Raw genomic sequence first — 57671 nt, 5'->3', positions numbered from 1 at the left:
ACGGCCTTGGTTGCCATGACCCATGCTCGCGCCGGCGACACTGACTCCGCCTGCAACTGGAGTCGGAAGCTCGCGCAGGATGCCGCAGGCATTTGCTCCGCGCGCGTTCAACAGCGCGTCCTCGAACTCACTGCCATGCTCAGCCCGCAGCGTGGACTACCTCAGGTCAATGAGGCCCTTCATGTCCTCGCGACCATGCCGGCAGCAGCCACGTAGGCGCGAGGGCAGATCGGGAAACATCCGCTAGCGTCTGCAGGGTGACCTGGACAGAGCCTGCCATCTGGTACGCCAACCTGGCCTCCTACTACGCCGCTACGGCGGCCTTCATCACAGACCCGGCTGGCAACGTCTTGCTCGTCAAACCCTCGTACCGAGACCACTGGGCCTTTCCCGGGGGGTATGTGGACGAGGGCGAGTACCCGCATGATGCCTGTGCCCGCGAGATCCGCGAGGAGTTGGGGGTCTCCTTAACGGTAGGCGACCTGCTCGTCGTGGACTGGGCACCGCCGGCCGGCCAGCGACCCCGCGCAATAGTCAGTTTCACGTTCGACTGCGGGACCATGACGAGCCTCGACGGGTTGGACTTGTCGGCTCAAGAACTGGAGGAAGTTGCTTTTTTCTCATTGCAGGAGGCCGCGCAGCGTCTCCCCGGCAACGTAGCTCCACGAGTCCGCTCCGCGATACAGGCGAGAAGCCGGCAAATTCCGGTTTACCTTGCCGGCGGCTCGACTACCCCTCTACCCTTCGGCGGTGCACCGGATTTCGGATCAAGGCCGGGAACCTCGTGAGATAGCGTGCCGTGCAGGTCGGCTCGTCCATCACCCGTCTAGCCGGTTACCGGGCAGGACGGCTGACCTGCGCTTTCTACGAGGGACGATCACCGCTGGTCGTCGGTTGTCGGCAACTGGCGGCCCAGTCGGTCCAGGCAAGCAGTCATTGTGCATTGCCTCGCATTCCAGCAGTTGGCCCAGTCGGCTGATCTTCCGATGCCCGGCGAGCAACGCGGATGGTTGGATGTCAATCATGGACCTTGATACTGCGCTGCACGCGTTCGACAGGACTGAGGCAAACATCGTCCGTCTTGAGAAGCTGTGGAAGGAAATGAGCGGTCTTATCCCAGACAGCGTCGCCTTCGAAGGCGGCAGTCCGGAGAATATCCGGTATCGCGATCTAACCCGGTCATTCGAAGAGATCCGCTCAGCCCTTCCCTCTATTGACGGATGGCGGCCTTCGGCTGAGTTGTTCAACGACCTAGATCAAATCGCGCAGATCCGCTTTGATCACCTTGAACTGGACGAACCTCTTTCGCGGCATCAGTTCGATCGTAGCGTTGATGCTCCGGGTGAAGAAATCGCCGATTACCGGCAACGTTACTCTCGCAAACGTCGCCAGGTCGTCCGAGCACGCCTAGAGCAGTTAAGTGCGGAATTCGATCGAATGCTCGCTGCACTTGTAGGTCGAATTCCGAACAATCGAGAACTAGTTGACGAGCCGGAATACGACCAGCTAGAGGAAATATTTGCGGAGATTGACCGGCTACTTGGCACTTCCTCGCCTAGACGAGGCAGGTGGGGCGACCTTCGGCGCCATTTTCACTTTCGCCAAGGACATGATCTTCATGACATTGCCAATTTGGATTGGCCAAGCGTCAGGTCGGACGTAGCAGCAGGAATGTACGACGATTATGAGCCGGTCCCGGTGGATGTCGATGACCTTGGGACATTAACCGATGGACGCCCTTCCGGCCCCGTCACAACCGCCCTCGATTGGGGTGCACTCGACGACGAACAGTTCGAGAGACTTGCCTTCAACATCCTCACCGAGGCCAGTGGTTACGAAAACATCCAGTGGCTAATGAAGACCAGGGCAGCCGATCGCGGCCGGGATTTGCAGGCCACTCGCGTCCGAATTGACCCTCTAAGCGGGACTCGCCGGGACCGCGTAATTGTTCAATGCAAGCATTGGCTCTCGAAATCCGTCACTCTGCACGACATAAGCAATAATGTCGCTCAAATGCGCCTTTGGGAGCCGCCAGTTGTTGACGTGCTTGTAGTGGCGACAAGCGGACATTTTACGGCCGACGCGGTTCAATGGGTGGAAAAGAGGGACGAGGCGCGAGAACGTCCGACCGTGGAACTGTGGAGTCGCGGACACCTTGAATCACTCTTGGCCCAGCGTCCCAATCTCGCGGTGACGTTTGGTCTGCGTTGAGCGGCATCAGTACCCAACACACGATCAGTCACCCGTCAAAGACGGTATCGCATCTCGCGCCGTTCGCCATCGGCATGTCGCCCAATCGATGAAGGCCGCCGCCGACCGGCCATGCCGTCCACGGGCGTTCGTGGCCGACACCGTCTGTTGCCCCTGTCGTGTTGTAGACAGCATCGCCTACGCGAGACGCGGTCCACCGGCTCCGTTCGTTGCCCATCCGATCCGTTCGGCCAAGTGGCAACCATGCCACCCTTCTATACCCTCCTACGCATGAGCCATCAGGGCACTGATCCTGCAATCCAGCCTGCCTACCGATACAATGCCCCGGGAAGACCACTACGGCTCTACAAAGGACAGATTTCGGGGGTGGCTTCCGACCGTCCGTTGCGGGGCGAGATCCGAATGGACACTTCGTCCAATATGAGCATTGCCTGGAGAGTTGATCCTGCCGGTTCAATCGCTTTCGGGAAACGAGCATTAAGCCTGAATCTAAACGGTGCCCTTAAATCCCGGCCTATCGAGGCATTCATGCGTACCTGGGAGGCGGGTTGGATCAATGAGGCGGAGCTCGGATCCACCAGTGTCAAGTTAGCGCAAGCTAAGCTCCACTGGTTCAATCTACCTGCGTTGCGCTCAGCGCGGCTTGTACAATCTAGCGAAAGCGGCACGCCGGACTTTTACCGTTGGGAAATGGAAGTCGCCGGCTGGCGCCTGCGGCTAGATCGGCGATCCGACTATCGGGCAGTATGGGCAGATCTTCATTCGTCCGATAAGTTTCTGATGACCCATGTGATGGAAGTCGCGAAGGCGGACGCAACTGACTTCACTGTCGATGAACTAAAGTCGCTTCGCCTGGCTCTCCATATGGCCTTCTCCTTTGCCTTCGGCTGCCACATCGCGCCGGCTCTCCCGGTTGGGTACGACAGGTTAGGACGAGCTGTATGGAAGCACTGGTTCGTACCTCATTGCGATCCAGCACGCAGCATCAGCCCGGGGTGGTGGGCCGAATTTCAAGGAGCCGATCTCGATTCGTACCTACAACTGGCGATACCAGCGCTGTCGGACTCACTCCTCGGCGAGAGGCTGAGGTATCAGACGATGTTTGCGATTGCCTGCATGATCCCGACAGGTTTCCTGGAGCCACGAATCATGGTGGGATTCGCCGGCCTTGAGCATTTCATTTGGCACAGACTTGTGGTGGACAGGCAAATGAGCAGATCGGCGTTTGATCAGTTGAAGGGACACGAGCGCCTACGTCATGTATTGAATTCCGCCAGCATCCCCGTCAATCTCGAACCAGCCATTACGCCGGCGCTGCACGCGTTTGCGCAGGCGGAGGTGGTGAGACAGGGTCGCATGTTAGATGCCGCGGACATAGCAACTCAGATACGTAACCGTATCGTGCATCCAACTGATCTGCCAAGACTGGTTTACCACATCAACGATTTAATTACTGAAGCGTGGGCACTCACCAGACATTTCCTCACGCTGCTAATTCTCCACGCACTGGGTTACCGAGGCAGCCAAAGGGACCTCCGTCGCCTCACCGGCAGTGCTCACGACGTCGCGCCAGTACCCTGGAGTTAGGCGACACCTGTCGCCACTCGGCACCACCCCGTCCGCTGCCGACCACGCGTGAAACTGGACATCTTTCAGGACCTGCTCGGCTTCGAGCATTCTCAAAGCGCCACAATCGCCGCCGTCTCGGCCGGCAGTTGAATCCTGTCCCGCATAACCGTGACGCCCTCCCCCGACGCCAGCAGCACCCGTCGCACCACCCCCGGCAGCGACACTCCCTGCCCCCGCCCAGCCAGGTTCGCCACAACCAGCGTCTCCCCCCGCCGCATCAGCAGGAACTGGTCCCCATGCTGCACAGAAACCGCATGCAACCGAGGATCGGACAGATCAGGAAGAGACCGCCGCAGAGCGATCAACCGCTGGTAGAACGCCAACATCTCCCGATGCTCGGGCTTGTCCAGCTCCGCCCAGTCCAACCGCGACCGCACGAACGTCTGCGGGTCCTGCGGATCAGGCACGTCCCCGGGTGGCCAGCCGTGCGCCTCGAACTCGCGACGCCGCCCCTGAGCCACCGCAGCAGCCAACTCCGGCTCGGGGTGCGACGTGAAGAACTGCCACGGCGTAGAAGCCGCCCACTCCTCCCCCATGAACAGCATGGGCGTGAACGGCGACGTCAACAGCAGCACGGCCCCCACCCGCAGCAGCGCAGGCGACAGGGAAGAAGAGATTCGGTCACCCGTAGCCCGGTTGCCGATCTGGTCGTGGTTCTGCAGGTAAGCCACCAACCGATGCCCTGGCACGCGCGGGTCAAGAGCACGCCCATGATGACGGTTGCGGAAGCTCGACCACGTGCCGGCGTGGAAGAACCCACCCGTCAGCACGTCCGACAGCGTTTCGAGGGAGCCGAAGTCGCTGTAGTAGCCCTGCCGCTCCCCCGTCAGCAGCGTGTGCAGCGCGTGGTGCGCGTCGTCGTTCCACTGGGCGTGCAGCCCGAACCCGCCCGCCTCCCGAGGAGTGATGAGCCGGGGATCGTTGAGGTCCGACTCGGCGATCAGCGACAACGGCCGACCCAGGTGCGTCGACAAGGACTCGACGGCGACGGCCAGCTCTTCGAGCAGCGGCACGGCCCGCGAGTCGGGCAGGGCGTGGACGGCGTCCAGGCGTAGGCCGTCGACGTGGTAGTCGCGCAGCCACATGAGGACGCTGTCGATGATGTAGCGGCGGACCTCGTCGGAGTGCGGGCCGTCCAGGTTGACCGAGCGGCCCCACGTGTTGCTCTGCTCGGCGAGGTACGGGCCGAACCGCGGCGCGTAGGCCCCGGAGGGCCCGAAATGGTTGTAGACGACGTCGAGGATCACCCCCAGGCCCTTCGCGTGGGCGGCGTCGATGAGGCGTTTCAGGCCGTCCGGGCCGCCGTAGGGTTCGTGTGGGGCATACCAGCAGACCCCGTCGTACCCCCAGTTGTGTTCGCCGTTGAAGGCGTTGACCGGGAGCAGCTCGATCAGGTCGACGCCGAGCGCCACGAGGTGGTCGAGGCGGTCGATGGCCGCGTCGAAGGTGCCCTCCGGGGTGAACGTGCCGATGTGCAGCTCGTAGAGGATCCCGCCGGGCAGTTGCCGGCCGGTCCAGGCGTCGTCGGTCCAGTCGAAGGCGCTCTGGTCGTAGAGGCGGCTGGGCCCGTGCACGCCGGCCGGCTGCCACTGCGAGCGGGGGTCGGGCAGCGGGGTCTCGTCGTCGTCGAGCAGGAAGGCGTAGTCGGGGCCGCCGCCGGGCACGTCGACCCGCCACCAGCCGTCGGCGGCGGCGCGCATCTCGTGGTCGGCGGCGCCGGGCAGGTGCAGTCGCACCCGGGTGGCGTCCGGCGCCCACACCGTGAATTCGGTCATGACGCAGCCTCCGCGGTATCGGTGGGAGGAGCCAGCAGGGCGACCGGATAATCGGCCAGCAGGTCGGCCAGTGCGGTCTCCCCGCCACTGTAGACCCGGCCGGTGAACAGGTCGGTCACCTCGTTAACGGGAAGCGACAGGACTGTGTCGCGCCAGCCACCGGCGCGCGCCAGGGCGAGCGGCAGTCGGGTGGCCACGGCGATCGCGCCGCCCCGGTCGAAGGCCACCACGTGCCGGCCGGCCCGCCCGTGCGCGGGCACCGGCCGGTAGCTGGTGAACAGCTCCGGGTGCGCGCGCCGCAGCCGCAGCGTCCGCGACACGACGAGCAGCTTCGCGGCGCCGCCGGCGTCGACCGGGGGTCGCCAGCCGCCGTCCACACGTGCCAGCATTTCTCGGCGTACGGCGAAGTCGACCGGGCGGCGGTTGTCGGGGTCGACGAGGGAGTTGTCCCACAATTCGGTGCCCTGGTAGGTGTCGGGGACGCCGGGCATGGCGAGCTGGATGAGCTTCTGCCCGAGGGAGTTGCTCCAGCCGGCCGGGGTGATCTCATTGGCGAATTCGGTCAGCTCGGCGTGCAGCTTCGGGTCGTCGTAGAGGGCGTCGACCACGCCGTGCATGGCCCGCTCGAAGACCGGGTCGGGGTCACCCCAACTGGTCGAGGCGCCCGCTTCCCGGGCGGCCTTCTCGACGTACGCGTGCAGTCGCTCGCGCTCGATGGGCCAGGCGCCGACGGCGGTCTGCCAGAGCAGGTGGGCGAACGCCGGGTCGGGCAGCGGCGCGTACTCCATCCAGGTCTGGACCTGCGCGGCCCAGCGGGTCGGCAGTTCGCTGAGCACGGCGAGCCGGGCGCGGACGTCCTCGCTGCGCTTGGTGTCGTGGGTGGACAGGGTGGTCTGGCTGGCCGGCCAGCGCACCTGGCGGGCGGTGGCGAAGCGGTGGAACTCGGCGAGCGGCACGCCGAAGTGGGCGGGGCTGCCGCCGACCTCGTTGAGTGCGATGAAGCGGGTCCAGCGGTAGAAGGCGGTGTCCTCGACGCCCTTGGCCATGACCGCGCCGGTGAGCTGCGGGAAGCGGCGGGCCAGCTCGTCGTCGGGGTCACGCAGTCGGCGGGTGACCGCGTCGAGGGCGATGGCCAGGTCGGGGCGGCGGCGGCCGGCCTCGGAGCGGGCGGCGGCGAGGTGCCGGGCGCCAAGCGGCGGGTAGCCCCGGTAGACGGCGAACGCGGCGGCCAGCTCGGCGAGGGCGGCGCGGGCCTGGTCGGTGGGGACGTCGGGGGCGAGCGCGGCGAGCCGGGTCAGCTCGGCGGCGAGCAGCTTGGTGGCGGCGGCGAGCTTGGTGGCGTGGGTGAGGTCCTCCCACGAGGTGTGGTGCCCGGCGAGGCGGGTGTCCAACGCAGTGAAGTCGCCCTCGGCGTCGGTGTCCACGAAGAGCCCGTTCACGGCGGCGAGAGCGTCGTACCCGGTGGTGCCGTCGACGGGCCAGTCCGGCAGTTCCTCGCCGTACTCCAGGATCTTCTCCACCACGAGCCAGGCCGCTGGCGCGGCGGCCCGCAACCGCTCCAGGTAGCCGGCGGGGTCGCGCAGGCCGTCGGGGTGGTCGACGCGGATGCCGTCGACCTCGCCGGCGGCGGCCCACCGCAGGATCAGCTCGTGGGTGGCCGCGAACACCGCCGGGTCCTCCACCCGCAGCCCGGCCAGGTCCGAGACGGCGAAGAACCGGCGGTACGTCAGCTCGGCGTCGCCGCGCCGCCAGGAGACCAGCTCGTAGCTCTGCCGGTCGTGCACCTCGCGGGCGCTGCCGTCGCCGGTGCCGTCGGCGATCGGGTAGCGGTGCTCGTGGTAGCGCAGCTCCCCGTCGACGACCTTGAGGTCGTCGAGGGCGTCCGGGGTGTCGGCCAGCACCGGCAGCAGCAGCCGGCCCCGGTCCCAGTCGATGTCGAACCAGTCGGCGTACGCCGAGGAGCGCCCCCGACGCAGCACGTCCCACCAGGCGGGGTTGGCCGGCGGCACGGCCACCCCGGCGTGGTTGGGCACGATGTCGACGACGAGGCCGAGCCCGGCGGCGCGCAGCGCGCGCAGGAGTCGCTGTCGGCCCGCCTCGCCGCCCAGCTCCGGGTTGACCGCGCGGTGGTCGACCACGTCGTAGCCGTGCGCCGAGCCGGGCGTGGCAGTGAGCAGCGGGGCGGTGTAGAGGTGACTGACGCCGAGGGCGGCGAGGTAGTCGGTGAGGTCGGCGGTGGCGTCCAGGTCGAAGCCGGGCCGGACCTGCACCCGGTAGGTGGACCGCATGTCAGATCGTCCTCTCCAGCACTACCAGGGAGCGGTCCGGCACCCGGATGGTGCCGCCCGCGCTGATCACCGTGACGTCGTCCGGGTCGGGGTCGGCGGTGCTGATCACCCGTTCCCACTTCTGGCCGTACTCACTGCCGGGCAGGGTGAAATCCAGTGGTGCGTCGTGCGCGTTGAAGCAGAGCAGGAACGAGGCGTCGTGGTGGCGCTGGCCGTACTGGCCGCGTTCGCGGATGCCCTCGCCGTTGACGAAGAGCGCCAGCGAGCGCCCGAAGTCGTTGCCCCAGTCGTCGCTGGTCATCTCCCGCCCGTCGGGGGTGTACCAGGCCAGGTCGGGCAGCGGCCCGTCGGCGTCCCGCCCGCCCACCGGCAGGCCGGTGAAGAACCGCCGCCGTTGGAACACCTGGTGCTTGGCCCGGAACGCGGTCAGCGTCCGGACGAACTCCAGCAGCCGCTCGTCGACGTTGTCCCAGTCGACCCAGGCCAACTCGCTGTCCTGGCAGTAGACGTTGTTGTTGCCGCGTTGGGTGCGGCCCAGCTCGTCGCCGTGGGCGATCATCGGGACGCCCTGGGACAGCATCAGGGTGGCCAGGAAGTTGCGCCGCTGCTTGGCCCGCAGGGCGAGCACCGCCTCGTCGGTGGTGTCGCCCTCCACCCCGCAGTTCCAGGATCGGTTGTGGCTCTCGCCGTCCCGGTTCTCCTCGCCGTTGGCCTCGTTGTGCTTGTCGTTGTACGACACCAGGTCGTTGACCGTGAACCCGTCGTGGGCGGTGACGAAGTTGATGCTGTGGAACGGCCGCCGCCCGTCGTCCTGGTAGAGGTCGGCGGAGCCGGAGATCCGGGACGCGAACTCGGCGAGGGTGGCCGGCTCGCCGCGCCAGAAGTCCCGGACGGTGTCGCGGTACTTGCCGTTCCACTCGGTCCACACCGGCGGGAAGTTGCCCACCTGGTAGCCGCCGGGGCCGACGTCCCACGGCTCGGCGATCAGCTTGACCTGGCTGACCACCGGGTCCTGCTGGACCACCTCGAAGAAGGTGGAGAGCCGGTCGACCTCGTAGAACTCGCGCGCGAGGGTGGCCGCCAGGTCGAAGCGGAAGCCGTCGACGTGCATCTCCTGCACCCAGTAGCGCAGCGAATCCATGATCAGTTGCAGAGAGTGCGGGCTGCGCACGTTGAGGCTGTTGCCGGTGCCGGTGTAGTCGACGAAGTAGCGCCGGTCCTCTTCGCTGAGCCGGTAGTAGCTGGGCGCGTCCACGCCCTTGAAGCTCAGCGTCGGGCCGAGGTGGTTGCCCTCGGCGGTGTGGTTGTAGACCACGTCGAGGATGACCTCGATGCCGGCCGCGTGCAGCGCCTTGACCATGCCGCGGAACTCCTGCACCTGCTGCCCGAGGTGACCCATCGCAGAGTAGCCGTGGTGCGGGGCGAAGAAGCCGATCGTGTTGTAACCCCAGTAGTTGCGCAGCCCCAGATCGACCAGCCGGTTGTCGTGGATGAACTGGTGCACCGGCATCAGCTCGATCGCCGTCACCCCGAGCTTGGTCAGATAGTCGATCATCGGCGGGGAGGCGATGGCCGCGTACGTGCCGCGCAGCTCCTCCGGGATGTCCGGGTGCCGCATGGTCAGCCCGCGCACGTGGGCCTCGTAGATCACCGAGTGGTGGTACGGGGTGCGCGGCGGCTTGTCGTTGCCCCAGTCGAAGTACGGGTTGACCACCACCGACTTCGGCATGAACGGCGCCGAGTCGGTCTCGGACATCCGCTCCGGGTGCTCCAGGTCGTAGTCGTACACCGCCGGGTCCCACTGGACGTCACCGTCGACGGCCTTGGCGTACGGGTCGAGCAGCAGCTTGTGCGGGTTGCAGCGCAGCCCGTTCGCCTGGTCGTACGGGCCGTGCACCCGGTAGCCGTAGCGCTGCCCCGGCTCGATGCCCGGCAGGTACGCGTGCCAGACGTACGCGTCCACCTCGCGCAGCTCCACCCGCCGCTCGGCGCCCGTGTCCCACTCGTCGAAGAGGCACAGCTCGACCTTCTCCGCCACCTCGGAGAAGATGGCGAAGTTGGTGCCCATCCCGTCGTAGGTGGCGCCCAAGGGGTACCGCTCACCCGGCCAGACCTGCATGTCGCTCCTTCAGCCGCCCGTACGTGCGCCGGGAATGTGCCCGCCGCCCAGGCGCGCCAATCCATCCTTTCAGGCCATGGCCGGAATCCACCTGTCTGATGCCGGCTCCACCCCTCAGGTGTTGTCCGTCACCTTGGCCCCTTTCGAGATGCGGTATCGCGCTCAATGCCGTTCCCTTGTACGAGGGCACATGCGTGCGCGTTGCCCACCTCGGCCCTCGGCCACCCCTTTTCACTCCCACTACGCCGCCACCGACGCCGGCGCGTACCACCATGCATGGACGGAGATTGATGTGACCACGCTGCGGGTCGGCGAGCAGCCAGCCATCGCGACGGACCGGGCCCACCGGCCCACCCTGACTTCCCGGCCTCAGCACCCGGCGCAGCCGGGCGGGGGCGTTCCGCCGCAGACCCGTCGCATCCTGATGCTGTCGTGGGAGTACCCGCCGGTGCTCGTCGGTGGCCTCGGCCGACACGTGCACGCTCTCTCCGTCGCCCTCGCCGCCGCCGGCCACGAGGTCACCGTCGTCACCCGCCACGCCGAAGGCGCACCCCTCGAGGAGTACGCCGACGGCGTCCGCATCCTGCGCGCCCCCGAAGACCCCGTCACCTTCCCCCTCGCCACCGGCAGCCTGCTCGCCTGGACCATGGCCTTCAACCACACCCTCACCCGCACCGCCCTACGCGCCACCGAAGCCGGCTCCTACGACGTCATCCACGCCCACGACTGGCTCGTCGCCCACACCGCGATGACGTTGCGCGACCACCTCGACATCCCCCTCGTGACGACGATCCACGCCACCGAGGCGGGCCGGCACCAGGGTTGGCTGCCCGAGGAGATGAACCGCACCATCCACGGCGTCGAACACTGGCTCAGCGGCGAATCCAACCGGGTGATCGTCTGCTCCGGGTACATGCGCGACGAGGTGACCGGGCTGTTCGGCGTACCGGCCGGCCGGGTCGACGTGGTGGCCAACGGCGTGGAGCCGCACCGCTGGCAGGTGCCGGCGAGCGCCGTGCGCGCCGCCCGGGCCCGGTTCGCCGAGAACGGCCCGCTGGTCACCTTCGCCGGCCGACTCGTGTACGAGAAGGGCGTGCAGCACCTGATCGCCGCGCTGCCCCGACTGCGTGAGCGGCACCCCGGGCTGCGCGTGGTGATCGCCGGCGACGGCCCGTACCGCGCGGAGCTGGAGGCCGAGGTGCACCGCCGCGGTCTGGGTCGCATGGTCGACATGCCGGGCTTCCTCGGCGGCAACGACCTGCCGGCGCTGATGGCCGCCTCCGACTGCTTCGCCGTGCCGAGCATCTACGAGCCGTTCGGCATGGTCGCCCTGGAAGGTGCCGCCGCTGGCGCTCCCCTGGCGGTGGCCGCCACCGGTGGCCTCGCGGAGATCGTCGAGCCCGGCGTGACCGGCATGACCTTCGCGCCGCAGGACCCCGACGGGCTGACCGAGGCCGTGGACGCCCTGCTGTCCGACACCAACCGTGCCCGCAAGCTCGCCCGCCGCGCCCGTCGCGTGGTCCACGAGCAGTACGGCTGGTCGGCCATCGCCCAGCGCACCGCCGCCACGTACGCCGCCGCCATCGCGACGGACGCCGCGTTCACGGCCGAGCGGGCCGAGCAGCGCATGTCCCAGGGCCGAGCCCTACCGGCCCTGCCCACCGGCAACCTCCTGGCCGCAGCCGGCCTCCGCTAACCCCGGCGCCGCTTTTCTGGCGGCGGGCACGTCGCACGCCGCTCTTCCTTGATCGACTCGGTTTCCTTGAAATCGGGGTGTCCCAGCGCTCGGGACACCCCGACTTCCTGGAAGCCGAGTCGATCATGCCGTGTCTCGCTGTCTCGCTGCTCGGCGCGGCCTGGCTGGGCCTGTCAGGATGTGCGGATGTCTCGTTCTGTCGACGCCCTGGACACCAGCTTCCCGATAGCCGCCTCGATCGCTCTGGACCTGATCCGACGCCCCGAGGTGACCGAGCAGTGGTCACGCCCGAGCGCGCTGCCGCACCTGTCCGTGGGTGGCCTGGCCTGCCACCTGGGGCGTCAGGCGATACGGGCGGCGGAACTGCTGCCGATGCCCACCGACCTGCCCGCCCTGGAGTCGGCCGACGACCACTACGAGCGAGCCGCCTGGGTCACCGAGGGTTCCCCGGACAAGGCGTCGGTCGCCTCGGGTTTGGACGAAGCCGAAGCGGCACGGGGACCAGCGGAGCTGGACGCCCGCTCCGCTGACGCGCTGACTGAGGTCGGTGACCTGCTCTCGCGCGGCACCGCCCGGGAAGGCGACCTGCTCCCCCGCGGCGCTGCCCGGGACGAAGACCTGCTCTCGCGCGGCGCCACGCGAGACGGCGACCTGCTCTCGCGCGGGACCGCCCGGGACGTCGTGCCGATTCCGTGGCAGGGCTGGGCCCTGCGACGCAGCGACTTCCTACTCACCCGCCAACTGGAGATCGTGGTCCACTGCGACGACCTGGCGGTGAGCGTCGGCGTACCCACGCCGGAGTTCCCCCCGGAGGTCTTCGACCCCGTACGCGACCTGCTGGTCCGGCTTGCCGTACGCCGCCGCGGTCAGTCCGCGCTGATCAGCGCCCTGAGCCGTGGCGAGCGAGCACAAGACATCTCGGCGTTCTGACGCCTCGCCAACGTCGCCGCCCGCCCAAGCCCGCCAACCAGCGTCCCGGGAGTCTGCCTCAGCATCCGTGACGGGCACTTGCCGACCGTGATCAACTCGCCTCACTGAAAGTCGGGGTATCCACACCGCCTGGACACCGCGACTTCCAGGAACCCGAGTCGATCAAGCGCCACCCCGGCCGACGGAAGGGCGAACCGGGGTTACCAGGGCGACTAGAGCGACCGGACCCCACCGGAGCCACGGAGCGACCAAGGCGGCCTGGGCGACCAGGGGGACCGACGACGACAGGGGCCAGGGACAGCGGCAGCCCCCCGACCTCTTGTGGGGGTCGGCGGCCTGCTCTGTCTTGCGGGGGTGGGCGCTCAGCGCTGGGCGAAGGGGACGTAGTCCCGCTCGGCGGCACCGACGTAGACCTGCCGCGGACGGCCGATCTTGGTCTCCGGGTCGCTGATCATCTCGCGCCACTGGGCGATCCAGCCGGGCAGCCGGCCGAGCGCGAACAGCACGGTGAACATCTTCGTCGGGAAGCCCATGGCCTTGTAGATCAGGCCGGTGTAGAAGTCCACGTTCGGGTAGAGCCGACGGGAGACGAAGAAGTCGTCGGCGAGCGCGATCTCCTCCAGCTCCATGGCGATGTCCAGCAGCGGGTCCGGCTTGGCCATGCGGCCCAGCACGTCCTGCGCGGCCTTCTTGACGATCGCCGCCCGCGGGTCGTAGTTCTTGTAGACCCGGTGGCCGAAGCCCATCAGCTTGACGCCGTCCTCCTTGTTCTTGACCTTGCGAACAAAGGAGCGGACGTCGTCCTCGCCGGCGTGGATCTGCTGGAGCATCTCCAGCACCGCCTGGTTGGCGCCGCCGTGCAGCGGGCCGAACAGCGCGTTCACGCCGGCGGAGACCGAGGCGAACAGGTTGGCGTTGCTGGAGCCGACCAGCCGGACGGTCGACGTGGAGCAGTTCTGCTCGTGGTCGGCGTGCAGGACGAAGAGCATGTCCAGCACCTTCGACATGACCGGGTCGACCTCGTACTGCTCCGCCGGCACGCCGAACGTCATGCGCAGCAGGTTGTCCACGTACCCCAGCGAGTTGTCCGGGTAGAGCAGCGGCTGCCCGATGGACTTCTTGTAGGCGTACGAGGCGATGGTCGGGACCTTCGCCATGAGCCGGACCGTCGAGATCTCCACGTGCTCGGAGTCGAACGGGTCCAGGCTGTCCTGGTAGAAGGTGGAGAGGGCGCTGACCGCCGAGGAGAGCACGGCCATCGGGTGGGCGTCCCGGGGGAAGCCGTCGAAGAAGCGCCGCATCTCCTCGTGCAGGAGCGAGTGCCGCCGGATCCACTCGGTGAACTCGGTCAGCTGCTGCTCGGTGGGCAGCTCACCGTAGATGAGCAGGTAGGAGACCTCCAGGAAGGAGGACTTCTCGGCCAGCTGCTCGATCGGGTATCCCCGGTAACGCAGGATCCCCGCGTCGCCGTCGATGTAGGTGATCGCGGACGACGCCGCGGCGGTGTTGACGAAACCGGGATCGTAGGTGGTCATCCCGGTTTCTTTCAGCAGCTTGCTGACCCCGATACCGGCGGGGCCCTCGACCGCGGAGTGCACCGGCATCGACAGCTGCCCACCGGGGTGATCGAGCTTGACTTCCGTCATGTGGTTCCTCGCTTCGCCGGCAGATCTACGTTGAATTGCCTTCGCTTCTACCGTAATTGCGGCGTGGGGGACACCGCCCGCCGTGGTTCCGGGGTGAGGTATGCGTCACCCCCGCAACCCGACCCACCGCGCAGCGGTAGGGCTCACGTCAGCGCGAGGCGCCGCAGCGTACCTGCCGTGACCTGGTAGACGTCGAGCTGGTTCGTCCCGGGGTGGAACAGCCGGTCGTCGGTGAGCAGCGCGGCGAACCGGCGGCCGCCGGGGTCGGGTGGCACCACCGGGACCACCGCCCCGATCCGCCCGTTGATGGCCACCGCCAGCAGCGTGCCGTTCGGGATCGCGTCCGGCACGTCGCCCCAGACAAGTGCGGGGAGGGTGCCGGTGTCCGGGTCCGTGGCCCGGAACGCGGCCAGGTCGGCCACCCGGGCGCTGCCCCCGGTCGGGCCGGCGCGGACCTCGGTGCCGACCAGCGGGTGCGGCGCGGGCAGCGCCGGTGGGCTGGGCACCCCGTCGGGGAAGGTGACCGCTTCGCCGGGGGTGTCGTAGAAGTGCTTCGTGCCATCGGTACGCGGGGACTGCCGGGCGGAGCGGCCGTCGACGCGCCAGGGCAGCCGGATGCCGGCCTCGTCGGCGACGGTCGGCAGCAGGTCGACGTGCTCCCAGTTGCGGTCGTCGACCCGGCCGGTCTGCTGCCCGGGTTCCTTGACGAACATCGGCACCCACGCCACCTCGCCGGGGGCTGCCTTGATCGCGTCCATCCCCCGCCCCTGCGCGCCCGGGCGGAAACTCACTCCGTGGTCGGCGGTGACCACCACCATGGCCTTGTCGTAGAGGCCGCTGGCGCGCAGCGTACGCAGTGTCTCGCCGATCAGCCGGTCGGTGTAGCCGAGCTGCGCGAGGTGGCGCTGCCGGGCCAGGTCGACCCAGCCGGTGCCGTCGTTGGGCAGGTCCTCCGGGGCGTCGTAGCGCGCCCCGGACGGCAGGAACGCCCACGGCGAGTGCGGCATGAGCAGGTGCAGGAAGTGCAGGGCGGGCCGGGGTGTCGGCTTCAACCCGGCCAGGAAGCTGGTGAAGCGGGCCGGCTGGTTGTCGTCCAGGCTGTCCCAGCGGAACTTCGGGTCCGCCGGCACCGGTTCGGCGGCGTCCAGGCCGGCTTCGGCCCGGGTCTGCTCCCGGTACGAGTCCTCCGGGTCGATCCGGGTCGGTGTCGGCCCGGCGATCTGGCCGAGCAGCGTGCCGGTCTCCCGGACCAGCACGTCGAGGCCCTGGTCCGGGCTGACCGGCTGCTCGCAGCGGCTGGGTGGGCACAGCCGGGTGATGCTCTCCTGGGCGTGGACGTCGTACAGGCCGCCGAAGGCGGTGAACAGGTTGTCCGGGTACTGCGAGTAGTGCGGCGCGACCGACCGTTCCGGATAGCGGCCGGTGAGCATCGCCGGCAGGGCGTACGGGGTCCAGCCGCTGACTCCGGTGGCGTTGCGGTACCAGGTCGATCCGCCGGCCAGCTCGGCGAAGTGCGGGAAGCGGGCCGCGTCGATGCGGCCGTCGGTGCCGAGCAGGCTGACCAGCGGCAGCTCGTCGAGGATCAGCATGACCACCGGCGGGTGGACGCCCGAGCCCTGTGCGGTGCCGGCCGCGCCGCCGTCGCCGCGCGGCAGCACCACCGCCGAGGTGGGTGAGACGAGCAGGAAGAGGGCCACGAAGACCACCGGACCGGCGGCGGCCAGTCGCAGCACCCGGCCCGGCGCCCGCCACCGCCGATGAGCGGCCGCGCCGGCCGCACCGACCAACCCGGCGACCACCAGCAGGGGTACGCCCCGAAGTGGCGTCGCCTGTCGGCCCGCCTGCACGGCCAGCGCGGCCAGCAGCAGCCCGACCAGCCCGGTGTGGGTGAGCGCGCGGGCGGTGCGGCCGGCGAGCCGGCTGGTGACGCCGAGCAGCGCCACCGGCACGGTGGGCACCACCGCCACCAAGGCGACCAGCAGCAGGATCTGACCCGGGTCGGCGCGGTGGAAGAGGAAGAAGTCGGGGCTGCGACCGAGCACGTCCAGCAGTGGCTGGGTGACCACCAGCCCGACCAGTGCCACCACCTCCAGCAGCCGGCCCAGCTCGCCGCGCCAGCCCTCGTCCCAGCGCCCGTTTACCCGTTCGCCGCCGCTTGGCGGTCTGGGCGGCAGCGGGCCTTTCGGACCCGGCGGTGGCAGGCGACCCGCACCTGGCGGCTGTGCCGGCGCGGGCGGGGGCGCTGGGTCAGCCACCCACGACCGTCCGGTACAGCGTGCGGGTGCCCGAGGGCAGCTCCAGGCGGTCGGCGATCCGGCCCCGGGCGGCGAGCAGCCGCTCGAAGGCGTCGCGGCGGTAGTCCGGGAAGAGGCCGTCGGGTTTGTTGGCCAGCAGCCGCTGGGCCATCGGGTCCTCCGGGTGGACGAATTCCACGACCACCGCGCCGCCGGGCGCGGTCAGGCCTGCCAGCCAGTCGATGACGTCCGGCAGCGGCACGTTGCGGCCGATCGCCAGGTGGTGCACGACGGCCAGGGCGAGCACCGCGTCGGCCGATGCCCGTTGGGTGAAGCCGGCCCGTTCGACGCCCCGCCAGCCGCCACCGGGTGACGGGTCGGCCAGGTCCAGCACCAGCGGCAGGATGCGGCGCTGACCCTCGGCGCGCAACGTCCGGTACAGCTCGTCGACCACGGCCGGGTCCTGCTCGACGGCGACCACGTGGTCGGCGTGCTCGGCGGCCAGTCGGGAGTACCGGCCGTCGTTGGCGCCCAGGTCGAGCACCCGACGCGGGCGGGCGCCAGCGGTCAGCGCGGCGGTGACGAAGCGCTCCTTCGCCGCCCGGTCCTGGGCGGAGTAGCCGCAGGTGCGCTGGTAGTCCGACCAGTGGCTGACCGAGGGGCGATGCTCCAGCTTGCGGACCAGTCGCTCGATGCCGCGTACGGTGGCCAGGACCAACTCCCGGTTGAAGCCGGCGGCCCGCAACTGGGCCTTGACGTCGGTGGTGCTGGCCGACGCGTTGTGCTGCTGCATGGCGCCGTGCAGGTGCAGATGGGTGAGGACGCCCGCGCGCAGCCGGCGGGCCCCGCCGAAGAGCGGGCGGAGCTGGTCGGCTTCGATGCCGTCGACCCGGGCGCGCAGCCAGGGTTGGAAGTCCACGCCCAGGTGGGCGGTGAGCAGCAGCGGGTAGAGCACGGTCTGGCAGAACTGCCGGTAGCCGGCCCACGGCTCGCCGTCACGGACCGGCTCGAAGGACCCGATGTCGATGAACACCGGGTCGGTGCCGCGCCACTGCAGGTTGTAGGCCGAGCCGTCCTTGGTGGTGAAGCCGTCGGCCAGCGCGGCGCGCAGGATCTCCAGGTGCAGCAGCGCGGCGTCGCGCAGCATGGTGAAGGACCACTCGTACGGGTGCGAGACGAACGGGATGCGTTCGTGGCGCAGCACCGCCGCCCAGGGCGCCCCGGCGGCGGCGGGCACCAGCGCCGGTGGCGCGTCCTCGGTGGCGCAGATCTTGCCGGCGGCGACCAGCGCCGGGAAGAACGCGGTGCCGGTGAGCGCACGCCAGTGCCCGGCGGCCTGCGGGTCCAGCCCGCGCAGCACCTCCTCCCCGACGTGGAAGACCCGGTTCGCCGGGTCGCGGAAGGAGGCGGGCTCGGGGCGTACCTCTGCGGGTGTGGTCGTCATCGCCGGACGGACCAGCTCACGGTTGGTCGGTGGGCTGGCGGCGGAACCGGTCGACCAGACGCCGCCAGTAGAGCTTGGCGGCGACCGCGACGCCGGCCACCCCGCCGACGACCGCCTGCACGATCAGGCTGCCGGATCCCGCGTCCAGATAGGCCAGATGGGTCACTGATCGCTCCTTCCCCTCGCCGGTCTCCACACCGGCGTCCCGGGCACGTAGCGATGAGGCTTTTGACCCAGAAAGCCGGACTTGTCCCACCGTACGCGCCGGCTGCGAAGCGCTGTCAGAAATCACTGTCTTTCCCGGTCGTACGACGGAAAGATCTCCGCCGTGACGATGCATGAGGGTGAGATCCCGGTCGACGAGGCGGTTCTCCGCGCGCTGTTGCGGGCGCAGTGCCCGCAGTGGGCCGACCTGCCCTTGTCGTTGGCGGGAGGGGGCACCGACAACACCATGCACCGGCTCGGTGACGACCTGCTCCTGCGACTGCCGCGCACGGCCGACAAGGTGCGGTCCCTGCGCAAGGAGCAGGAGTGGCTGCCCCGGCTGGCACCGCTGCTCACCCGCGCGATCCCGGAACCCGTGCACGCCGGCACGCCCATTGCCGAGTTTCCACTCCCCTGGTCGGTCTACCGCTGGATCGACGGGCAGGAACCCCACTCGGACACGGTCCAGGACTGGGCCGCCTTCGGGGTCGACCTGGCCGCGTTCGTCCGGGAGCTGCACGCGGTCGACCTGATGGGTGCGACCCGCACGGGCGCGCTCAGTTGGTACCGCGGCGGCCCCCTCCAGCCGGCCGACGAGTGGGTCATCCCGTACCTCGAGGACTGTCGGGCCGCCGGGGACGAGGGGATCGACTTCGACGCCCTGGAGCGGCTGTGGCGCGCGGCGCTCGCCCTGCCGGAGCCCTCCGGGCCGCAGGTCTGGCTGCACGGCGACCTGCGGCCCACCAACGTCCTGGTGCAGGGCGGCAAGCTGCACGCGGTCATCGACTTCGGCGGTCTCTCAGTCGGGTTCCCGGACGCCGAGCACGCCCCGGTCTGGGACCTGCCGGCGCAGGCGCGACAGGCCTACTGGGACGCGCTGAGCCTCGACGACCTGACCTGGGAGCGAGCCCGCGCCTGGGCCGTCATGGTGGGCCTCGCCGGCCTCTCGTACTACCGGCACACGTACCCCGCCTTCGTCGCCCAGTGCCGCGCACGCCTGGAGGCGATCCTCGCGGACGCCGCGACTCGCTGACCTGCGCCGGTACGCTGCGGACGTGGGCTGGGTCGTGGTCGACGTACCGCTGGACTCCTCCGGGGCCGGGCGCGGCGAGGAACGGGCGCCGGCTGCCCTGCGCCGCGCGGGCCTGGTGGATGCCCTGGCCGCTCACGACGGCGGCGTGGTGGACGAGGCGCGGCTGCGCGACCCCGTCCGGGACGCGGCGAGCGGCCTGATCGGCGCCGCTGGCCTGCGCCGGGCCGGAGCCGCCGTCACCGACCGGATCGCGGCCCTGCTCGGCGGTGAGCGGCGGCCGATGGTGCTCGGCGGCGACTGCGCGATCCTGCCCGGCATCTGCCGGTCGTTGCCCCCGACGACGGAGCTGTGGTTCGTCGACGCCCACCCGGATTTCCTCGACGGCGCGACCTCCCCGACCGGTGAGGCCGCCGACATGGATCTGTCGGTGGTCACGGGGCACGGCCCGGCCGCCGCCATCGGGCAGGACGGCGCGCTCCTCGACCCCGGCCGGGTGCACCTGCTCGGGCACCGACCGTCGGCCGACGAGAGCGGTCGGGTCGAGGTGGCCCGGATCGACCCGGCGATCCGGCAACTACCCGCCGCGGAGCTGCTGCGTCGGGGCGCCGGGACGGTCGGGATGACCCTGGCCGCCGGTGGGGACGGACCGGCCTGGCTGCACCTCGACCTGGACGCCGTGGACCCGCGCGACCTGCCGGCGGTGAGCTATCCCGAGCCGGACGGGCTGCGCTGGCCGGACCTCATCGCGCTGGTCACGCCGCTGGCCCGCGCCGACCGGCTGCTCGGCATGAGCGTCACCGACCTGAACGCCGACGAGGACCCCGACGGGCGCCACGCGCGGCGCGTCGTCGAGGTCCTCGCGGAGGTGCTGGGCGCCTGACCGGCCCTGGCTCTACAGGAAGCGCACGCCGGTCAGCTTCTCGCTGAGCTCCCACAGGCGCTCGGCCTCGTGGGCGTCGACCGCGTACGGCAGAACGCCGTCGAGGTCGTTGAAGTCACCGAGGTCCGCGGTGTCGGCAGCGGCGGGCTGCACGATCTCGGCGATGTCGCAGTTCTCGCAGTACACGCCGCCCAGGCCGGCGAGCTGCGGGCTCGTCGCGCACCACACCGGCGTCGCCGCACCCTGCTCGGGTGTCTTGAGCTGCTTGGTCGGGTCGAGGATCGGGCTTCCATCGGGGTTGACCATGCCGGCGGCGGCGAGCTGCTCGGTCGTCAGATACTGCTTCAACCCCGTCGCGACGATGCTGCCCGGGTGGGCGGCGAACGCGCGCACCCCGTACGCCTGTCCTCGCCGGTCCAGCTCCACCGCGAACAGCGACATCGCGGTCTTGGACTGCCCGTAGCCCGACCACGGGTCGTACTCGCGGTGCTCGAAGTTCGGGTCGTCGAACCTGACGGGTGAGTGGCGGTGCCCGAGAGAGGTGAGGCTGACGACGCGTGCGCCCTCGGCGGCCCGCAACGCCGGCCACAGCCGGGCCGCGAGCTGGAAGTGCCCGAGGTAGTTGATCGAAAGCTGCAGTTCGTTGCCGCGCGAGTCCCGGCCGAGCGGTGCGGCCATGATCCCGGCGGACTCCACCAGGATGTGCGCGGCCCGGCCGGAGGCGACGAACTCCTCGGCCACCGTGTCGATCGACGACGGGTCGCTGAGGTCCATCGTCGCGTACTCGGCGGACACGCCGGCCAACACGGTCCGGGCGTTGGCGGTGTCGCGGTCGAGGACCACGACATGGGCGCCCGCCGACCCCAGTGCCAGCGCCGTCTGCAACCCCAACCCGGAGTTGGCGCCCGTCACGATCGCCACCTTGCCGGTCAGGTCGGCCGACGCCAGGACGTCCTTCGTGGTGGAGGTCGCGTCGAAGCCCGAGCCGATGGGACGTTGAGCTGTTGTCATCGTGCGCTCCTCGCAATGGTCGGATGTGGCAGGCCCGGTGTTCACGCTGGCGCGTCAGGCGGTGCCGTCGCCCCAGGGAGACACCCTGGCGCTGACCCTGGCGTCATCCGCTTCCTGGTCCCTCCGGTGGTGCATGCCGAGGCGCAGCAGCACGAAGCGCAGCACGGTGGCGGCCAGGTTGGCGGCCACCAGCACGGTCAGCTCCACTGGCCGGGTCGGTTCGGCGTCGACGACATGCAGCACGGCCAGCGAGCCACTGGTCAGCGCCAACCCGAGCGCGAAGGCGAGCAACCCCTGCGCGTGGTGCCGGCCGGCGTGCCGACGACCCGTGATGCCGAACGTCAGCCGCCGGTTCGCGGCCGTGTTGGCCACCGCGGTCACCAGCAACGCCAGCAGGTTCGCCGGTTGCGCGCCGAGCACGCCCCGGGTGGCCACGAAGAGCAGGAGGTACGCCAGCGTGCTGGCCACCCCGACCGCCGCGAACCGGATCAGCTGCCGGGGCAGCCCGACCGGCACCTGCGCCGGTGGCGCGGTCAGCGGGGCGCGGCCCACCTGCGCGCGCAGCTCGGTCAGGGGCAGAGCGCCGGTCAGCAGCGCCCGGCCCACCCGGGCCATCCCGCGCAGGTCGGCCAGCGCGGTGGCCACGATGTCGACGCGGCTGTCCGGGTCGTCGACCCAGTCCACCGGCACCTCGTGGATGCGCAGCCCGGCGCGCTGGGCGAGCACCAGCAGCTCGGTGTCGAAGAACCAGCCGGTGTCCTGCACCAACGGCAGCAGCCCAGCTGCCACCTCCGCCCGGATCGCTTTGAACCCGCACTGCGCGTCGGAGAACCGCGCCGCCAGCGCGCCGCGCAGCAGCAGATTGTAGGCCCGCGAGATGACCTCTCGCTTCGCCCCGCGCACCACCCGGGAGGTGCGGGCCAGTCGGGTGCCGATCGCCAGGTCGGAGTGCCCGGAGATGAGCGGCGCTACCAGCGGCAGCAGCGCCGCCAGGTCGGTGGAGAGGTCCACGTCCATGTACGCCAGCACCGGCGCGGACGACGCGGACCAGGCCGCCCGCAGCGCCCGTCCCCGCCCCTTGTCGTCCAGGTGCAGCACGTCGACGCCGGGCAGCTCACGGGCGAGGCCGTCGGCCACCTTCAGGGTGTCGTCCACGCTGGCGTTGTCCGCGATGGTGATCTGGAACGGGTACGGGAAGTGTTCGCTGAGGTGCGCGTGCAACCGCCGTACGCACGGCCCCAGATCGGTCTCCTCGTTGTGGACCGGGATCACGACGTCCAGCACCGCGCCGGGAATGGTGGGGCGTGACTGGGCGGCTGCCCGAGGTCCGCCGAGCGGGCTCACGACGCGACCCGGCCGGTGCTCAGGTCGTAGACGGTGACCCCGTCCACGGTCTGCGCCTCGAAGGTCTCCGCGACCCAGGCGGCGATCTCCTGCGAGGCGGAGCTGCCACCGTTGGCGCGGAAGCCACCGCCACCCACGAAGTAGTGGATCTCCCCGTCGGCGACGTGCCGCTGGAACTGCGCGAGGGTCGGCGACGGGTCGCTGCCGTTGAACCCGCCGATCGGCATCACCGGCTCGCCGGTGGCCAGTTGGTAGCCGGAGGCGTTGTTGGATCCGACCGTCGCCGCCACCCAGGTGTAGGAGGCGCTGTCCCGCTCCAGCAGCTCCCGCAGCGCGGCGCTGGGCTCACGGGCGTCGAGCAGCCCGCCCATCCCGCCGCCGCCCGTACGACCCCGCCCGCCGCCGTCCTGGCCGCCGTCCGGGAAGCCCGGCACGCCGTTCTGCCCGCCGCCGGGGAAGCCGCCGTTCAGGCCACCCGGGAAACCGGGAGCGCCGCTCTGTCCGCCCTCAGGGAAGCCCGGAGCGCCGTTCTGGCCGCCGCCGGGTAAGCCCGGAGCGCCGCCGGGGAAGCCCTGGGCCTGGCCGCCGTTGCGGCCGCCGCCGGGGAACCCCGGAGCGCCACCCGGTCGACCGCCGGGAAAGCCGCCTCGACCGCCCTCCACGAACGGGCCGGCGCTCGGGATGGACCCGGTGTGCGGGGTCGACGCGGTCTGGGCCGCGTACGCCGCCGGACCGGCCAACGCCGCCGCCGCACCCAGGCCCAGCACCACCGGCACCACTTGGCGCGACAGCCGGCCGACCAGCAGGATCAGTGCCGCACCGACCAGGCCGGCGATCAGCACGGTGGGCCGCAGCCACGGGGACCAGTTTGGGCTGCGCCCGAGCAGCACCCACGCCCACCAGACGGTCACCGCCAACGTGCCCGCGAGCGTCACCGTGGCGGCCATCGGACGCCACCGCTGCCAGCGCCTACCAGCCGCCGGAGCATCGCTCGTCGTGGTCGGCTGCGCGGCGGCCGGAGCACCGCCCGACGCCGCCGGACGGCCGACAGCGGCGCCATCCGCCAACGGGCCGTCGCCCGGCACCGGGCGGCGCTGGCGCCAGAGCATTGTCACGCCGATGCCGACGAGCGCGCCGATCGCCGGGGCCAGTGCCACGGTGTAGTAGGCGTGGAAGATCCCGGACATGAAGCTGAAGATCAGGCCGGTGACGAGCAGCCAGCCGCCCCAGAGGAGCAGCCCGGCGCGGGTGCGGTCGGTACGGGTGGCCCGACCGGCGAACAGCAGGCCGGCGACCAGCAGGATCAGCGCGGCCGGCAGCAGCCAGGAGATCTGACCGCCGACCTCGCCGTCGAACATCCGCAGCAGGCCGGTCTGCCCCGAGAACGGGCCACCACCGCCGCCCATCCGTGCGCCGCCACCGCCGACGCTGCCCACCTCGTCGCCGGTGATCCGGCCGAGGCCGTTGTAGCCGAGGGTGAGCTCCAGGATGCTGTTCTCCTGTGATCCGCCGATGTACGGGCGGGCGCTGGCCGGGACCAACTCGACGATCGCCACCCACCAACCTGCGGCGACCACCACCGCCAAGCCGGCCAGCAGCACCTGTCGAACCCGCCGCCACAGCCCGGTCGGCGCGGCCAGCAGGTAGACACCGGCGAAGACCGGCACCACCAGGAACGCCTGGAGCATCTTGGTCAGGAAGCCGAAGCCGACCAGTACGCCGGCCAGCACGATCCACCGGGTGCTGGCCGACTCGATCGCCCGGACGGTCGCGTACGCCCCGCCGACCAGCAGCAGGATGAGCAGCGCGTCGGGGTTGTTGAACCGGAACATCAGCGTCGCCACCGGGGTGACCGCGAGTACCGCGCCGGCGATCAGGCCGGCTGCCGGGCCGTACCAGCGCTTCACGGTGGCGTAGAGCAGGCCGACCGAGGCGACTCCGCAGAGCGCCTGCGGGACCAGCATGGCCCAGCTGTTCAGCCCGAAGACCCGTACCGACAGGGCCATCAGCCACAGCGAGGCCGGGGTCTTGTCCACGGTGATCGAGTTGGCCGCGTCCGACGAGCCGTAGAAGAACGCCTTCCAGCTCACCGAGCCGGCCTGCGCGGCCGCCGAGTAGAACGAGTTGGCCCAGCCGGAGGCGCCCAGGCTCCAGAGGTAGAGCAGGCCGGTGCCGAGCAGCAGGGCCGCCAGCGCGGGCAGCGTCCAGGCCGGGGAGCGGCGCGATGCGGGCGGCGGGTGCTCGTCCTCGGGGCGCGTGGTCTGCGGTGGCAGCGCCGCGTCGGGCTCGGCTGGTGCGGGCGGCAGTGCCTCTGTGGTGTCCATGTGGTCAGCCTCTTCGGCTGGCCTGGCCCGTCGCCGTGCGCCGACTATGCGTCAGCTGTGGGATCGGGCAGCCGTACGGTGAAAGCGGTCCGCCCCGGCTGGCTGTCCACCGTGACCGTGCCGTGGTGAGCCTCCACCACCGCCGCCACGATCGCCAGGCCGAGGCCGGTGCTGCCGTGCGCGCGGGACCGGGAGCTGTCGCCGCGGGCGAACCGTTCGAACAGCTCCGGTTGCAGCTCCGCCGGCACGCCGGGGCCATTGTCGGCGACGGTGAGCACGGCAGCGGTCGCCTCGACGGTCAGCATGGTGGTGACGGCCGTGCCGGGCGGAGTGTGCACGCGGGCGTTGGCCAGCAGGTTCGCCACCACCTGGTGCAGTCGGGCGGCGTCACCGGGGATCCGGATCTGCACCTCGGGCAGGTCGAGCTGCCAGCGGTGCTCGGGGCCGGCCACGTGCGCGTCGCTGACCGCGTCCACCACCAGGGCGGACAGGTCGACCGGTTCGAGGGCGAGTGGGCGTCCGGAGTCCAGCCGGGCGAGCAGCAGCAGGTCGTCGACGAGGCTGGTCATCCGGGTGCTCTCCGACTCCACCCGACGCAGTGCGTGCGCCACGTCGGCGGGGACCTCGTCGCGGCCGCGCCGGGCCACCTCGGCGTACCCGCGGATGGCGGCCAGCGGCGTCCGCAGTTCGTGGCTGGCGTCGGCGACGAACTGGCGTACCCGCGTCTCGCTGGCCTGCCGGGCGGCGAGCGCGTCGGCGACGTGGCCGAGCATCCGGTTGAGCGCCGCGCCGACCTGGCCGACCTCGGTACGCGGATCGGTGTCGGCGGCCGGGACGCGGACGGCGAGCGCCACCTCGCCCCGGTCCAGCGGCAGCTCGGTGACCCGGGTCGCGGTGGCGGCCACCCGGTTCAGCGGGCGCAGCGTGGCCCGGACGATCAGCGCGCCGGCAGCGCCGGCGATGAGCAGTCCGACGGCGGCCACCCCGGCCTGCGCGGCGACCAACGCCCAGACGGTCTCCTGCACACCGGCAAGCGGCAGTGCGACGACCCGTACCGTGCCGTCCCGGAACTGCTGGCGGGCGACGGCCCGGTAGTCGCCGCGTGCGCCGAGGTCGACGGTGCGTGGCGTGGCGTCGACCGGCAGGTCGGCCAGCGCGGCGACCTCGGCGGCCGGGACGGCCTCCTCGTCGGGGAAGCGGTCCTTGCTGGACGGGCTGCGGGTCAGGGTCGACGCAGCCGTCACGCGACCGTCGGTGATGTCGGCGACCACCGTGCCGGGCGGTGAGCCGGGCGGGATGCCCGGGCGGGCGGCCGGGTAGGCCGGCCGGCCGGGGCGATCACCCCAGGGCGTCGAGGCGGGAGCCAGTTGGGCGTCGAGCCGGTCGATCAGGAAGTGCCGCAGCGCCACCGTGGTGAGCCCGCCGATGGCGATGCTGACCAGCGCCAGCAGCGCGACGAGGGCGAGCACCAGACGGGTACGCAGCGACCGGCCGGCCAGCCAGCGGCGGGCCCTCTGGCCAGGCCGGCGACGCGGTCGGTCGGCGGGGTCACTCGGCGGGCTTGAGGACATACCCGGCGCCGCGCAACGTGTGGATCATCGGCGCCCGGCCGGCGTCGATCTTCTTGCGCAGGTACGAGATGTAGAGCTCCACCACGTTGGCCTGGCCACCGAAGTCGTAGTTCCAGACCCGGTCGAGGATCTGCGCCTTGCTGAGCACCCGACGCGGGTTGCGCATGAGGTAGCGCAGCAGCTCGAACTCGGTCGCGGTGAGCGTGACCAGCTGGCCGTCGCGGCGTACCTCGTGGCTGTCCTCGTCGAGGCTGAGGTCGCCGACGGTCAGCACGGCGTCCTCCCGGGCGGCGATCGCGAAGCCGGACCGGCGCAGCAGCGCGCGCAGCCGGGCGATGACCTCCTCCAGGCTGAACGGCTTGGTGACGTAGTCGTCGCCGCCGACGGTCAGCCCGGCGATGCGCTCCTCGACCGCGTCGCGGGCGGTCAGGAAGAGCACCGGCACGGTCGGGGCGTGCTCGCGTAGCCGGCGTAGCACCTGGAAGCCGTCCAGGTCGGGCAGCATCACGTCGAGGATCACGGCGTCCGGCTGGAACTGTCGCGCGGTGTTCAGCGCCGCCACGCCGTTGCCGGCGCTGCGGACCTGCCAGCCCTCGTAGCGCAGCGCCATCGACAGCAGGTCGGTGAGCGTCGGTTCGTCGTCGACCACCAGCACCCGGACGGGTTCGCCGTCCGGTCGGCGCAGCTCGATCCGGCCCGGCGCGACCTGCCTGTCCATGACCATGTCCCCCATCGTGGCCGCGGCGCCTGTGCCGGGCCTCGGCGGCACCTGTGTGCCAGCTGTGCGGCCGGGTCGCGAGCGCACCGCCGGTCAGCTCCGCCCCGGGGTCACTCGGACATCCCGAGCGGGTCGGTGCGGACGAACCGCATGCTCCAGCCGCCCGCGTCGTCGGGCTGGTCGCGTTCGTAGAGGTGGTCGGGGCCGGCCTGCACCGGCCCGGTCCCGTCCGGGTGCCGCATGATCCAGCGCGGGGGCGGGGCGCCGTCGGGCCCGGCCGGCAGCGGCCGAACCAGGCCGTTGGCGGGCCCGCCGACGAAGCGTACGGTGACCTCGCTCATCGCGGCGTCTCCCAGGGTGACCGTGCCGGCACGTCCGGTGACACCGGCCCTGGCTCGCAAGTTACCGCACCGACCACCGCCCCCGCAGCGGCGTGCCCGGCCCCGGTTTGCCCTGTTCCGAGCCCGGGTACCGCGATCGGAACCACCTGCGGTGGTCGGACGAGGACGAGGAGCGGTCGATGCGTGCGCTGGACGGGCGGTACCAGCTCGAACAGCGCGTCGGCGTGGGCGGGATGTCCGAGGTGTGGCGAGCCCACGACCGGGTGCTGGACCGGCCGGTCGCGGTGAAGCTGATCTCGCCGGGCCCGGAGGGCCACCACGGCACGGTGGAGCGGATCCGCGCCGAGGCCCGCTCGGCGGCCTGCCTGGTGCACCCGAACGTGGCGAGCGTGCACGACTTCGGCACGTCCGCGACGCTGCCCGGTCACCTGGCGCCCTACATCGTCATGGAGCTGGTCGAGGGTGAGACGCTCGCCGCGCACCTGCGGGCCGGGCCGCTGGACTGGCGGATCGCGGTCCGGGTGTGCGCGGAGGTGTGTGCGGCGCTGGCCGCCGCGCACGCGCACGGCATCGTGCACCGCGACGTCAAGCCGGCCAACGTCATGCTCACCCCCGTCGGGGTGAAGGTGCTCGACTTCGGCATCGCCACCTCGACCGGCACGACGGATCCGCTGCCCGACGGGTTGTTGATGGGCACGCCGGCGTACCTGGCGCCGGAGCAGCTGGAGGGGGCGCCGGCCACCCCGGCGGCGGATCTGTACGCCCTCGGTGTGCTGCTCTACTACTGCCTCAGCGGGCGGCTGCCGTACCGGGCGGCCACCGCCAGCGAACTGCTGGGTGTCCGACGTCGCCGACCACCGGACCCACTGCCCGAGATCGACGGGCTCCCGCCGGAGGTCGCCGAGCTGTGCCGCTCCTGCCTGGCCGAGGACCCGGCGCAACGCCCCACCAGCCTGGTCGCCGCGCTCCTGCTGGCCGAGGCCGTGGACGCCCGGGTCTACGTGCCGATGGGGGTGCCGACGCCCCGCGAACCGGCCGCGACGTCGCCGTGGACCGCGCAGGCCGCCGCGGAGGCGACCGAAGCGGTGCCGGTGGCCGACCGGCCGGAGGGGTTCGACGGGCGCTGACCGTACGTCCGGTGGCGTTTCGCTGGGCGACGGCCGGGTAGCCCCCGGTGAGCGACAGGAGGAACGCGATGCCGGATCCGAGTTCCTGGCTGCATGAGGCCACCGCGACCGCCGAGGGCGGCCACGTACGCACCGACGATGGCGGGCTCTCCACCGCCCTGGCGTCCCCGCTGGCGGCGCACTGCACCGGGCTACGGCCGGAGCAGTTGCTGGCGGCGGCGTTCGCGTCCTGCCTGCACCACGCGGCGGTGGAAGCGGCTGGGGAGATCACCAATGAGGCGCACACGGTCCAGGTGCGGGCGGAGGCGAAGTTGGGGCGCGACGACGAGGGCCTGTACCGGGCCGACGTGCACGCCTCGATCTCGTCCGCCGGTCTGAGCCGAGAGCAACTGGCCGACCTGGTCGAGTACGCGGACCGACTGTGGCCGTTCTCCAGCGGAGACAACAGCCGACACCGGCTGACCGTCACCCCGGCGGAGAACGGCCGACACTGAACCGTCGGCCACCGCTCCACCGTTCGGCGGATCCCGCATAGACCGAATGGTGGAGTCTCGATGGGTGGCTGGAGACGGGCGTGGAGGCCGATGCCGCGCCCGTCTCCGCCGGGCATATCGGGAATAACCGTCTGGCCCGATGGGCGAGGTTGAGCCCGGGCGCTGACCCTTCGTCCCTTACGGGCTCGAAGATCCGGGCAAATTGTGGCGCATGCCACGGACCGGGCCTATCGCACGAGACGGCTTCACCTCTAGCCTCGGCGGGTGCCTGCCGACGACGCCTCCAACCAGAAGCTGACCGACGCGCGCCCCGCCACCCGTACGGGCGACACCGCATCAACCGAACGGCCCATTGGTCGTCACCGGGCTTTCGAGACGCCCCGCCGCGCCCTGCGCGGCTCGACCCCACTCCGGGTGGCCCTGGCCACCGGCCTCACCTGCTGCCTCGGCCTCGTCGCGGTCGCCAGCGCCGCGGAGGGCGAGCAGACGGACCGCACCGAGGAGCCGCTGGCTCAGGCAGTGGCCGACCGCGCCGCGAGGGCCGACGAGCCCGCTTCCCGGTCGCTGGAGCGGGACGTCTACCCGCGGCGGGTCATCCCCACGCCGACGGCGAAGCCGACCCCCAAGGTCGTGCGCAAGGCGCCCAAGAAGCCGACCAAGCCCCGCCGCCCCCGGCCGGTCGCCGGTCTCGACCAGCTCCAGATGGACAACGCGAAGATCATCGTTGACGTCGGCCGGGAGCTGAAGATGCCGCGCCGCGCCCTCGTGGTGGCGCTGGCCACCGCCATGCAGGAGAGCAACCTCTACAACCTGGCCAGCGACGTGCTGCCGGAGTCGCTGGACTACCCGCACCAGGGCAGCGGCTACGACCACGACTCGCTCGGGCTGTTCCAGCAGCGACCGAGCAGCGGTTGGGGCACCGTGGCCGAGCTGATGCGCCCGTCGTACGCCGCCCGGGCCTTCTACGAGGCGCTCAACGAGATCATCGGCTGGCAGGACATGAGTGTCACCGCCGCCGCCCAGGCCGTGCAGATCTCCGCCTACCCCGACGCGTACGCCCAGCACGAGGACCGGGCCGCCACCGTAGCGGCGGCGCTCACCGCCTGAGCGCCCTCACCGGCCACGCCGGGCGTCAGTGGCTCCGCACGCCGTCCCAGGCGTGTCAGTGGCTCCGCGCGCCGTCCCAGCCGGAGGGCGGCCCGGCCTCGGCATCCCGACCGCCCGCCGCCACCCGGGTCGCCGGTACACCCGTGCCGGCCGCCGCGGTCGGGGTGTCGGCGGGCACCGGTTCCACGGTCACGTCGGCGAGGAGTTCGTCCACCCAGGCCTCGCGCCGCCGCCGGGCGTACAGCGCCGCCTCGAAGTCGCGACGCGCCTGCACGGCGTCCGCGTACGCCCGCTCGCGCACCTGCCGGGCCTCCTCGCGAGCCTCGTCCAGCGTGACCCGGGCCTGGGCCAGGATGTCGGCCGCGTCCCGCCGCGCCGCGTCGCCCGCGTACCGGGTCACCGCGACGTCGCCCAGGTCCAGCCGCTCCAGCAGCCCGCTGAGCCAGGTCGCCTCCTGCCGGATCTCGTCCCACTCTCGACCCGCCGCGGCGGCACCCTCCGCCCGCGCCGCGAGCCGGGACAGTCGGATGCCCAGCTCATCCAGGCAGGAATCAACCTGCCGCTGGTCGTAACCGGACCCCACGACGGAGAACCTCATAGGTGTCGCCCCCCAGGCAGCTGATGTTTCTGTCCCCACCTGGGATCCTCGACCGCGCGGCGACCGGCCGAGGAGATTCCGAAAAAATGTTCAGTATCCGCGCGGATGGCCGGCCAGTGACGCATCGAGCGAGCCCCTGATCCGAATCGCCCAAGATCCGCACAACTTCACGGAAACTGCTGCCTCCGAAGCGTCGGAGGCAGCAACATCAGGGAAGTTGTGCGGATCTTGGCGCGCGGCAGCGCGCCGCGCGGTATCGAGGTCAGGGACGCTTGGGCAGCACGACCACCCGGCCGAAGAACTCGTCGATGCGACGCACGACGTCGTTGAAGTCGTCCAGGTCGATCGGCTTGGTGACGTACGCATTCGCCTGCAGGCTGTAGCTGCCGACGATGTCGGTGTCCGCGTTGGAGGTGGTCAGCACCACGATCGGGATCGTCCGCAGGTCCTCGTCCTGCTTGACCTCGCCGAGCACCTGCCGCCCGTCCTTCCGGGGCATGTTCAGATCCAGCAGGATGACGTCCGGCCGGCGGGCGTCGGGGTGCCGGCCCTCGGCGCGGAGGAACTCCATCGCCTCCTCGCCGTCGCTGACCACGTCGATGACCTTGTCGACGTCGGAGTCCGCCAACGCTTCCTCGATCATCAGCACGTCGCCCGGGTCATCGTCGACGACCAGGATGCGTACCGGATGCGGGCTGTCTACGCCCATCACTACCTGCTTCGGGGTCGGCGGGACGGGACCTGACGGGTCACCAACGTTGGCGGGAAAATCTAGCCCATCAGGGGGCACTGTGGGACGCCGGGTCGACGGTGTCCGCTTCGTAGCGCAGCACGTCGGCCAGGCCCGTGACCCGCAGCACCCGCTCGACCCGACCGTTGGCGCCGGTGACGCGCAACCAGCCTCCCTCAGCGGTGGCCCGGTTGTCACCCCGGACGAACACGGCCATCCCGGTCGAGTCGCAGAACGTGAGATCGGTGAGGTCGAGCAGCACCCGGAGCTCGCCGGCGTCGGCGAGCCGGTCGATCGCGGCGGTCAGATCGGGGGCGGTGCTCAGGTCCAGTTCACCGGCGAGCCGCAGGCAGGCACCACCGCCGTTGCGGCCGGCGTACCTGACGCTGAACGTCACCCTGCCCCCTCACCCAGCCAGACGTTTGCAGTGCGGCAAGTATAAGCAGGGGCGCGCCGACCGCTGTAGGGCGCGGTGCGGGCCTGACAGTCCCGCGGACGGCGGTGGCCCCCGACCCTGGGACCTGGGGTCGGGGGCCGGAGGAATGTCTAGGTTGTGGTCATCGACTGCAGTCGCGGCCCGCTCTCACGCAGCTCGACCGTCGGCGTCTGGTCGACGTCGTCGGGCGCGCCCGAATCGGGCGTGTGGTACAGATAGCGGACGAACTCCCCGCCGGCCTCGTTGTCGTCGCCTCCGGGCCACTGGCCGACGCAGTCCATGCCGATGACTTCGCGGCCCGTTCCGTCCGCCTCCTCCAGCAGCGCCCAGAGGCTCACCGGGTAGCAGCGGGTGGCCTCGGGTGTGAGCTGCCAGCGGGCGTACCAGCCCGGACGGGCGGGGACGATCTCGACGATCTGCTTCATGACGACCTTCCTTCCGCGTACCTCGGAAGAACTCTGGTCCTGACCCATCGTGCGGCCCACCCGGGTGAGCGGCACTCACCCGCGTTGGATGAAGCCTCCCGAAGCCCCACCGAGCCGCTCGAGCAGCGTCCGTTTCGGCTCCCGGGGCGGCGGGAAGGCGACGGGACGCAGCCACGGATCCCCAGCGGAAGGGGTGTCACCATGCGCAAGCAGATGGAGGGCGACAACCAGCGGCGCCGGGCGCTGGCCCGGCAGGCCCGCGAGCAGGGCCGTCAGCCCAGCGAGTTCGGCGCCAGCCTGAGCGCCTCCAAGCAGCTCACCAGCCTCGACCAGGGCAAGCGGACCGGCCCGGCGGCGGCCGGCCGGCACAAACCGGACACCACGCGCGGTGGGCCAGCCCCGCCGCCGGTCGGCACCGCCGACAATCCCCGTCCGCAACCGTCCTCGTCGAGCGGCGCGGACGGCGTGCGCACGATGGGCTACCACGATCTGGTCGACGAGGTCCGACGCCGGTCCGGGGTCGACTTCCCGACGGCCAAGGTGGGCGCCGAAGCCACCGTCCTGGTCCTGGCCTTCGCCCTGGAGGCCGCCGAGCGGCAACGACTGCTCGCGGCGGTGCCGGCGTCCTTGCACGACGTGGTGCCCGTCGACGGCATCGAACGGCACCAGGACCTGCCCGGCTTCCTCGCGGAGGTGAGCCGGATCAGTGGCCGCACCCCGGAGCAGGCCCGCTACCAGGCGGAGGCGACGCTCGCCGCGCTCGCCGACCACGACGGCGACCTGGTCGAGTCGCTGCACGTCCCCGACGGCCTGCGGGACCTGCTGAACCCGACCGCCGCCGGTGGCGGCCTCGTCGGCGCCTCCACCACCACGCCCACCCTGGACGAAGGGCAGCTGGCGGCGGCCCTGGACGACCTGCCGTACTGGGCGGGCGACAGCGAGGGCCTGTACCGCGTGGTGGCGCTGCCGCCGGACAACCTGGATCGGGTGCTCGACCGGCTCGACCGGTTGCGCGCGGAGAACGGGCGCGGCCCGAGCATCGGACGGCCGGGCGACACGGCTGCCGTGCTGACGCTACGCACCAACCAGGCCGATGGGGTGACCGCGCTCGACGTGGACCTCGCCCACACCATCGACGACGCGATCGACGAGATGGGGGCCGGGATGGCCGGCGGCTGACCCGTCGACGTGCTGGCCGGGGGCCGGCGGATGCGGGGGCCACACCCCGCTCCGCCGGCCCGTCGGCGTCGACTAGCGTGCCGACCATGAAGCGCGCCGCCGACCGGCTGGAGCTGGTCGCCGACCCGGTCCGCCGGACCGGGCGCACGCTGCTCTCCGCCGGCGTCGAGCAGTCGTACGTGGATGTCGAGGATCCCCGACACCTGCATTTCGAGTACGTCCGGCGGATCGCCGCGGCGGTGGATCTGGTGGCCCCGGCGGGCGTACCGCTGAGCGTCCTGCACCTGGGCGGCGGCGCGTTGACGCTGCCTCGCTGGCTGGCCGCCACCCGCCCCGGCTCCCGGCAGCGGGTCGTCGAGCGGGATTCGGCGGTGGTCGAATTGGTCGCGCGGGAGTTACCGCCGCTACCGCCCGAGGTACGGGTCGAGGTCGACGACGCCCGGGCCGCGCTCACCGCCACCCCGGCCGCCCAGTACGACGTGGTGGTCGCCGACATCTACCGCGCGGCCCAGATGCCCCGGCACGTACGCACCGCCGAGTTCGCCGCCGAGGTGGCCCGCACCCTGCGCCCGGACGGGCTGTACCTGGTCAACGTCACCGACCTGCCACCACTGGTCGGCACGCGGGTGCAGGTGGCCACGCTGCGGGCGGTCTTCGGTGACGTCTGCGTCCTCGGCGACCGACGGATGCTGCGCGGCCGGCGCTACGGCAACCTCGTGCTCGCGGCGACGCCCCGAACGGGTGGGCTGCCGGTGGCCCGGCTCGCGGTGGCCGCCCTGCGGGACCCGGTGCCCGGGGGTCTGCTGCACGCGGCCGCGCTCGACGGGTTCATGGCCGGTGCGCAGCCCGACACCGACGCCGACCCGCACTGATTCCCCCGGTCCAGGCCGGCCTTCACGGCATTGGCCGGGTTTCCGGGGGTTTGCGCGGGGAAGGCGCGGAAGATGCGCAACACCGATGATCGGGCGACGGCGCGCCGGACCCTGATCGTGATCGGTCTGGCGCTGGCAACCGTGCTCGCGCTGGCCTTCGTCTACGCGACCCGCCGGGTGCTGGTCTGGACCGTGGTGGCCGCCTTCTTCGCGGTCGCGCTCAAGCCCCTTGTCGACCGGTTGCAACGCCGGTTCGTGCGGCGGCGCTCGCTCGCCACGCTGCTGGTCTTCCTCGCCACGTTCCTGGTGCTGGCCGTCCTGGCCGCGGTCATCCTGGTGCCGCTGATCGAGGAGCTCACCCGGTTCGCCGACCGTGCGCCCACGCTGCTGCGCGACGCCCGCGCCGGCAAGGGCCCCGTGGGGCAGTTGCTGGAGCGCACCGGTGCCCGGCGGTACGTCACCGAGCACTCCGAGCAGCTACGGGACTTCGGCACCCGGCTGCGGCAACCCGCCGTCGGCGTGCTGCGCGGCGTCGTCGAGACGGTGGCCGGGCTGGTCACGGTCATCGTGCTGGCGTACCTCATGGTGTTGGAGGCGCCGCGGATCATTTCCGGTCTGCTCCGGGCGGCCGGGGACGGGCAGGGTGAGCGTTTGGGCCGCGTGGGGCGGGAGGTGTCCCGCGCCGTCACCGGCTACCTCACCGGCAACCTGCTGATCAGCGTGCTCTGCGGAGTGTTGACCTTCGTGGTGCTCGTCGTCACCGGGGTGCCGTTCGCCGCGGTGATCGCCCTGCTGGTGGCGATCGCCGACCTGATCCCGCTGGTCGGCGCGACCCTCGGCGCGGTGATCGCCGCCGGCGCCGGGTTCCTGCACTCCCCCACCGCCGGTGTGGTGGTGCTGGTCTTCTTCGTGGTCTACCAGCAGGTGGAGAACCACCTGCTCCAGCCGGTCATCCTGGCCCGCGCGGTCCGACTCAACCCGTTGACCGTGCTGGTCAGCGTGTTGCTCGCGGCGGAGCTGGCCGGCCTGTTGGGAGCGCTGCTGGCCATCCCCGCCGCCGGCATCGTGCAGGCCCTCGTGCGCGAGTACGGCCCGAGCCGGCTCCGCGCCACCCCGCCGCCGCCGGCCCGCCCGGCCCCCTCAGCGGGACCGGACGGCAACCTCGGGTGACGTGCTCTCCAGCGGCACGGCGTTCGCCGGCACCAGGCCGAGCTGGACCGCAGGGCGGGTCAGCACCGCGTCCAGCGCCCAGTCCGCGCCGACCCGGGTCCGGTTACCCGGCATCGCCATCAGGTGGTACGCCCGGGTGACCGCCTTCGCCGGCAGCCCGGCCAGGTTGACGTGCAACGGGTTCGCCGCCGCGTCCTTGCCACCCAGGTCGACCACCCAGCCCAGGTCGTGGTGCTTGTACGGCCGGCGCTTGCCGCGCCCGTACGAGGCGGCGATGTTGTGCGCCGCGAGCTTGCCCTGCCGCTGGGCGTGTTGGGCGGTCATCGCGCAGACCGCGCCCGGTTGGGTCAGGTCGGGCACCGCGGCGGCGTCGCCGCAGGCGTACACCTCGGGGTAGCCCGGGACGGTGAGGAACTCGTCGACCACCAGCCGTCCCCGGTCGGTGCGCAGACCCAGCTCGTTGACGAACGGGTCGGGTCGCACCCCCACGCACCAGACGAGGGTGCAGGTGGGCACGTACTCGCCGTCGGTGAGTTTCACCCCGTCGCAGGTCGCCTCGGCGACCGAGGTGCCCATCCGGACGTCCACCCCGCGCTGGTCGAGCACCTTGTGCGAGGTGTCCGACATTCTCTTGTCCAGCTCGGGCAGCACCCGGGGCGCGACGTCGAGCAGCAGCCACCGGGGGCGGACGGTGAGCCGGGGCCGTTGGGCGTGCAGCGCGTCGGTGAACAGCTGCCCGTGCGCCGCGACCTCGGTGCCCGTGTAGCCGGCGCCGACCACCACGAACGTGGACCGGGCGCGCTGCTCGGCGGGGTCCTCGGCCTGCTCGGCCAGCTCGATCTGGCGCACGATGTGGTCGTGCAGGTAGACGGCCTCGGGCAGGCCACGGAAGCCGTGCGCGTACTCGGTCACTCCGGGGATGGGCAGCAGCTTGTTGACGCTGCCCACGGCGAGCACCAGCCGGTCGTACGCCAACCGGTTGTGGTCGCCCTCGCGCTGGGTGAAGCCGACCCAACGGTTCTGCAGGTCGACGTGGTCCGCCTCACCGATCACCACCCGTACGCCCTTGAGCGTCCCGGTCAGCGGCACCGCGATCCGCTTGGGCTCGATCACGCCAGCCGCCACCTCCGGCAGCAGCGGCAGGTACAGGAAGTAGTCGGTAGAGTTCAGCACCACGATCTCGGCCTTGTCCCCGGCCATCCGGCTCAACGCCTTCGCCGCGTGGTAACCAGCGAACCCGGCCCCCACGATCACCACACGAGGTTTCGTCATTGCGGGCCGTTTCCCACCCAAGCCGAGGACAAACGTCAAAAATCGCCGATGTCGGGGTATCGGGGCCGGCGGGACACCGCGATATCGCCGACCTCGAGTCGATCAGGCGGTGTCCGGTGGTCGCTGCCAGCGCACCGTGACCGAGAGCTGACCCTGCACCCCGGTGCGGGCGATCACCGCGCCGGCCTCGGCGGTCAACTGCACCCCGAAGGTGATCTCGATTTCGTCCGGTCGGTGCGCCATCGACTGGAACTGGCGCAGGGCGGCCGACGCGGCGTCGCGGACCTCCCCGAGCGCCCGGTCGAACGTCGCCCGCGCCTCCCGGACCACCTTGCCGGCCGGGCTCGCCGACGTGACGCCGGGCTTGCCGTCGACCTCGACCACCACCGAGCCGCCGCCGTCCAGCTCGAATCTCCGTAGTTCGGTCATCGCTCACGTCCCCTGTCGCGTGGTCGGGTCGCAGCCGAGATCCATCCACTCGGCCTTGGACACCGAGGCCTGCACGGCGTCGAGCTCGGCCAGCAGCCTGTCCAGCCGGTCGGGGGCCTCCAGGTAGACCAGGACCGCCCGCTCGAAGGCCGTGGCCATCGCCGCCGGCAGCAGGTCCGACGCGTCCCGGCAGAGAATGCCGGTGCTCAGCCGCGCCGCGACGGCCCGCACGACGGTGCCCTGGTAGACCTCCGGTGTCCCCCGTCGACTGAAGAACACCTCCTCGTTGACCTCACGCCAGACCCGCTGCGCCCGCTCCGAGGCCAGATAGGCCATCAACTTCCGGGCCGGCTCGCTGGCCCGGAACATGGCCGCGACGTCGTCGGAGACCTCCCGAAGCGACGAGGTGTCCACCGACCCGACCGGCGGGGTGGAGAAGAAGGCGAACGACGAGGTGTCGGGCGTCGACGGGGCGGCATCCCCCTGGCGCTCGGCCAACTCGGCCAGGTGGGCACGGTAGTTGCGGACCGCGAACGAGCCCTGGTGGTCCAGGTGACAGGGGCGGGCGGTGGGCGGGTCCGTCTCCTGCACGGGCGGGAACAGGTTCCTTCCCGCCTCGTCCCACGTCGTGTAGAGGCTCGCCGTGCGTCTGGGCTGGTCCGTCAGCAGGGCACCCCAGGTCACCCAAGCGTTCCTGACCTGCGGGGAAATCCAGGGAAGCTGGCCGCGGGTCCACTTCTCGTAGCTGGCCTGGCCGGCCTGGTGCAGCAGGATGTCCTCGATCCAGTCGGTGCCCGGCCACCCGGAGACCGGCGGGGAGCTCATCCCCAGGCACCACGGCGCCTGCCCGCCGCCGCCGAGGCCCTGCGCCAGACCGACCAGGTCGGCCCAGGTCCGGGGAGGGGTCTGGTCGAGCTTGCCGGACCGGGCCGGGTTGAACCAGAACACACTCTTCAGGCTGGTGGCGATGGCGACCGCGTAGACGCGTTCGTCGTCGACCCGGTTGCCGTCCGGCTCGGCCTTGCGCGCGAGCCGGATCAGCTGCGGCGCGGCGTCCGGGTCGGCCGCGGCGATGTCGTTGAGCGGCTGCAACTCGCCCGCGTTCACGTACCGTTGCAGATCGTTGAGGCGGGGCAGGACAGCGACGTCGGGCGGCCGGCCCCGCTCGATCCCCGCCTGGAGCACCTGGCTGACGTCCCGGTGCCCCTGGTAGCGGGCCCGGATGCCGGATTCGGCCTCGAAATCCCGCAGAACCGCCTCGAAGTCCGCCTGCTCCTCGTCGACCCAGGAGCCGAGGACCGTCAGCTCCGTTGCCGGCGCCGCGGAGCAGCCGCTCAGCACGGTGCCCGCCAGCAGCACGGTGACCAGCGCAAACGCTGGCCGTGAAGCCCGTTGACGGTGCCTCATCGCGACCGACCTCCATATTCCGCCAGGCGGGGCTGGAAGCCCGCGAGCACCAGCACCGCGATGCCGAGCGCGAGCAGGGGCAGGGCGAACTCGACCGAGCGGCTGTCGGCCGCGCCGGCGGCATCGGCCCTGATGGCGGCGTCGGCCGCGATGGCGGCCTGCTTCGGCTCGAGCGTCGGCGTCGGCATCGGCATCGGGGACGGAGCGCGGGTGCGGAGCGCGGTGACCGTGTCGGCGCAGACGCCTTCGCACTGTCGCTCCACCTCGTCGGCGAGACCGTGGGCGGCTTGGTAGCTCACATCGTCGAGCTGCTCTCGGCGGCTGTGGTCGACGGTGACGACGTCCTCCCGGACCCGGTCCAAACCGGTCGCCGACGTCAGGCTCAGCGAGGTGAGGACCGCCATGCCCACCGTGGCGACGGTCGCCAACAGCAGGGGGAGATTCATCGCCCGGCGGAAACGGTGGGTCAGGTACGCCTGCACCCGCACCAACAGCACACCGAGGACGAGCAACGGCAGCAGCCAGACGGCCACGGTCAGCATGGACGTCCAGCCGTTGTCACCCTGCTCGTCGAGGACGCGCAGCTGTTTGCCACGCAGGTCGTCGAGCTTGCCCAGGATGTCGCCCAGCAGGTCCGCCGCGTCCCGCAGCGCGGCGACCCCGAGCGCCCGCAGGCTCGCGTCCCGGTAACGCGCGTCGGCCTGACCGATCAGACCGGTGTACGTGACCAGCAGCGCCTCGATCGTCTGGATGTCCCGGGTGCCGTCTTCGCCGGCCGCGTTGTTCTCCGCCAGGAGGGTGAGGTACTGACCGGCTCCGGCGATCTGACGCTGGTACTCGACCCCCGGCCCACCGAGGACCTGCACGCCGCCGGCGAGATTCCGCACCGCGGCGGCGTGCGCGCTGCGCAGGGCGTCCTGCGCGTCGTAGGAGGCGAGGATCGCCGGCACCGACCTCTGCGCAGCCGAGTCGGCCGTCCTGGCGACACCGAGGAAGACCGCCAGCGAGGCGATCAGGGCGACGGCGGTGGCGGCGAGCAACCACCCACGCAGGCGTACCAGGGTGCGCCGGGTGGTGCTGACCCGCTGCGCGGCCACGCTGGTCGCCGTCACGCCGGCACCCCCGCCGGTGGGTCGGCGACGTCGAACGGGGTGCCGCAGTTCTCGCAGATGATCGCGCCGGGCGGTGAGGTCTCGCCACAGCTGCCGCAGAGCTGGTCCGCGACCGCCGGGCGGCGCTGCACCGGGGCGGGGGCATCGACCTGAAACGGGTTGCGGCTCGAGCCGATGTGGCTGACGTTGATGTCGAGCCGGCTCAGGTTCGGTCGGAGCCGGACGAGGCCGTCGGGCTCGATGTCCACCAGGTGCCGGAGTTGTTCCAGGGCGGGCTCGTCCCGTGTCTCGGTTGCCAGCATGACCGCGTGGGCCCACTGGGCGTGCGCCTCGATCCGGTCGCCCCGGTCGTACGCGTCGCAACCCGCGTTGATGGCCTGCCGCACGTCCTCCTGCCCGGTCACCTGCGACACGTTCGGGTCCAGCCGAGATGACTTGATCAGGTCGTCGGTCCAGGTCACGAGGACGGTGGCGGTTGCGGCCCGCGACTCCCCGTCGACCACCAGATCGACCCGAGCGGCCAACCGGTCCTCGTCCAGGATGCTGTCGGGCGCCTCGACGTCCAGACACAGGTGGAACTCCCTGCGCTCCACACCCCACGAGCCGGTCGCGAACTCCAGGGTCCGGTCGTCGATCCGGTCGGCGTACCCGGTGAGGTCCTGGATCGTGGGGCTGGACTGTTTGAAGAAGGTCACCTTCGCGTACGGCAGGGGACGCACCCGCAGCCGCACGTCCGGCAGCAGCTTGGCCATCGCGGCGTGGATGGTCTCCCGGAAGGTCGCTTCCAGCTCGGCCGGCCGTCGCACCGCCTCGGCCGTCCCGCGCAGCGCGGCGGCGATCTGGAGCAGGTCGCGGGGACGCCACCCGTCGCCGACGCCCCGGGGATCACAGACGAACCGGCCGGCACACGTCGACAGCACGCGGTCCAACTCCTCCTGCGTCTCGTGCTCGTTGATGCCGTCGGTGAGCAGCAGCACGTGACTGATCGCCGACGACGGCGGCGGGAGCAGGTCCCGGGCCGCCGCCAGCCAGCTGCCCATCGCCGTCCCTCCGCTGGCGCTGAGCCGGGCGACCTCGGCCCTGGCCTCGGCCCGGGTGGCCGCCGAGGCCGTGGCGAGGGCGGGCTCTTGCGGGTAGACCACCCTGGCCCGCTCGGTCCCCTCGATGACGGCGAACCGGACACCGTCCGGCAGCACGTCGATGGCCGCGGCGGTGGCCCGCTGCGCCGCCGCCATCTTGGTCGGTGGATCCGCCATCGACCCCGAACAGTCGATCACCAGCACCTCGGCCAGCCGGGCCGGATCCGAGCGGGCCGGCGCGGCGTCCCCGGCCGGCGTCTCCCGGCCGCTCACCGAGAGGATGGCGTGCATCTCCCGGCCGCCCTCGGGCAGGTACTTGTTCTGGTTGACTTCCAGGCTGAACTGCATGCCGGTGTCCACCGATTCACGCTCCGTTCCGGCTCGGGTCGGTCACCATCGGGTGCGGGGCCGGACGGCGTTGGCCCGGTCGATGAGCACGTCGTGGGCGGCGCGACGGGCGGCATCGCCCGCGTCGTCCGCGCGTGCCGCCTGCTGACCCAAGGCCCGGTACGACCGCTCCAGCAGCCGGCGGACGGCGCGCTCGGTCGGCGGCTCGCCGAGCACCGGACCCTCGGCCAGGGCGGCGGCCTCGCCGGAGCGCACCAGGTCGAGCGCCATCTCCCGGATGGCCGTGGTCAGCCGGTCGCGCGACTCGGGATCGAGGGCCAGTGCGGTCAGGCGCTGGACGGCCTGGTTCAGCTCGCCGTCGGTGGGTGGACCGCCCGGCAACCGGGACGAGAGCACCCGCACCGCGGCGACCCGCGCGGCGTCGTGGTGCCGCGAGAGCGCCGGCACCTCGTCGAGCACGGCGACCGCTCCGGCCCGGTCGGTCGCCGCCAAGCGGAGCCGGGCCAACCCGAAGGCCGCGCTGGCCTGGAACGGGTCCCGCAGCCACACCGCCGCATAGAAGCGGGCCGCCGCCGCGGCGTCACCGCCGCGTTCGGCGCAGTAGCCGAGCGCGAGCTTCGGGGCGATCTCCCCCGGGATGTCGCCGTAGACCGCGTCGAACTGCCGCCGGGCCTCGTCGACCCGGTCGTTGGCGAGCGCCAGCAGGCCGTGGTGCCAGGCTATCCGCCAGTCGGCGTCGGCGCGGGCGCCGAGCATCGTCGCCGCGGCGGTCAGCGCCTGGTTGGCCGAGTCGCGGTCGGCCAGCGCGAGGTGCGCCCGGCAGCGACTGAGCTCGATCTCCACCGAAGTCTGTTCCACCATGGCCAGTTCGCTGAGCAGTCCGTTGGCGTCCGACGTGTCGACCGTGCCGAGGGCGCTGACGGCCGGGTCGTCCGGGTCCGGTCGGGGCACCGGCAGGCCGAGGGCCACGACCGTGGCGGCGGGGCGGCCATCGTCCAGCACCGCGCGGTCGGACACGGCGGTCCAGGTCCGCAGCGGCAGGACCACCCCGAGGCCCGCGTCCAGCAGCCGGGCGGACGGTTGGAAGAGCGAGATCGGCTCGGGCTGACGCCGGTCCGGTTGGCCGGCCAGGATTTCCCGGAGAACCCCGAGGAGTTGCTCGGACATCTCGGTCGCGGAGGCGAACCGCGATTCCCACTCTGGATGGACGGCCCGGGCGACGAGCCGGCGGAACGACTCGACGCCGAGAGCGCCCGGTGCCGCGCCGGGCGTGGCCGGACCGGGTGTACGAGACCTGAACAGCTCCTCCAGCGTGCGGCCCAGCGCGAACAGGTCGGAGCGTTCGGTCGCCCCCCGGGTCTGCAGCTCGGTCGCGCCCACCAGGAAGTTGGGGGAACCGACCAGCCCGTCGGACCCGCCGTCGGCCTTGCGGACCCCGCCCAGGTCGATCACCTTGATCCGGTCGGCGGTACGCATGACGTTGTCGGGCTTCATGTCGGTGTAGAGCAGCCCGCGCCGGTGCAGGTAGTCGAGCGCGGCGAGGATCTCGTGACCGTAGGCGAGGATGTGGTCGACCGGCAGCGAGACGTCCGGCTGGCGAGGGTCCTTCGCGGCGCCCAGCAACCGGCGCAGCGACATGCCGTCGAGGTAGTCCATCACGAGGTAGCCGGTCGGGCCGGCCACCGGGTCGTCGTGGGTGGCGAAGTCGATGCTCCGCACGATGTTCGGGTGGTCCAGGGCGTTGAGGAACTGTCGTTCCTTCACCGCGGCCGCGAGGGCGGCCTCGTCGTCTGCGTGCAGGACGCCCTTGAGCGCCACCTCGATGTGGTCATTGTGGGTGTCCCGGGCGAGGTAGACCCAGCCCTGGCCACCACGGGCCACGCAGCGGACCACCTCGTACCGGTCGGCGACGAGGTCGCCGGCCTGGAGACCGGGCAGGAAACTGAACGGCGTCCTGGTCGGGCAGTACGGGCAGAACCCGGTGTCGCGCCCGGGTCGACCATTCCGGCTCCGACCGACCGGGTGACCCTTGACGCAGAAGCGCTGCTCCTCGGGCACCCGCAGCGGTTGGGAGGCCACACCCTCGGGCGAGAAGGTCAGCACCGGCAGGGGGACGAGGCTGGCCACCGTCCAGCTGCCCCGTGCGGTCGACCGGGAGGTGACCGGCGCCGGCTCGGCAGAGTCGACCGGGAGCGGCGCCAGCCCGCAGACATCGCAGAAGCCGGTCTCGTCGATGGTGCCGGTGCAGCCCGACCGGTTGCACGGTGTCAACGCCCACTCCCTTCGTGCTGGTCGTCGACCTGCTGGGGCACGGCCTCGGCGTAGACCCGGACCGCCTCCCCCGCGGCGGCCAGGTCGCACGGCGCGGCCATGAGCAGGTCGTGCGCCCGTCGGTGCAACGTGCCGAGCGCCGGGTCCTCGGAGGAGCCGTGGCGCACCGCCATGGCCAGGTAGGCGTCCAACCGGCCGCGCAACTCGGCCCAGAGATCCTCCCGTGCCACAACCTCCTGCCGGACCGCCTCGGCCTTGCGCAGCGCCCGGTCGGTGACCCGCTCTGTCGCGGCGAGCAGGGCGGCCAGCGCGTCCCGGTCAGTGGAGGCGGCGGCGGCCCGCAGCTTGGTGAGCTGGATCCGCAGCTCCGTCGCCAGTGGGCGCACCGGCGGCACGGTCGCGGCGAGCGCCGCCGCCCTCCGGTGTGCCCGGCGGGCGGCCTCCTCGGTGCTCTGGAGAGTCGCGATGCGACTCGCCAGCAGGGCGAGACGGAGCGGGACCGACTCACCGCGGAAGGTCAGCAGCATGCGCAGATCCCGTGCGGGTGCCTGGGCGACCAGGGGCAGCACCACCTCGGAGAGCAGCGTCTCGGAGTCGGCCGCCTCGTCGATGTTGCTGAGGATGAGCGAGCGCGGTGTCGTCTCGGCGCCCCCGCCGTTGCCCGGTGCCGAGGTCGCGCCATCGGCGCCACCGGCCCAGTCGGCGATCCGCTGGGACACCGCCCCGGTGCTCTTGCCCGCCGCGTCCACGGCCAGGTCGATGCTGCCCATCGGTGGCACGGCGAAGCCCACCGGGCCGGCCTGCGGTCGGAGCTCCCGGCTGGAGAGCACGGCGGCCTGACGGACCGCCGCGGCCGAGCCGGACCCCTGGTCGACGGTGACGATGATCAACACGTTGCCGTGCGCCTTGCGGCTGAAGAACTCCGCGATCCGGGTGGCCATCGCGCCGTCGACCGGGGTGTCGGTGAGGGACCGGAAGCTGTCGTCGACCGAGGGCTCGCCGGGCACCCGGTCGCCGAGCTGGGGAAGGTAGCGCAGGATCGTCTCGACCGGAATCATCCAGGACAGACCGCTGGCCGGGTCGGTGCCGGCGGCCACGTCGCGGTTGTGGTCGCTGGCCCGGTAGGTGCTGACCACCATCCCGACGACGGCCTTGGTCGCCGCGTCGACCACTGCCGCACCGCTGAAGCCGGGGCTGATCTGTGGGCCGGTGGTGGCCGAATCCATCTGCACCCGTTCCCGTCCCGCGCCGGACGGGCCGGCGAGCTGGGCTCGGACGTACACGCCCTGCTCCAGGGTCTCCGGAAAGCCGTACGCGACGACGTGGCGGCCCCAGGTCCGCTGGCGACGCAGGGGGGCGAACGGCCCGTGCGCCAACGGGGCCGCCAGCTCGAGCAGCGCGACGTCGCCGGCAACCTCGTCGGTGGGCGGGGCCCAGCAGCCGGGCACGACCCGGGCCGACACCGTCGGGCCGCCCGGTTGCCCGATGAGATCGACGTCGACCGACCACGCCGGCTCGGTCTGCGAGAGATCGGTCTCGCTGGCGGCGCCGACGACGTGGGCGCACGTCAGGACGTGGCGGTTATCCACCGCCATCCCGGCGCCCAGGACCTCGCCGTGATGGCCCCGGAGACGGACGCGCCACGGCTCGTCGCCATGGTTGACCATCACTTTGCTGAGGGTAATCGAACCGGAACACATCTGTTGACCCCTGCCGATGCAAATGCCCCGGTTGCTGATCTCTAGTACTGAAGATCCGGTCGGATGGTCGACCCTTCGACAGTGGCTTCCGTGAATGCGAATCGGCTCCACGACAGCGGAGCGGAACTGTGCGGTAACCGACAGCGCACGGGCCGTCACCCCGGCACGCTCGACCCGCCCCCGATCCCCACCACCGTGGAGGTAATCCATGCGACTCCGTGCACTAGCCGGCGCCGTGCTCGCCGCCGTCCTGACGGCCAGCATGCTGGCCCTGCCCACCCCCGCCGCGGCGGCAACCGCCGACCGCTGGGGTTTCGCCTACGTCGACAACCCCGCCGCCTCGGTCTGGACCGTGCTGGACACCACCCGCCAGTGGGGAAGCTGGAAGACCGCGTTCCCGGCCGCCTGGGCCGACGGCATCAAGCTCGCACCCGGCCGGTTCCAGGTGCGGTTCCCGCAGATCGGCGCCAGCTCACGGGGCGTGCCGCACGTGACCCCGGTGAACCGGACCGGGCACTACTGCGAGGTGGTCCGCTGGTTCCAGTCCGGCGTCAACGAGATCGTCGACGTGCAGTGCCACAAGCCCGGCGGTACGCGCGACGACACCCCGTTCACCGTGCTCTGGACGACCAGCTCCGGCGTGCTGCCGGCCGGCACCTCGCACGCGTACGTGCAGTGGGGTGGCGGCGTCGTGGTGCAGTCCTACAACTCGACGGGCCCGGTGAACACGGTCACGCCGGTCGGCGTCGGGCAGTACCTGGTGCGGTTCCCCGCGGTGGGCCTGGCCGGGGTGCTCGCCGGTGACGTGCAGGTCACCGCGGTGCAGCCGAACGCCGGCCCACGCCGCTGCAAGATCTACACCTGGAGCGCGGTCGGTTCCGACGTGCAGGCGTACGTCTTCTGCTACGACCAGGCCGGCGCGGCGATCAACACCGACTTCGTCGCCTCGTACCACCGTCGCCGGCCGGTGATCGGATCGCTCGCCCCGCCGTCGTACTTCGGCTATCAGGGCACCGCGGTCGGCGGACCGACCAACGACAACTCGATCACCGGCGTCGGCACGAACACCGTGGCACCGCTGGTGCCCGCCGGCCGCTACCTGGCGACCTTCCCGCAGATCGGGATCAAGGAGACGCACGCCCAGGTGGTGGCACAGGGCCCCGGCAACAACTACTGCCACCTCACCCAGCCCTGGACCTACACCACCAACGTGGACGTCGACGTGATCTGCTTCGACAACACCGGGGTGGTCACCCCGCACCGTTTCCTGGCCACCTTCACCTCACGGCTGTAACGCCGCGCGGCACCGGCGGCCCTACGTCGCCGCCGGTGCCGTGATCGCCCAGCGCTCGTGGTCCCGCCAGGCTCCGTCGATGTACAGGTAGTCCGGGGAGAAGCCCTCCAGCCGGAAGCCGAGCTTGCGGGCCACCCGGCGGGACGGCTCGTTGCCCGGCTGGATGTTCGCCTCCAGCCGGTGCAACCCAACCGTGTTGAAGGCGTGGTCGATGACCAGGGCGACACCCGCCGAGGCGTGCCCGGTGCCGCTGTACGGCTGGAAGGCCGCGTACCCCAGGTAGCCCCCGCGCAGCGCGCCCAGCACGATCCCGCTGATGTTCACGTAGCCCGCGATCTCACCGCTGGCCCGGTCGCAGATCACGTAGCCGGCATTGTCCCGGCGGCGGATCTTGCGCAGGTAACGGTCGTACTCCTCCGGGGTCTCCGGCGCGACCAGCCACGGGTGATGCAGTTCCCGACTGCGTCGCGTCGCGGCGAGGAACTCGTCGACGTCGGTCGCACGGGGTCGGCGGATGGCGGCGGGTCCGCCGGTACGCAGATATCTCACGGCGGACAACTCTGACTGACCCACCCATGGTGTGTCCAACCGGCCGTGCCCCGCCGAGATCGCCATGAATGCGAGGATCACTCGGTGGATGGCGAGGTGGCAGCGGCGTTGGGGTGTGTTCGGGATGCATTCGCCCGATACCCGCGCCGGGCCGTGCTGGACGGCTGTCCACACTGCAAGGGCCCGGTGGTGGTCGACGAGCACGACCGGTTCTCACTGACCATCAGCCTCGGCAACACGGTCGGCAGCCGCGACGACGTGAAGAGCCTGCTGCCCGTACTGCTGGAGAGTCTGGTCGCGTCCGACGACCTCTACCCGGCCATCGTCCTGAGCAAGCTTCCGCGCGAGCAGTGGCGCACCTGGCCGCGAGTCGAGCAGGATGCCGTCGACGGGTATCTCGACGCGGTGTGGCGCTCGTTGCTGGCAGACCACCCGACGCGCCTCGGGGCGTTCGTCGACACGGCGACCTTCCTCGACGCCGCCGGCGCGACCGGGGAGAGCATCGACCGGTTCCTTGACCTGTGGGACGGCACGCTCACCCCGGCGGCAGACCGCCACCTGGCCGAGGCGGTAGGCCGACTCGACTTCGCGACCCGGAAGCCGAGTGTTCTCGGCGACTGGCTGCGCCGCGACACGGTCCGCGACCGGCTGCACCGCGCGTTCGAGCGCGACCACGAGTCGGCCTGGGCCGACGATCTCGCGCGGGCCTACGATCTCCTGCGCCCCTGACTCGGTCCAGGCACGGCAATTCGATCATCTATCGGGTCGGGTGCTTTCTCGGGCCAGCACCTCGTGTGGCGCGGTGACCACGGCGACCGCCGTGTCGGGCTGGTCGATCCGGGCGGCGACCCGGGCCACGGCCTCCCGGGCGAGGAAGCCGGTGTCAACGGAGACGGTGCTCAGCGTGGGCCGGGAGTAGCGCCCCTCCTCGATGTCGCCGATGCCGATCACCGCGACGTCGGCGGGGACGCGCAGGCCGGCATCGAAGGCGGCGCGCATCGCGCCGATCGCCAGCGGGTCGGAGTAGCAGAAGATGGCGTCCGGGCGACCCGGCTGGGCCAGCAGGGCGCGGGCCGCGCGGTAGCCGTCGGCGCGGCGGTGCCGCACCGCGGGCAGCAGGTGACCAGCCACGGGCGCCAGCCCGGCCCCGCGCAGCGCCCGGTGGTAGCCGGCCGTGCACGGCTGCGGAGCCGCGACGGACTCCTTCGGGTACGCGCCGATCGCCGCGATCCGTCGTCGACCGGCGCGCAGCAGGTGAGCGGTCGCGTCCTCGGCGGCCCGGACGACGTCGACGCCGACCTGGTCGCACTGCCCGACCCGGGCCTCACCCCCGACCAGCACGACGGGCCGGTTGGAGGCAACGAGCGCCTCGACCAGCGCGACCGGCACGACGGGCCCGCTGACCAGCACGCCGTCCACGGGTGCCGTGCGGGCATCCCCCGCGGCCGAGTCGTCGGGCCGGGCCTGTTCGATGACGACCCGGTATCCCTGGCGACCCGCCGCCCGGACGACCTCGCGGGCGAGGTTGTCGGCGAACGGCAGGTCGGTGTCGGGTAGGACGAGGGCGAGCGCGCCGGTGCGCCCGGTCCGCAGGGTCCGGGCGAACACGTTCGGTCGGTAGCCCACCTGTGCGATGGCCGCCTCGACCCGGGTGCGCACGTCGGGGCTTACATGGGGATAGCCGTTGACCACGTTGGAAACGGTCTTCACCGAGACCCCGGCGAGCCGCGCCACGTCCTTGAGCGTGGAAGCCACGATACGCCCGCCCTCCCCCGACGAAAGTCACACCACCAAAAGCAATTCGCCGGTGTAGTTACGACCCTCGCAGGCGATTTCACACCTGTCAAGGCGATACGGTGGTGTGCGATGAGAGGGGGTGGCCGGTGGACGACGACATCGCGGTACCGGCCGCCGTGCGGCTGCTCCGGGACTTCGTCAACACGTTCGAGCCGCAGATCGACGACGAGACACTGATCGACCCCGATCAGCTCCGGGACTGGTTCGTCGACCGTGACCTGATGGTGGCGGACGCGCGCCTCGGGCCGACTGACCTCGACACGGCGGTGACGGTCCGGGAGGGCCTACGCGCGGTGCTGCTCGGCCACGCCGGTCACCACGCCGACCCGTCAGCCCTCGACCGGCTCAACGAGGCCCTGGCGGGAGCGCCCGTCACGCTGCGCTTCACCGACGGCAACCACGGCTTCGTCGCCGCCGGCAGCAGCCCGCTCGACCACGCGCTGGCCGGGCTGGTCGACGCGATCCGGCGGTGCGGCGAGGACGGCACGTGGCAACGGCTCAAGGTCTGTGCCCGCGACACCTGCCGCTGGGCGTACTACGACGCCTCCCGCAACCAGGCCCGCCGCTGGTGCTCGATGGCCGGCTGCGGCAACTACATCAAGATGAGGCGGGCGTACGCCGCCCGTACCGGCCGCGCCCGCGCAGCGGCCGCCGGCGGAACCACGGCGCCAGCCACCGGGTGAGGGCGACTCCGCGGAGGGTCGCGGAGGGACCGGTCAGAGTGGTACCGGGCGCGGCTGCTCCATCGGCATCGGCACCTGGAGGAAGGTGATGCCGCGCAGGTCCAGCCAGGCCCGGTCCGGTCCGCGGACCAGCCGCAGCATCACCTCCTCGCAGGACGGGCAGCGCGCGACCAGGCCCGGGGCGTGTGCGAAGACGTGCAGGCTGGCCATCGAGCCGGTCATCCCGCAGTTCTCGCAGCGGCCCATCGCGGTGCTCAGGTCGACGGCGAACACCTCACGCAGCGGGCCGTCGAGCATGTTGCCGTCCAGATAGGACATCTCGGTCATCGGGTCTCCTCGACGTTGCGCGGAACGGATCAGGGCGGTGTCAACCGGTGGGGCCGAAGCGCTCGGTCTTGACCTGCCGCGACGGGTGGCCCAGCCCCACCAGCAGGTCGGCCACGCTCTCCACGAACCCGGTCGGCCCGCAGACGTAGGTGAGCGGTTCCAGGTCCGGCGGCCAGCCGTGGGTGTTCACGTCGGCCAGCCCGACCCGGTGCGGCTCGCCGCGCCAGCCCTCGGGCGCCTCGCGGGTGTACACGTACGCCACGTCCAGCCCGAAGTCATCGCGGACCCGGCGGCGCAGCTCGTCGGCGTAGATCACGTCGCCGGGAGTACGCACCGAGTAGAGCAGCCGGAACGGCACCCGACTGCCGACCGCCCGGCGGGCACGGATCATCGCCATCAACGGCACGATGCCGGACCCGCCGGCGAGCAGCTGCACCGGAGCGGTCTGCTCCGGCCGCCAGATGAACCAGCCGCCGAGCGGTCCGCGCACCTCCACCGGGTCGCCGTCACCAAAGACATCGATGAGGTACGGCGACACCTCACCGTCGGCCACCCGCTGCACGGTCACCTCGATGCGCGGGCCGCCCGGGCCGTCCACCACCGGCCCGGCCACCGAGTACGACCGGGCCGCCTGGTAGCCGTCCGGCGCGGTCAGCCGCACGTCGACGTGCTGCCCGGGCAGGTGCCCCGGCCAGTCCGGCACCTCCAACACCAGCGTCTGCGCGCTCGGCGTCTCCACCCGCCGCTCCACCAGCCGGCCGACCTGCCACCGAATGGGCGTACGCGCCGGGGTGCCCGTCGCGACCGCGCGCTCAGTCACCCTGGTACCGCTGTTCGCGCCACGGGTCGCCGTAGTCGTGATAGCCGGCGGTCTCCCAGAACCCCGGCTCGTCCATCGTCTTGAGCTTGATGCCACGCACCCACTTGGCGGACTTCCAGAGGTAGAGGTGCGGCACCAGCAGCCGGGCGGGGCCGCCGTGCTCGGGGGGCAGCGGCGCGCCGTCGTAGGTGTGCACCACCCAGGCCCGGCCGCCGCGCAGGTCGTCCAACGGGACGTTGGTCGAGTATCCCCCGTAGGAGTGCGCCAACGCGAAGTGCGCGCCGGTGTCCACGTCGGCCAGCAGGGTGTCGATCGAGACGCCCTGCCAGGTGGTGCCGAACTTGGACCAGCGGGTGACGCAGTGCAGGTCGACGGTCGGCGTCTCCTGCGGCAGCGCCATCAGCTCCTGCCACGACCACCGGTGCTCGGCGCCGTTCTCGGCGCTGATGACGAACTCCCAGGTGTCCAGGGACACCCGGGGCGTCGGGCCGGCCGAGAGCACCGGGAAATCCTCGGTCAAGTACTGCCCGGGCGGCAGGGTCTGCTCCTGCGAGCGGGGGCGACCCTGGAAGCCCGGAGACACGATTCCCATTGCACAGTCGTACCACCCGCGCCGGCCGGGGCGGGAGCTTTCCCGATGGTCACTGCCGCTCCGCGACCACCTCGCGCTCGGCGGGCAGGTCGCCGCGGGTGGCGCGCAGGCTGGTCAGGGTGACCACCACCAACACCCCGATGATCACGCCGAGCGAGGCCAGGGTGGGGATCTGCGGCACGCTGGCCCAGATGCCGTGCGCCCAGTGCAGGCCCAGCTTGAGGCCGATGAACGCCAGGATGATGGCGAGACCGTAGCTGAGGTGCACGAGCCGGCTCAGCGCCGCGTGCAGGACGAAGTAGAGCGCGCGCAGGCCGAGCAGGGCGAACGCGTTGGTGGCGAAGACCAGGTACGGGTCCTCGGTGATGCCGTAGACCGCCGGCACCGAGTCGACGGCGAAGACCACGTCCGTGGCCAGCACCGCGACCACCACCAGGGCGAACGGGGTGAGTGCCCGCCGTGCGCCCTGCCGGACGGTCATCCGGGTGCTGTGGTACTCGTCGACCACCGGCATGATCCTGCGCAGCAGCTTCACCGAGCGCATCTTGTTGATGTCGACCTCCTGCTGGTGCCCGGACAGGGCATCGCGGAGCAGCTTCACCGCCGTGGCGATGAGGATGATCGCGAAGAGCAGGAAGGCGAAGTCGAGGGTCTGCAACGCCGCCGCGCCGAGGGCGATGAAGACCGCCCGCAGCACGAGCGCGCCGGCGATGCCGTACAGCAGCACCCGTTGGGCGAGTACGGCCGGCACCGCGAACGCGGCCAGGAGCAGCATGAACACGAAGAGGTTGTCGACCGAGAGCGACTTCTCCACCAGGTAGCCGGTGAGGTACTGCACGCCCTGTTCGGAGCCGTAGCGGGCCCACAGCCAGGCACCGAAGGCGAGCGGCAGGGCGATGTAGAACACTGACCAGCCGATCGCCTCCCGCATGGACACCTCGTGCGGGCGGCGGGTCACCAGGAAGTCGAGCACCAGCAGCAGGAGGACCCCGACGATGGTCACCACCCACAGGGTGGGTGTGCCCAGCGATGACAGCTCGCTGCCAGCGGACAGGTATGACAAGCCGGACATGTGGCCTCCTCGAACACCGTGCATGTTCGAGGTCTCCTTCACCCACCTTGGTGGGCAACCACCCGAGGCACGCCGGGCGCGCCGTACTGACCGGAATGGTTCGTGGGAAGTACTCCCCTCGTACCGTCCAGGTTAGGCCAGGCTGATTCGACACGCCAAGCCGGACGTCGATGGTTGCCCTGACCAACCGCTGTGTGTGACCTGCGATGATGCCCGATCAGGCGTGGCGCAACGGCACACCCGGGGCCATCGCCTGCTCCACCAGACCCCGGTAGTCGCGCGGCAACTGGGTTGCCACGTCGTCGAACTCGCCGCCGGTGATCGCCTCCCGCAGCGTGCAGAAGACCGCCCGGACAGCCTCGCGGGCGGCAGGCTCCTGCACGTCCGCGCGCAGAGCGACCCGGGCCACGAACTCGGCCGCCCCGAACCGGTCCGCCTGCTCGGTGCTCGGGCTCGGCTTGAGCACCAGTTGGAGCGGCTTGGGCAGTTGGGCGGCCAGGTCCAGCACCTCGCCGCCGGTCAGCCGCTCGGCGAACGTCTCCAACACGGCCCGGGTCAGCTCGACCGCCCGCTCGGACGGGACTCGGCTGCGCTGGGAAACCTGGTCGATGAAGGTGTCGTAGTTCATCGCGTACCCCCTCGGGCTCGCTCCGGGGCCTGCGGGTACCCACGGCGACCGAGCGGAAACAACGTCGATTCGTCCGCCGACCCGGGCGTGACCGGGCGGCGGGCGGGTAACCGCCGCCGGTCGTGACCACATCGATGCCCCGAGGAGCCCCAGCCATGGCGAGCTACTCCGACGTCCTGCAATACCTGTCGAGCCTCGACTATCCGGCCGAGAAGGCCGACGTGGTCCGCGAGGCCGAACGGGAGGGCGCCCCGCCGGACGTGCTGAAGGCGTTGCGCGCGCTGCCGCCGGTGGACTACGCCAACGGCAACGAGGTGGCCCGGTCGGCCGGCATCGAAGCCGCTCCCGAGGTCGGCCCGGCGCAGCGGGCCGCGCAGGCCCGGGACAAGCAGCACAACCGCGTCTCGCAGCACCTACGCGGCCTCTGACCCGCCGGTGCCGGACGCCGGTCGGCGCCCACGGCGGCCCGACGCACCCACCACCGCCGTGGTGCAGATCGCCATCGTGGGGGTGGTCGGCGTCGTCGCCGGTGGTCTCTTCGGCCTCCTGCTGTCGGCGCGGCTAGCCCCGCTGGCCGGCTGGGACGCCGCCGCGCTGACCTGGCTCGTCGTGATCTGGCACAAGCTGTGGCGGCTGGACGCCGCGAACACCGAACGGGTCGCCTCGTACGAGGACCCGAGCCGGGCGATCCGCGACGTGCTGCTGCTGATCGCGTGCCTGGCCAGCCTGCTCGCGGTCGGACTGGTGGTGGGCAGCGCGCACGCCGCACCGCCTGGGCTGCGCCGCGACGCGTACGGCGGGCTGGGCGTGGTCAGTGTGCTGCTGTCCTGGCTGGTGGTGCACACCGTCTTCACCGCCCGGTACGCCCGGATCTACTACACGGGCCCGAACGGCGGGGTGAACTTCAATCAGCCCCAGCCGCCCTGCTATTCCGACTTCGCGTACCTGGCGTTCACCATTGGGACCACGTTCCAGGTCTCCGACACCAACCTGACCAGCAACGAGATGCGGCGTACGGCGCTCCGACACTCGCTGGTGTCGTACCTTTTCGGCGCGTTCATCATCGCCGTCACGGTGAACCTGCTGGCCGGCCTCGCCGGGATGGGCCGCTGAGCCCGCTGCGGGCGGGCTCGCCGGGACAGGCGGGCGCCCCTGGCCACGAACCGCGACCGGGGCGCCACGCAGACCTGTCCTGGCGGGAAATCGCGCCCGAACCGGGCTGCGACCACCAAGCGGTGGATGTCCGCTCGAACCGAGCGGCCAACACTGCCGGGTCCAACCATACGTGAGAACATCCTCCGTACGGATGATTTTTGCCGGACTGTGGGCCAGGGCACGTCACGGTCTGCCGGTCAGCTCCGCGTACCGGTGCTCAAGGTCGATCCGGGCCAGCGCGCCCACCAGCCAGGCCAGTTGCTCCGACTCACCGGTGGCCAGCCCCGCCAGGTCGGCAGCGGACCGGCCCAGGCCGAGCCGCCGGGCCGCCGCCAGCGCATGCCGGTCAGCCACCGGGGCCACCTCCCGCCACAGCGCCTGCGCCTCACGCAGGAACAGGTCGACCACCGGGCCGTCCACCCCGGGCAGCGCGGCGAGCAGCGCACGCTCCCGGCCCGGGTCGTGCCGGGCCACCGCGCGCAGCCGCCGCAGGTCGCCCCGGTACCGCTCGACGACCGTGCGGGCCAGGTCGCCCAGCACGGCAGCCAACTCGTCCACCCCGCCGCGTTGACCGCTGTCGCGCAGCACCCGTACCCGGTCCTCGTGCAACGAGTTGGCCAGCCGGGCGGCGCTGTCCCAGCCCTCGTCGCGCAGGGCCCGCGCACCGTCCAACGCACGCCGGAAGTCGCCCCGGCGGGCCAGCAACACCGCGAGGTAGAGCACCTGGAACAGACTCGCCGGGTTGTTGGTGACCCGGAAGCCGTACTGCTCGGCGAAGCCGCGTCCGCTGCCGGCGAGCCGGCGGGCCACACGCTTCCGATCCTCCACCGGGGTGATCAGACTGGTCGGCATGCCGGCGACTACCCGCGCGGCAAGCGGTCACACGCCGGGCTCGGGGGTGCGCCCAGCCGCCAGCCGACGCGGCCAACCACTCAGCCGGTGCGGTCGCGGCGTGCGCTCAGTCGTGCAGGCCGCCCGTACGGTCGCGGGCCTTCAGCCGGGTGGTGGGCAGAGCGGGCGCCGGCAGCGGCGGCGCCGCATCGTCGGCGACCACGCCGAAGCGCCGGCCGGCCATCCAGTCCTCCCGGGCCTCGACGACCTCGTCGTGCGAGCGACCGACGAAGTTCCACCACATGACCAGCGGCTCCTCGAACGGCGCCCCGCCCAGCAGCAGCAACCGCGCCCCGGCCCCGCCGCGCACCGTCACCTCGCGACGGCCCGAGCCCAGGTAGAGCAGGGCCCCGGGTTCGAACCCGACCCCGCCCGCCTCGGCGGACCCGGACATCGCCAACATGGCGTACTCGAAATCGGGCCGCAGCGACAGCGTGGTCGGCGCCGAACCGCTCAGCTCAAGCTGCACGCCGACCAGGGGGGTGTGCACCACCGCCGGCGACCGCTCCCCGGCGCACTCGCCGACCAGAAGGGTCGCGTCCAGGTCGCCGTCGCGCCAGCGCGGCAGGTCCGCATGGTGCGCGAAGTCCGCGGCACCGGCCCGCGCCGGGTCCGGCAGCGCGACCCAGAGCTGCACCCCGTGCATCACCGCCGGATGGACGGCCGGCGACCGCTCGGAGTGGGCGATGCCCCGCCCGGAGGTCATCACGTTCAGCTGCCCAGGCCGGATCGGCTGGACATTGCCGAGGCTGTCCCGATGCACGATCTCGCCCTCGAGCAGCCAGGTCACCGTCTGCAGCCCGGTGTGCGGGTGCGGCGGCACCTCCATACCGGGCCGCTGCGCCACGTCGTCCGGCCCGAAGTGGTCGGCGAAGCACCAGGCACCCACCATCCGCCGGGGGCGCTGCGGCAGCAGCCGCCGGACCGTCGTGTACCGCCCCAACGGCACGTCGTGGCCGGGCAGCAGCACACTACCGGGATCGACGTCGGCCACACCGGGTGGTCGCGTCTGTGCCAGCATCGATTCGGTACGTTCCACCGCCCGACTGTACGCGCGCACCCGCCCGCTCCTCCGGCGCTTCCTGTGCGTGGTGGTGTCATGCCACACCCTGGTCGATCACGTGAGTGGTGCGCTGACCTCCGGTACGTGTGCGGCGGCGATGGGCGTGCGCACCTTCCAGCCCAGGGTGCGGTACAGGTCGCGGCCTTCGTCGGTGGCGACGAGGACGCCGGTGTGCATGCCGAGTCGGACCGCGTGGTGGCTGAGAGTGTGCATGACCGCGCTGCCGAGACCGCGACGGCGATGCGCGGGGGCGGTCTCGACCTGGTCGATGACCCCGACCTGGTCTGCCGGCGCGAGCCTGCCCGAAGCGGCGATCTCGCCGGCGGTGTCGAGGACCGAGGCAATGATGACGTCGCCGAGGACCGCGATCTGGGTGGTGTACGACGCCGGAGGCGTCGCGGTGCTGGCGGTGAAGGGGACGGTCATGAGGTGACCGGTGTCGGCCATCGACCAAGTGGCGGGCAGTGCCTTGCGCAGGTCCGCCGGGTCAGCCGCGGCTTTGATCCAGGTCCCCGGTGCGGCCTGCCGGCGGCCCAGTTCGGCCAACGACGCGTCGTCGTCGTGCGCCGCCAGGACGTAGCGGACGCGATGGCCCGCAACCCCGACCTGCAGGCGCCATCCACCAGGCACGACAGTCGGGCTCGGCACGGCTCGTGAGACAGCCCATCCGTGCACCCAGGCGGCGAGCAGACCGGACAGCCCTCTTCCGGCCGGTTCGGTCGTGACGGCCGGGTTTTCGCCTTGCGTGATCAATTGCTCGTCTCTCCTTGGGATGCCGGCCAGCCGGCGGGTCGCCCCACCACCCCACTCCAGGATCTCGCCGGACATTGCTGACTTGATGCAAGAAACATGCTATTGCAAAAGATTGGCAGGAGCGACCCTAGCGGCGTGCGGACGACTGTTCCAAATCCTTTGGAAGTGGAACACCCCGATCGCGATCACGGCCAGGACCGCATCCCGAAAACCTCACTGCACCGCTATCCCTCCGCCGCCGGATCCGCAGCGGACCGACCCGGCCACGCCAACGCGGACGCCGACTACCGGCGAGGATTCAGGCCATGACCGCTGAAGGTCACAGTGCGGGCTGATTGGTGTGCGGGCGTGGAGTTGCCGCTGGCCGGCATCCGGTTTTCGGGGGTGGCGGCCAGCGGTTCGAGTCTTGCGGCGGTGGAGATGCCGCTGGCCGGCGCCCGGTGTTCGGGGTGTCGGCCAGCGGTTGGGTGGTGCGGCGGTGTGGGGCCGCTGGCCGGCGCCCGGTGTCCGGGGTGTCGGCCAGCGGTCGGGTGGTGCGGCGGTGAGGCGCCGATGGCCGGGCGCCCGGTGTTTCGGGTGCCCGGCCAGCGGTCGAGGTTGTTCGGTGGTGCTGGGGTCAGCTGTTCCAGTGCTGGGCGACGAGGTCGGCGGCCTGCTGCTCCCACTGGGCGTAGGCGTCCGGGTAGGCCGACACCTGCACGGTCTGGGCGGCTTCGGTCAGGGGCATGTCCTGCCAGCCGTCAACCTGGCGCAGACCCTTCAGGAACGCGGTGGTGGCGTAGGCGGGGTCGGTGATCTGCTGCGGGGTGCCCCAACCACTGGTGGGGCGCTGCTGGAACAGGCCCAGCGAGTCGTGGTCGTTGGCGTCACCCAGGTGACCCAGGTTGTGCAGC

General features: G+C 71.4%; 53 protein-coding genes and 1 pseudogene (1 of these 54 running past the window's edge). 19 read left to right on the top strand and 35 right to left on the bottom strand.

Going from position 1 to position 57671, the window contains the following annotated elements; translation table 11 throughout:
* The 4 genes from V6V47_RS18270 to V6V47_RS18255 form a co-directional block, all read left to right on the top strand.
* Positions 1-216 carry the final stretch of a hypothetical protein gene (locus tag V6V47_RS18270; RefSeq protein WP_334629471.1) on the top strand. The gene continues 1146 nt to the left of window position 1, outside the view, so the window shows 216 of its 1362 coding nt (coding positions 1147-1362); its start codon lies beyond the left edge, outside the window; its stop codon occupies positions 214-216.
* 41 nt (positions 217-257) lie between these two features.
* On the top strand, positions 258-788 hold the full coding sequence (locus V6V47_RS18265) for an NUDIX hydrolase (protein ID WP_334629470.1): 531 nt from the start codon (positions 258-260) through the stop codon (positions 786-788).
* 226 nt (positions 789-1014) lie between these two features.
* Positions 1015-2211, top strand: coding sequence for a restriction endonuclease (locus V6V47_RS18260; RefSeq protein WP_334629469.1), 1197 nt, complete (start codon positions 1015-1017; stop codon positions 2209-2211).
* A gap of 270 nt (positions 2212-2481) precedes the next feature.
* Complete coding sequence (locus tag V6V47_RS18255; RefSeq protein ID WP_334629468.1) at positions 2482-3798, top strand: hypothetical protein; 1317 nt, start codon at positions 2482-2484, stop codon at positions 3796-3798.
* A gap of 92 nt (positions 3799-3890) precedes the next feature.
* On the opposite strand, the gene treZ is transcribed toward V6V47_RS18255, so the two are convergent.
* The 3 genes from treZ to glgX are packed head-to-tail and all read right to left on the bottom strand — an operon-like array spanning position 3891 to position 10022.
* Positions 3891-5615, bottom strand: a complete 1725-nt coding sequence (gene treZ / locus V6V47_RS18250) for a malto-oligosyltrehalose trehalohydrolase (RefSeq protein ID WP_334629467.1) — start codon at positions 5613-5615, stop codon at positions 3891-3893.
* Positions 5612-7903, bottom strand: coding sequence for a malto-oligosyltrehalose synthase (gene treY, locus V6V47_RS18245; protein WP_334629466.1), 2292 nt, complete (start codon positions 7901-7903; stop codon positions 5612-5614). Before treY ends, treZ begins: the two co-directional genes overlap by 4 nt.
* A gap of 1 nt (position 7904) precedes the next feature.
* Positions 7905-10022, bottom strand: a complete 2118-nt coding sequence (glgX, locus tag V6V47_RS18240) for a glycogen debranching protein GlgX (protein WP_334629465.1) — start codon at positions 10020-10022, stop codon at positions 7905-7907.
* A 292-nt stretch (positions 10023-10314) separates the two neighbouring features.
* On the opposite strand from glgX, the gene V6V47_RS18235 reads away from it, so the two are divergent.
* Both V6V47_RS18235 and V6V47_RS18230 read left to right on the top strand, forming a co-directional pair.
* A complete protein-coding gene (locus V6V47_RS18235) occupies positions 10315-11718 on the top strand; it encodes a glycosyltransferase family 4 protein (protein ID WP_334629464.1) in 1404 nt (467 codons plus the stop codon).
* 186 nt (positions 11719-11904) lie between these two features.
* Positions 11905-12648 carry a hypothetical protein gene (locus V6V47_RS18230; protein ID WP_334629463.1) on the top strand — a complete coding sequence of 248 codons (744 nt, stop codon included), beginning with the start codon at positions 11905-11907 and terminating at the stop codon, positions 12646-12648.
* A 362-nt stretch (positions 12649-13010) separates the two neighbouring features.
* Here the strand turns inward: V6V47_RS18230 and V6V47_RS18225 are convergent, their stop codons facing one another.
* The 4 genes from V6V47_RS18225 to V6V47_RS18210 all read right to left on the bottom strand — a co-directional run bounded on the left by V6V47_RS18225 (position 13011) and on the right by V6V47_RS18210 (position 18138).
* Complete coding sequence (locus tag V6V47_RS18225) at positions 13011-14294, bottom strand: citrate synthase (protein ID WP_334629462.1); 1284 nt, start codon at positions 14292-14294, stop codon at positions 13011-13013.
* Between the two features lie 143 nt (positions 14295-14437).
* Positions 14438-16549 (bottom strand): sulfatase-like hydrolase/transferase, encoded by a 2112-nt coding sequence (locus V6V47_RS18220; protein ID WP_442934258.1) that lies wholly within the window; start codon positions 16547-16549, stop codon positions 14438-14440.
* Complete coding sequence (locus tag V6V47_RS18215) at positions 16542-17972, bottom strand: methyltransferase domain-containing protein (protein WP_334629461.1); 1431 nt, start codon at positions 17970-17972, stop codon at positions 16542-16544. Before V6V47_RS18215 ends, V6V47_RS18220 begins: the two co-directional genes overlap by 8 nt.
* 16 nt (positions 17973-17988) lie before the next feature.
* Positions 17989-18138, bottom strand: coding sequence for a hypothetical protein (locus V6V47_RS18210; RefSeq protein WP_334629460.1), 150 nt, complete (start codon positions 18136-18138; stop codon positions 17989-17991).
* A gap of 168 nt (positions 18139-18306) precedes the next feature.
* Between V6V47_RS18210 and V6V47_RS18205 the strand changes: the two genes are divergently transcribed.
* Together V6V47_RS18205 and V6V47_RS18200 are read left to right on the top strand one after the other, a co-directional pair.
* Positions 18307-19209: an aminoglycoside phosphotransferase family protein gene (locus tag V6V47_RS18205; RefSeq protein ID WP_334629568.1), complete on the top strand. Its 903-nt coding sequence runs from the start codon at positions 18307-18309 to the stop codon at positions 19207-19209.
* Between the two features lie 22 nt (positions 19210-19231).
* Positions 19232-20089, top strand: coding sequence for an arginase family protein (locus V6V47_RS18200; RefSeq protein WP_334629459.1), 858 nt, complete (start codon positions 19232-19234; stop codon positions 20087-20089).
* Between the two features lie 12 nt (positions 20090-20101).
* Here V6V47_RS18200 and V6V47_RS18195 read toward each other — a convergent pair whose 3' ends face one another.
* From V6V47_RS18195 to V6V47_RS18170, 6 genes are all read right to left on the bottom strand, one after another.
* Positions 20102-21100 carry an SDR family NAD(P)-dependent oxidoreductase gene (locus tag V6V47_RS18195; protein WP_334629458.1) on the bottom strand — a complete coding sequence of 333 codons (999 nt, stop codon included), beginning with the start codon at positions 21098-21100 and terminating at the stop codon, positions 20102-20104.
* Positions 21101-21154: 54 nt separating this feature from the next.
* Positions 21155-22444: a glycosyltransferase gene (locus V6V47_RS18190; protein ID WP_334629456.1), complete on the bottom strand. Its 1290-nt coding sequence runs from the start codon at positions 22442-22444 to the stop codon at positions 21155-21157.
* Complete coding sequence (locus V6V47_RS18185; protein ID WP_334629455.1) at positions 22441-24768, bottom strand: ArnT family glycosyltransferase; 2328 nt, start codon at positions 24766-24768, stop codon at positions 22441-22443. The genes V6V47_RS18190 and V6V47_RS18185 overlap by 4 nt, the downstream gene beginning before the upstream one ends.
* A 44-nt stretch (positions 24769-24812) precedes the next feature.
* Complete coding sequence (locus V6V47_RS18180; protein WP_334629567.1) at positions 24813-26267, bottom strand: sensor histidine kinase; 1455 nt, start codon at positions 26265-26267, stop codon at positions 24813-24815.
* Between the two features lie 49 nt (positions 26268-26316).
* Positions 26317-27057, bottom strand: coding sequence for a response regulator transcription factor (locus tag V6V47_RS18175; RefSeq protein ID WP_442934259.1), 741 nt, complete (start codon positions 27055-27057; stop codon positions 26317-26319).
* Between the two features lie 110 nt (positions 27058-27167).
* Entirely contained in the window at positions 27168-27398 is a 231-nt protein-coding gene (locus tag V6V47_RS18170) for a hypothetical protein (protein ID WP_334629452.1), read from the bottom strand.
* 179 nt (positions 27399-27577) lie between these two features.
* Here V6V47_RS18170 and V6V47_RS18165 point away from each other — a divergent pair, with 179 nt between their 5' ends.
* The 3 genes from V6V47_RS18165 (at position 27578) to V6V47_RS18155 (ending at position 30126) form a co-directional block, all read left to right on the top strand.
* Entirely contained in the window at positions 27578-28525 is a 948-nt protein-coding gene (locus V6V47_RS18165) for a serine/threonine-protein kinase (protein WP_334629451.1), read from the top strand.
* A 68-nt stretch (positions 28526-28593) separates the two neighbouring features.
* Entirely contained in the window at positions 28594-29019 is a 426-nt protein-coding gene (locus tag V6V47_RS18160; protein ID WP_334629450.1) for an OsmC family protein, read from the top strand.
* Between the two features lie 264 nt (positions 29020-29283).
* Complete coding sequence (locus V6V47_RS18155; protein WP_334629449.1) at positions 29284-30126, top strand: hypothetical protein; 843 nt, start codon at positions 29284-29286, stop codon at positions 30124-30126.
* 55 nt (positions 30127-30181) lie between these two features.
* Here V6V47_RS18155 and V6V47_RS18150 read toward each other — a convergent pair whose 3' ends face one another.
* From V6V47_RS18150 to V6V47_RS18135, 4 genes are all read right to left on the bottom strand, one after another.
* Positions 30182-30724 (bottom strand): ATPase, encoded by a 543-nt coding sequence (locus V6V47_RS18150; RefSeq protein ID WP_334629448.1) that lies wholly within the window; start codon positions 30722-30724, stop codon positions 30182-30184.
* A gap of 262 nt (positions 30725-30986) precedes the next feature.
* Positions 30987-31433 carry a response regulator gene (locus tag V6V47_RS18145; RefSeq protein ID WP_334629447.1) on the bottom strand — a complete coding sequence of 149 codons (447 nt, stop codon included), beginning with the start codon at positions 31431-31433 and terminating at the stop codon, positions 30987-30989.
* A 70-nt stretch (positions 31434-31503) separates the two neighbouring features.
* Entirely contained in the window at positions 31504-31851 is a 348-nt protein-coding gene (locus tag V6V47_RS18140) for an STAS domain-containing protein (RefSeq protein ID WP_334629446.1), read from the bottom strand.
* Between the two features lie 149 nt (positions 31852-32000).
* On the bottom strand, positions 32001-32315 hold the full coding sequence (locus tag V6V47_RS18135) for a hypothetical protein (RefSeq protein ID WP_334629445.1): 315 nt from the start codon (positions 32313-32315) through the stop codon (positions 32001-32003).
* A gap of 201 nt (positions 32316-32516) precedes the next feature.
* On the opposite strand from V6V47_RS18135, the gene V6V47_RS18130 reads away from it, so the two are divergent.
* The 3 genes from V6V47_RS18130 (at position 32517) to V6V47_RS18120 (ending at position 35536) form a co-directional block, all read left to right on the top strand.
* Complete coding sequence (locus tag V6V47_RS18130) at positions 32517-33494, top strand: DUF2267 domain-containing protein (protein WP_334629444.1); 978 nt, start codon at positions 32517-32519, stop codon at positions 33492-33494.
* An 86-nt stretch (positions 33495-33580) separates the two neighbouring features.
* Positions 33581-34366: a spermidine synthase gene (locus tag V6V47_RS18125; RefSeq protein WP_334629443.1), complete on the top strand. Its 786-nt coding sequence runs from the start codon at positions 33581-33583 to the stop codon at positions 34364-34366.
* 72 nt (positions 34367-34438) lie between these two features.
* On the top strand, positions 34439-35536 hold the full coding sequence (locus V6V47_RS18120) for an AI-2E family transporter (protein WP_334629442.1): 1098 nt from the start codon (positions 34439-34441) through the stop codon (positions 35534-35536).
* On the opposite strand, the gene V6V47_RS18115 is transcribed toward V6V47_RS18120, so the two are convergent.
* From V6V47_RS18115 to V6V47_RS18085, 7 genes are all read right to left on the bottom strand, one after another.
* Positions 35507-36808, bottom strand: a complete 1302-nt coding sequence (locus tag V6V47_RS18115) for an NAD(P)/FAD-dependent oxidoreductase (protein ID WP_334629441.1) — start codon at positions 36806-36808, stop codon at positions 35507-35509. The two genes, V6V47_RS18120 and V6V47_RS18115, sit on opposite strands and share 30 nt — an antisense overlap.
* A gap of 102 nt (positions 36809-36910) precedes the next feature.
* Positions 36911-37237 carry a CU044_2847 family protein gene (locus V6V47_RS18110; RefSeq protein ID WP_334629440.1) on the bottom strand — a complete coding sequence of 109 codons (327 nt, stop codon included), beginning with the start codon at positions 37235-37237 and terminating at the stop codon, positions 36911-36913.
* 3 nt (positions 37238-37240) lie between these two features.
* Positions 37241-38644 carry an ABC transporter substrate-binding protein gene (locus V6V47_RS18105; RefSeq protein ID WP_334629439.1) on the bottom strand — a complete coding sequence of 468 codons (1404 nt, stop codon included), beginning with the start codon at positions 38642-38644 and terminating at the stop codon, positions 37241-37243.
* Entirely contained in the window at positions 38641-39756 is a 1116-nt protein-coding gene (locus V6V47_RS18100) for a hypothetical protein (RefSeq protein WP_334629438.1), read from the bottom strand. The genes V6V47_RS18105 and V6V47_RS18100 overlap by 4 nt, the downstream gene beginning before the upstream one ends.
* Positions 39753-41195 (bottom strand): VWA domain-containing protein, encoded by a 1443-nt coding sequence (locus V6V47_RS18095; RefSeq protein ID WP_334629437.1) that lies wholly within the window; start codon positions 41193-41195, stop codon positions 39753-39755. Before V6V47_RS18095 ends, V6V47_RS18100 begins: the two co-directional genes overlap by 4 nt.
* 30 nt (positions 41196-41225) lie before the next feature.
* The gene (locus V6V47_RS18090; protein ID WP_334629436.1) at positions 41226-43454 is read right to left on the bottom strand and encodes a serine/threonine-protein kinase; all 2229 of its coding nucleotides are present in this window, start codon (positions 43452-43454) and stop codon (positions 41226-41228) included.
* On the bottom strand, positions 43451-45121 hold the full coding sequence (locus V6V47_RS18085) for a serine protease (protein ID WP_334629566.1): 1671 nt from the start codon (positions 45119-45121) through the stop codon (positions 43451-43453). The genes V6V47_RS18090 and V6V47_RS18085 overlap by 4 nt, the downstream gene beginning before the upstream one ends.
* Before the next feature lie 241 nt (positions 45122-45362).
* On the opposite strand from V6V47_RS18085, the gene V6V47_RS18080 reads away from it, so the two are divergent.
* Entirely contained in the window at positions 45363-46448 is a 1086-nt protein-coding gene (locus tag V6V47_RS18080) for a hypothetical protein (RefSeq protein WP_334629435.1), read from the top strand.
* 21 nt (positions 46449-46469) lie between these two features.
* Here V6V47_RS18080 and V6V47_RS18075 read toward each other — a convergent pair whose 3' ends face one another.
* Positions 46470-46997 carry a GNAT family N-acetyltransferase gene (locus V6V47_RS18075; protein ID WP_334629434.1) on the bottom strand — a complete coding sequence of 176 codons (528 nt, stop codon included), beginning with the start codon at positions 46995-46997 and terminating at the stop codon, positions 46470-46472.
* An 84-nt stretch (positions 46998-47081) separates the two neighbouring features.
* Here V6V47_RS18075 and V6V47_RS18070 point away from each other — a divergent pair, with 84 nt between their 5' ends.
* The gene (locus tag V6V47_RS18070) at positions 47082-47726 is read left to right on the top strand and encodes a hypothetical protein (protein WP_334629433.1); all 645 of its coding nucleotides are present in this window, start codon (positions 47082-47084) and stop codon (positions 47724-47726) included.
* 24 nt (positions 47727-47750) lie between these two features.
* Here V6V47_RS18070 and V6V47_RS18065 read toward each other — a convergent pair whose 3' ends face one another.
* Positions 47751-48752, bottom strand: coding sequence for a LacI family DNA-binding transcriptional regulator (locus tag V6V47_RS18065; RefSeq protein WP_334629432.1), 1002 nt, complete (start codon positions 48750-48752; stop codon positions 47751-47753).
* A 128-nt stretch (positions 48753-48880) separates the two neighbouring features.
* Here V6V47_RS18065 and V6V47_RS18060 point away from each other — a divergent pair, with 128 nt between their 5' ends.
* The gene (locus tag V6V47_RS18060; RefSeq protein ID WP_334629431.1) at positions 48881-49477 is read left to right on the top strand and encodes a CGNR zinc finger domain-containing protein; all 597 of its coding nucleotides are present in this window, start codon (positions 48881-48883) and stop codon (positions 49475-49477) included.
* A gap of 33 nt (positions 49478-49510) precedes the next feature.
* On the opposite strand, the gene V6V47_RS18055 is transcribed toward V6V47_RS18060, so the two are convergent.
* From V6V47_RS18055 to V6V47_RS18035, 5 genes are all read right to left on the bottom strand, one after another.
* A complete protein-coding gene (locus V6V47_RS18055; protein ID WP_334629430.1) occupies positions 49511-49804 on the bottom strand; it encodes a DUF6510 family protein in 294 nt (97 codons plus the stop codon).
* A 40-nt stretch (positions 49805-49844) separates the two neighbouring features.
* Positions 49845-50624 carry a ferredoxin reductase gene (locus tag V6V47_RS18050; protein WP_334629429.1) on the bottom strand — a complete coding sequence of 260 codons (780 nt, stop codon included), beginning with the start codon at positions 50622-50624 and terminating at the stop codon, positions 49845-49847.
* Entirely contained in the window at positions 50617-51216 is a 600-nt protein-coding gene (locus V6V47_RS18045) for a sulfite oxidase-like oxidoreductase (protein ID WP_334629428.1), read from the bottom strand. Before V6V47_RS18045 ends, V6V47_RS18050 begins: the two co-directional genes overlap by 8 nt.
* Before the next feature lie 49 nt (positions 51217-51265).
* Positions 51266-52288, bottom strand: coding sequence for a TerC/Alx family metal homeostasis membrane protein (locus V6V47_RS18040; RefSeq protein WP_334629427.1), 1023 nt, complete (start codon positions 52286-52288; stop codon positions 51266-51268).
* Between the two features lie 217 nt (positions 52289-52505).
* Entirely contained in the window at positions 52506-52916 is a 411-nt protein-coding gene (locus V6V47_RS18035; protein ID WP_334629426.1) for a DUF2267 domain-containing protein, read from the bottom strand.
* A gap of 155 nt (positions 52917-53071) precedes the next feature.
* Here V6V47_RS18035 and V6V47_RS18030 point away from each other — a divergent pair, with 155 nt between their 5' ends.
* Positions 53072-53344: a DUF2795 domain-containing protein gene (locus tag V6V47_RS18030; RefSeq protein WP_334629425.1), complete on the top strand. Its 273-nt coding sequence runs from the start codon at positions 53072-53074 to the stop codon at positions 53342-53344.
* 61 nt (positions 53345-53405) lie between these two features.
* A complete protein-coding gene (locus V6V47_RS18025; protein WP_334629424.1) occupies positions 53406-54029 on the top strand; it encodes a DUF1345 domain-containing protein in 624 nt (207 codons plus the stop codon).
* Positions 54030-54254: 225 nt separating this feature from the next.
* Here the strand turns inward: V6V47_RS18025 and V6V47_RS18020 are convergent, their stop codons facing one another.
* The 4 genes and pseudogenes from V6V47_RS18020 to V6V47_RS18005 all read right to left on the bottom strand — a co-directional run.
* Positions 54255-54923 carry a hypothetical protein gene (locus tag V6V47_RS18020; protein WP_334629423.1) on the bottom strand — a complete coding sequence of 223 codons (669 nt, stop codon included), beginning with the start codon at positions 54921-54923 and terminating at the stop codon, positions 54255-54257.
* A gap of 106 nt (positions 54924-55029) precedes the next feature.
* Positions 55030-56001, bottom strand: coding sequence for a pirin family protein (locus V6V47_RS18015; protein ID WP_334629422.1), 972 nt, complete (start codon positions 55999-56001; stop codon positions 55030-55032).
* A gap of 78 nt (positions 56002-56079) precedes the next feature.
* Positions 56080-56655, bottom strand: a complete 576-nt coding sequence (locus V6V47_RS18010; protein WP_334629421.1) for a GNAT family N-acetyltransferase — start codon at positions 56653-56655, stop codon at positions 56080-56082.
* Positions 56656-57394: 739 nt separating this feature from the next.
* A pseudogene (locus V6V47_RS18005) lies at positions 57395-57671 on the bottom strand (hypothetical protein); the annotation flags it as partial.

It is taken from the genome of Micromonospora sp. CPCC 205539, assembly GCF_036906815.1.
In the GTDB taxonomy this organism is placed as follows: domain Bacteria; phylum Actinomycetota; class Actinomycetes; order Mycobacteriales; family Micromonosporaceae; genus Micromonospora.
Note: the sequence above shows the minus strand (reverse complement) of the source record. Positions and strands in the feature narration are given on the sequence as shown.

Coding starts and splice junctions, on each gene's coding strand:
- V6V47_RS18230 (WP_334629463.1), top strand. CDS start 11,905: ATGTCTCGTTCTGTCGACGCCCTGGACACCAGCTTCCCGATAGCCGCC.
- V6V47_RS18110 (WP_334629440.1), bottom strand. CDS start 37,237: ATGACCGAACTACGGAGATTCGAGCTGGACGGCGGCGGCTCGGTGGTG.
- V6V47_RS18175 (WP_442934259.1), bottom strand. CDS start 27,057: ATGGACAGGCAGGTCGCGCCGGGCCGGATCGAGCTGCGCCGACCGGAC.
- V6V47_RS18045 (WP_334629428.1), bottom strand. CDS start 51,216: ATGGGAATCGTGTCTCCGGGCTTCCAGGGTCGCCCCCGCTCGCAGGAG.
- V6V47_RS18055 (WP_334629430.1), bottom strand. CDS start 49,804: ATGACCGAGATGTCCTATCTGGACGGCAACATGCTCGACGGCCCGCTG.
- V6V47_RS18120 (WP_334629442.1), top strand. CDS start 34,439: ATGCGCAACACCGATGATCGGGCGACGGCGCGCCGGACCCTGATCGTG.
- V6V47_RS18030 (WP_334629425.1), top strand. CDS start 53,072: ATGGCGAGCTACTCCGACGTCCTGCAATACCTGTCGAGCCTCGACTAT.
- V6V47_RS18170 (WP_334629452.1), bottom strand. CDS start 27,398: ATGAGCGAGGTCACCGTACGCTTCGTCGGCGGGCCCGCCAACGGCCTG.
- V6V47_RS18040 (WP_334629427.1), bottom strand. CDS start 52,288: ATGTCCGGCTTGTCATACCTGTCCGCTGGCAGCGAGCTGTCATCGCTG.
- V6V47_RS18195 (WP_334629458.1), bottom strand. CDS start 21,100: ATGACAACAGCTCAACGTCCCATCGGCTCGGGCTTCGACGCGACCTCC.
- V6V47_RS18205 (WP_334629568.1), top strand. CDS start 18,307: ATGCATGAGGGTGAGATCCCGGTCGACGAGGCGGTTCTCCGCGCGCTG.
- V6V47_RS18255 (WP_334629468.1), top strand. CDS start 2,482: ATGAGCCATCAGGGCACTGATCCTGCAATCCAGCCTGCCTACCGATAC.
- V6V47_RS18145 (WP_334629447.1), bottom strand. CDS start 31,433: ATGGGCGTAGACAGCCCGCATCCGGTACGCATCCTGGTCGTCGACGAT.
- V6V47_RS18135 (WP_334629445.1), bottom strand. CDS start 32,315: ATGAAGCAGATCGTCGAGATCGTCCCCGCCCGTCCGGGCTGGTACGCC.
- V6V47_RS18150 (WP_334629448.1), bottom strand. CDS start 30,724: ATGAGGTTCTCCGTCGTGGGGTCCGGTTACGACCAGCGGCAGGTTGAT.
- V6V47_RS18085 (WP_334629566.1), bottom strand. CDS start 45,121: ATGGTCAACCATGGCGACGAGCCGTGGCGCGTCCGTCTCCGGGGCCAT.
- V6V47_RS18260 (WP_334629469.1), top strand. CDS start 1,015: ATGTCAATCATGGACCTTGATACTGCGCTGCACGCGTTCGACAGGACT.
- V6V47_RS18215 (WP_334629461.1), bottom strand. CDS start 17,972: ATGACGACCACACCCGCAGAGGTACGCCCCGAGCCCGCCTCCTTCCGC.
- V6V47_RS18125 (WP_334629443.1), top strand. CDS start 33,581: ATGAAGCGCGCCGCCGACCGGCTGGAGCTGGTCGCCGACCCGGTCCGC.
- V6V47_RS18185 (WP_334629455.1), bottom strand. CDS start 24,768: ATGGACACCACAGAGGCACTGCCGCCCGCACCAGCCGAGCCCGACGCG.
- V6V47_RS18080 (WP_334629435.1), top strand. CDS start 45,363: ATGCGACTCCGTGCACTAGCCGGCGCCGTGCTCGCCGCCGTCCTGACG.
- V6V47_RS18035 (WP_334629426.1), bottom strand. CDS start 52,916: ATGAACTACGACACCTTCATCGACCAGGTTTCCCAGCGCAGCCGAGTC.
- V6V47_RS18020 (WP_334629423.1), bottom strand. CDS start 54,923: ATGCCGACCAGTCTGATCACCCCGGTGGAGGATCGGAAGCGTGTGGCC.
- V6V47_RS18165 (WP_334629451.1), top strand. CDS start 27,578: ATGCGTGCGCTGGACGGGCGGTACCAGCTCGAACAGCGCGTCGGCGTG.
- treZ (WP_334629467.1), bottom strand. CDS start 5,615: ATGACCGAATTCACGGTGTGGGCGCCGGACGCCACCCGGGTGCGACTG.
- glgX (WP_334629465.1), bottom strand. CDS start 10,022: ATGCAGGTCTGGCCGGGTGAGCGGTACCCCTTGGGCGCCACCTACGAC.
- V6V47_RS18225 (WP_334629462.1), bottom strand. CDS start 14,294: ATGACGGAAGTCAAGCTCGATCACCCCGGTGGGCAGCTGTCGATGCCG.
- V6V47_RS18160 (WP_334629450.1), top strand. CDS start 28,594: ATGCCGGATCCGAGTTCCTGGCTGCATGAGGCCACCGCGACCGCCGAG.
- V6V47_RS18105 (WP_334629439.1), bottom strand. CDS start 38,644: ATGAGGCACCGTCAACGGGCTTCACGGCCAGCGTTTGCGCTGGTCACC.
- V6V47_RS18130 (WP_334629444.1), top strand. CDS start 32,517: ATGCGCAAGCAGATGGAGGGCGACAACCAGCGGCGCCGGGCGCTGGCC.
- V6V47_RS18115 (WP_334629441.1), bottom strand. CDS start 36,808: ATGACGAAACCTCGTGTGGTGATCGTGGGGGCCGGGTTCGCTGGTTAC.
- treY (WP_334629466.1), bottom strand. CDS start 7,903: ATGCGGTCCACCTACCGGGTGCAGGTCCGGCCCGGCTTCGACCTGGAC.